The following is a 56734-nucleotide window of genomic DNA, read 5'->3' on the forward strand; positions in this document are numbered from 1 at the left end:
AAGTGCGTGTTGACCCAGGTGCAGCCGTACTGCAGGCGAGCCGACAGGCGATGGGCGCGGCCGACGTCGGCGGTCCACACGGAAGAGGCCAGGCCGTAGTCCGAATCGTTGGCCCAGCCCAGCACCTGCGTTTCATCGCTGAACCTGGTCACCGAGACCACCGGCCCGAACACTTCGCGGCGCACGATTTCGTCGTCCTGCTGTGCATCGGCCAGTACCGTCGGTTCGAAGAAGTAGCCGTTGCCCTCAACCGCCTTGCCGCCAGTGATCAAGCGAATGTGCGGCTGGGCGATGGCGCGTTCGACGAAACCGGTTACGCGGTCGCGGTGTTGCGCGGTGATCAGCGGGCCGAGCTCGGTCGACGGATCATCCTGCAAGCCGTACTTGATACTGCTGACGGCGGCGCCGAGTTTTTCCACGAATTTGTCGTAGATGCCCTCCTGGGCATAGATGCGGCAGGCAGCGGTGCAGTCTTGCCCTGCGTTGTAGAAACCGAAGGTGCGGATGCCTTCGACGGCGGCATCGATGTCGGCGTCGTCGAAGATGATCACCGGGGCCTTGCCGCCCAATTCCATGTGCATGCGCTTGACGCTGTCGGCGGTGCTGGAAATGATGTTCGAGCCGGTGGCAATCGAACCGGTCAACGACACCATGCGCACTTTCGGGTGGGTCACCAGCGGGCTACCGACCGTAGGACCACGGCCGAACACCAGGTTGAGTACACCGGCCGGGAAGATCTCCGACGCGAGCTCGGCCAGGCGCAGGGCAGTCAGCGGGGTTTGTTCCGACGGCTTGAGCACCACAGTATTACCGGCGGCCAAGGCCGGGGCGATTTTCCAGGCGACCATCATCAGCGGGTAGTTCCACGGTGCGATGGAAGCGATCACGCCCACCGGGTCGCGGCGGATCATCGAGGTGTGCCCCGGCAGGTACTCGCCACCGGCTGAACCGCTCATGCAGCGGCTGGCGCCAGCGAAGAAGCGGAACACGTCGGCAATCGCCGGGATCTCGTCGTTCAGCGCAGCGCTGTAAGGCTTGCCGCAGTTGTCCGATTCCAGTTTCGCCAGCTCTTCGCCGTGGGCTTCGATGACATCGGCCAGTTTGAGCAGCAGCAGCGAGCGCTCTTTCGGCGGGGTATGCGACCAGCTGTCGAAGGCGGCGTCGGCGGCGCGTACGGCGGCATCGACCTGGGCTTCGCTGGCTTCGTTGATTTCCACCAGTACACGACCCAGGGCCGGGTTGAATACGGGTTGGGCGGGGCCTTCGCCGTTGAGCAATTGGCCGTTGATCAAGAGTTTGGTTTGCATGGCACGTGTCCTCTTCGAAGCAATTATTTTTCTCTGTAGAAACCGTAATGGGGTGTCGGTTACTTGCCTCCACTGCCCGCAACGCTTTCACCACCCCGGGTCAGGTAATAGGCACCAAGAATCGGCAGCATGGTCACGATCATCACCAGCATCGCCACGACGTTGGTCACCGGCACGTCCCGTGGGCGGCTGAGCTGGTTGAGTAGCCACAGCGGCAGGGTGCGTTCATGGCCGGCGGTGAAGGTGGTGACAATGATTTCGTCGAACGACAGGGCAAACGCCAGCATGCCGCCGGCCAGCAGCGCCGAACCAAGGTTCGGCAGGATGATGTAGCGGAAGGTCTGCCAGCCGTCGGCGCCGAGGTCCATCGAGGCCTCGATCAAACTGTGGGAAGTGCGGCGCAAGCGAGCGATGACGTTGTTGTAGACGATCACCACGCAGAAGGTCGCGTGGCCGACGATGATGGTGAACATCCCCGGTTCGATTCCCAGTGTCTTGAAGGTCGCCAGCAACGCGATCCCGGTGATGATCCCCGGCAGGGCGATCGGCAGGATCAGCATCAGCGAGATGCCTTGCTTGCCGAAGAAGTCCCGGCGATACAGCGCGGCCGAAGCCAATGTGCCGAGGACCATGGCGATCAGCGTGGCAATCGAGGCGATCTGCAACGACAGCTTGATCGCTTCCAGTACATCTGGCCGCGAGAACGCCACGCCGATCCACTTCCAAGTGAAACCCTTGGGCGGAAAGCTGAACGCCGCGTCTTCGGTGTTGAAGGCGTACAGGAAGATGATCAGGATCGGGAAGTGCAGGAACACCAGCCCGCCCCAGGCCGCAATGCGCAGGCCGAGGGATGCCTGCCCTTGAGATGAAGAGTCAGAGTGCATCGAAGGCCCCCAGACGTTTGACGATGGACAGGTAGATGGCGATCAGTACGATCGGCACCAGGGTGAAGGCAGCGGCCATTGGCATGTTGCCGATCGCGCCTTGCTGGGCGTACACCATGCTGCCGACGAAGTAGCCGGGCGGGCCGACCAGTTGCGGCACGATGAAGTCGCCCAGGGTCAGCGAGAAGGTGAAGATCGAACCGGCGGCAATGCCCGGGATCGACAGCGGCAGAATCACTTGCATGAAGGTCTGGCGCGGCTTGGCGCCGAGGTCGGCCGACGCTTGCAGCAACGAAGGCGGCAGGCGTTCCAGCGAGGCCTGGATCGGCAGGATCATGAACGGCAGCCAGATGTAGACGAACACCATGAAGCGCCCCAGGTGCGAGGTCGACAAGGTGCTGCCGCCCACCCCCGGAATCCCCAGAACGAACTGCAGGACCGGTTCCAGCCCCAGATGCTGCACGAACCACTGCGCCACGCCGCCCTTGGCCAGCAGCAGTGTCCAGGCGTAGGCCTTGACGATGTAACTGGCCCACATCGGCATCATCACCGCGATGTAGAAAAACGCCTTGGTCTTGCCGGTGGTGTAGCGCGCCATGTAGTAGGCAATCGGGAACGCGACGATGGCGCTGGCGATCGACACGACGATGGCCATGCTCAGGGTGCGCAGGATGATGTCGAAGTTCGAAGGCTGGAACAGTGCGGTGAAGTTGGCCAGGGTCAGGTCGGGGGTGACCGCCATGGTGAAGTCGTCGAAAGTGTAGAAGCCTTGCCACAGCAGCGTCAGCAACGAGCCCAGGTAGATCGCGCCGAACCACAGCAACGGCGGCACCAGCAGCATCGACAGGTACAGGTTCGGCCGGCGATACAACAGGTTGGAAAATCTGCGCAACGGCGAACCGCCCGACGAGGATTGTGAAATAGCCAAGGTGCTCATCTCACACCCCGCCGGCAAGGGTGTCGTGCAACTGGACCATCGCTTCCCGCGCCCAGCGTGCGCTCAGACGCTGGCCAGTCTGATGTTGCGCGCTGCTGTCGATCCACTGATTGTTGGCCTGGCTGATGTTCAGGGTCTGGCCGTTTTCCAGTTTCAGTTCGTAGCGGGTGGCGCTGCCCTGGTACTGGATGTCGTGGAGCAAACCGCTGACTTCGATCTCGTGGCTGGCCAGCGGGCCTTCGGCGAAGCGCACGTGTTCCGGGCGAATCGAAAATGGCTGCGGATTGCCACTGAGTTGCTTGGCCAGGTCGCCGCGAATCACGTTGGAGGTACCAACGAATTCCGCCACGAAGGTGGTGGCCGGTTTCATGTACAGGTTGCGCGGGCTATCGACTTGTTCGATGCGGCCCTTGTTGAACACCGCCACCCGATCGGACATCGACAGCGCTTCGGTCTGGTCGTGGGTGACGAAGATGAAGGTGATGCCGAGCTGGCGTTGCAGCTTCTTCAACTCGCCCTGCATTTGCTCGCGCAACTTCAGGTCGAGGGCGCCGAGGGGTTCGTCGAGCAGCAGCACCCGTGGACGGTTGACCAAGGCGCGGGCCAGGGCCACACGCTGGCGCTGACCGCCGGAGAGCTGCACCGGCTTGCGCTCGCCGTAGCCGCCGAGGGCGACCATCTCCAGGGACTCTTCGGCACGCTTGAGGCGCTCGACCTTGCCGATGCCTTTGACTTTCAAGCCGTAGGCGACGTTGTCGCGCACGTTCATGTGCGGGAACAGCGCGTAATCCTGGAACACGGTGTTCACGTCGCGCTGGTACGGCGGCAGGCCGGCGGCCTCTTCGCCATGAATGCGGATGGAGCCTGCGCTCGGTTGTTCAAAACCGGCGATCAGGCGCAAACAGGTGGTCTTGCCCGAGCCGGACGGCCCCAGCATTGAAAAAAACTCGCCGTCCTGGATGTCGATGGAAACCCGGTCTACGGCTTTCACTTCGCCGAACTGACGGGAGACGTTGGTGAACTGGACTGCAAGCGTCATGGTGCGGTGCTCCAAAAAAGGCGCGCTTTCTTTCAACGGAATCGAGTGTGCTGTGAAAAGATCGCAGCCTGCGGCAGCTCCTACAGATTTTGCATAGGGCGCCACATTTGCGGTGCATGCGATCGGCGTAGGAGCTGCCGAAGGCTGCGATCTTTTGATCTGGTCAGGGGATCAACGACCGCCCATGATCGCGATGTAATCCTGGGTCCAGCGGCTGTACGGCACGAATTTGCCGCCTTCAGCCTGCGGGGTTTTCCAGAAGGCGATCTTGTCGAACTGGTCGAAACCGTTGGTCTTGCAGCCTTCGGCACCGAGCAACTCACTGCCCTGGCACGCCGCCGGCACCGCTGGCAACGAGCCGAACCAGGCTGCTACGTCACCCTGGACTTTCGGTTGCAGCGACCAGTCCATCCACTTGTAGGCGCAGTTGGGGTGCTTGGCTTCGGCGTGCAACATGGTGGTGTCGGCCCACCCGGTGGCGCCTTCTTTCGGGATGGTCGAGGCGATTGGCTGCTTCTCGTTGATCAGGCCGTTGACCTGATACGGCCAGGCACCGGAGGCGACCACGCCTTCGTTCTTGAAGTCGCTCATTTGCACAGTGGTGTCGTGCCAGTAGCGGTGGATCAGCGGCTGCTGGGCGCGCAGCAGATCGAGCACGGCCTTGTACTGGGCTTCGGTCAGTTCGTAGGGATTCTGGATACCCAGTTCCGGTTTGGCGGTCTTCAGGTACAGCGCTGCGTCGGCGATGTAGATCGGGCCGTCATAGGCCTGTACGCGGCCCTTGTTCGGCTTGCCGTCCGGCAGGTTTTGCGCGTTGAACAACACGCCCCAGCTGGTGGGCGCGGACTTGAACACGTTGGTGTTGTACATCAGCACGTTCGGGCCCCACTGGTACGGGGTGCCGTAGGTCTGCTTGTTGACCACGTACCACGGTGCATCTTTGAGGCGCGGGTCGAGATTCTTCCAGTTCGGGATCAACGCAGTGTTGATCGGCTGCACACGCTTGCCGACAATCAGGCGCAGGGACGCGTCGCCGGATGCGGTCACCAGGTCGTAACCGCCCTTGGCCATCAGGCTGACCATTTCATCGGAGGTGGCCGCCGTCTTGACGTTGACCTTGCAGCCGGTCTCCTTCTCGAAACCGGTCACCCAGTCGTAGGCCTTGTCGCTCTCGCCACGTTCGATGTAGCCGGGCCAGGCCACAATATCCAGTTGGCCTTCGCCCGCCCCGACAGCTTTGAGCGGCTCGGCGGCCTGGACACTGGCGCTGGCCAGCAGCGCGGTAGTGATTGCACTGAGCAGTGCGGTCTTGTGCACGAACATGGGAATTCCCTCTTCTTCAAATTATGGTCGGGGCAGTTGTGAACGTGGTGAAGCATGCCGTTGGTGGCTTGTTATTAGCGTAGTCAGAGATGCTCGCCATGGCGGGCCATGATGTGCCGCACCACGCTGTAGTCCTGAAGCGAATCGCTGGACAGGTCTTTGCCGTAGCCCGAACGTTTCAGGCCGCCATGGGGCATTTCGCTGACCAGCATGAAGTGGCTGTTGATCCAGGTGCAGCCGTACTGCAAGCGCGCCGCGACCTGCATGGCCTTGTCGAGGTTTTGGGTCCAGACCGAGGAGGCCAGGCCGTATTCCGAATCGTTGGCCCAGTCCACCGCTTGTTCCAGCTCATCGAAGCGGGTCACGGTGACCACCGGCCCGAACACTTCGCGCTGGACGATCTCGTCACTTTGCTTGCAGCCGGCGAGCAGGGTCGGCTGGTAATAGAAGCCGGCACCGGAGTGCACCGCCGCGCCGGTCACCCGCTCGATGTGCGGCTGGCCCAAGGCACGCTCGACAAAACTGGCCACGCGGTCACGCTGGCGGGTGCTGATCAGCGGGCCGATTTCGTTGTCGGCATCGCGCTTGCCGGCGAAACGCAGGCTGCTGACGGCCGCACCGAGCTCGGCCACCAGGCGGTCATGAATCCCGGCCTGGGCATAAATGCGGCAAGCGGCGGTGCAATCCTGGCCGGCGTTGTAGTAGCCGTAGGTGCGCACGCCTTCGACCACGGCCTGAATGTCGGCATCGTTGCAGACGATCACCGGAGCCTTGCCGCCGAGTTCGAGGTGGGTGCGTTTGAGTGTCTTCGACGCGGCCTGCAGAATCTTCTGGCCGGTGACGATATCGCCCGTCAGCGACACCATGCGGATCTTTGGATGGCTCACCAGATGGCTGCCGACGCCTTCGCCGCCACCGCAAACGATGTTGATCACTCCCCGTGGCAGGATCTCGGCCAGTGCCGGGGCCAGGGCCAGGATCGACAGCGGCGTGTGTTCCGATGGCTTGAACACCAGGGTGTTGCCCGCGGCGAGGGCCGGGGCGATTTTCCACGCGGCCATCATGATCGGGTAGTTCCACGGCGCAATCGACGCCACGACCCCGATAGGATCGCGCCGGACCATGCTGGTGTACCCCGGCAGGTATTCGCCGCTGAGCTGGCCGGTCTGGCAACGCACGGCACCGGCGAAGAAACGGAACACGTCGACCGTGGCACTCAAGTCGTCCTGACGGGCCAGGTGCAGCGGCTTGCCACAGTTCATGGATTCGAGGCGGGCCAACAGGTCGGCGTTTTTTTCGATGGTGTTGGCGATTTCCAGCAGCAGGTTCGAACGCTGCTGCGGCGTGGTCCGTGACCAACCGGCAAAGGCACGGTGGGCGGCGAGGATCGCGGCTTCGACTTGCTCGGTGCTGGCTTCGGCGATCCGGGTCAGGACTTCCCCGGTGGCGGGGTTGAGAATCGGCTCGACGCAGCCTTGACCGGCAACCAATTCACCATCGATCAACAATGCGGTGAACAACGGGGTCTGCGCGCCAGCCATTTTTCGGGTTCTCGTTTTTTGTGTGGCTTGTTGTGTAGACATGGCAGCGCTCCCTGTAACTGGGGCTCGGCCGTCTTTATTAGATGCACAAGACTAGTTCGCGGGCCCGAGGACAACAAATACTAAATACTGAAGGTGGCGTTCGATTAAATAGATGGCTTGCGCCCGCCGTGGGGTTGTTCGCGGGCGACCGTCAGGAACGGGTCCACCAGCGCCGGTCGCGCGGTGCCGCGACGCCAGGCCAGGCCGACATCCAGGGTCTGGCTGAGGTCTGCGATCGGTCGCGCTTCGATGATGTCACCCTCCAGTGACCACGGGCGATAGGTCATGTCAGGCTGGATCGACACGCCCAAACCGGCGGCCACCAGGCTTCGCACCGCTTCGGTGGAGGCCGTGCGCAGGGTGATGCGCGGTTGCAGGGAGGCGGCCGACCACATGCGTTGGGCGTTGCGGTCCATTTCATCGACGTTCAGTTGAATCAATGGCTCGCGGGCCACGTCGGCGAGGTTGATGCTGTCGTGTTCGAGCAGCGGGTGCTGGGCCGGCAGCCATAGCCGGTGCGGCGAGTGGGTCAGGACTTCGGTCTGCAGGGCGTGGCGGTCTTCGAGGTTGGAGAGGATCAACACGCCGACATCGATCTCGCCGCTGACCAGCAAATGCTCGATGTACGGGCGCTCGTCTTCCATCACGCGGATTTCCACGTTGGGGTAGGCGCGCTGGAAACGGGTGAGCAGATCCGCCAGGTAATAACCGGCCACCAGGCTGGTCACGCCGACGATCAGTTGCCCGGCAACCTGGTCGGTGCTCTGTTGCAGGCTGCGCTTGGCGTTATCCACCGTGGCCAGGATCAAGTGCGCCTGACGCAGGAACTGATGCCCCTGGTGGGTCAGGGTCATGCCCTTGGCGTGGCGGCTGAACAGGCTGACGCCGATTTCCTCCTCCAGTTGCTGGATCGCCAGGGTCAGGGTTGACTGGGAAATGAATGCGGTTTGCGCGGCGGCCGAGATCGAGCCGGTCTCGGCCACGGCGATGAAGTGACGGATCTGACGCAAGGTCATCATGGGAAAGCACCCGGTGGGCTGTTTTTATCGATTGGCGAGAGTGTATATCTTTTTTTCTGATAGGCCGTCGCAAGCGGCAATGGGCGCTGAGGCATGCAACATCTGGAAGCACTCTCGCCCATGGGGCGGGGGCACTTTCGTTTTAGGCTGGTGGTCTTGGTTTCAGGTTAAACGTCTTTTGGAGGCGGTAAATGAACACCCGTGGATTGCTCGATCAACTACTCAAGTCCGGCCAGGACCTGTTGCAGAACAAGGCCGGCAGCCCTCAGCAAAAGGGCGCGAGCGGTGGCACCAGCGCCCTCGGCGGTTTGCTCTCCGGTGCGAGTGGCGGGGCATTGGCGGCAGGTGCAATGGGTTTGCTGCTCGGCAGCAAAAAGGCCCGTAAAGTCGGGGGCAAGGTCGCGGTCTACGGTGGTCTCGCCGCGCTGGGCGTGCTGGCTTATAAAGCCTACGGTAACTGGCAGGCGCAGCAGGGCGGTGCAGCCGCTACGGAGCCGCAAACCCTGGACCGCGTACCGGCCGCGCAAGTCGAGCTGCACAGTCAGGCGATTCTCAAGGCGCTGGTGGCCGCGGCCAAGGCTGACGGTCATGTCGATGCACGTGAGCGCGCCTTGATCGAAGGCGAATTCACCCGGCTCGACAGCGACCGGGAACTGCAACACTGGCTGCACGCCGAGCTCAACAAGCCGCTGGACCCGAGCGATGTCGCCCGCGCCGCCCTCTCTCCGGAAATCGCCGCCGAGATGTACATCGCCAGCGTGATGATGGTGGACGAGGAAAACTTCATGGAGAAGGCTTACCTCGACGAGCTGGCGCGGCAGCTCAAGCTGGAGCCGGGGTTGAAGGCCGAGCTGGAAAAGCAGGTTCGCCAGGCCTCCCTGTAAACCTTCAGGCTGCATTCGCGAGCAGGCTTGCTTCCCACATCAGGTCTTCAGTGATCGCAGATTCTGCGTGCACCAGAGATTGAATATGGGAGCGAGCCTGCTCGCGATGGCGTTTTCAGCCACACCACCGCCCCTTTCTGCCCAATCACCCTGGTACCCGTCCCGCCTTTTTTTGACGGGATGAGAAGCGCTGCGCATCCGTCTTATAAATGAAACACCGCCCTCGGCTATACTCCCCGCATTTCGAATCGGCCCCGAGGAATGACTGTGAAGAACTGGACGTTACGCCAACGCATTTTGGCGAGCTTTGCGGTAATTATCGCCATCATGTTATTGATGGTGGTCGTCTCGTACTCCCGGCTGTTGACGATCGAAAACAGCGAGGCCAGCGTGCGTGAGGACGCTCTGCCAGGGTTGTATTACAGTTCGATGATTCGTGGCGCGTGGTCCGACAGTTATGTGCGCATTCAGGCCATTCTCGGCCTGGAGGAGGGGCAGAGTTTCACTGCCGAGGATGCCGCGAACTTCAAGGGCTTCGCTGATCGGTTGAAAGAGCAGATGGACCTCTACCGTGCAACGATGGGCGACGAAGAAGACAGGGTCGATTTCGCAGCGTTCGAAAAACTTCATGACGACTACCACCGGATTCTGGCCGCGGTGATCGAGTTGCATAAACGCAACCAGAGCGCCGCGGCCGTCAACATGTTCAACAGTGAACTGACCCCGACCTGGGCAGCGGGTCGAATGAAGGTCAATGACATCCTGCGTCATAACAAGACCGTGGCGGACACAGAAATCGCGGCCATTGATGATGCGGTGGTCACCGCCAAAGTCATCATGGGCATTTCCCTGGTGATCGCGGTGCTGGCCGCCGGTCTCTGCGGCCTGTTGCTGATGCGCGCCATCATGGCGCCGATGAACCGCATCGTGAAAATCCTCGAAATCATGCGCACTGGCGACCTCAGCAGCCGCCTGAACCTGGAGCGCAAGGACGAGTTCGGCGCGGTAGAGACCGGGTTCAACGACATGATGACCGAGCTCACTTCTCTGGTGTCCCAGGCCCAGCGTTCGTCGGTGCAGGTGACCACCTCGGTGACCGAGATCGCCGCGACGTCCAAGCAGCAACAAGCCACAGCCACCGAAACCGCCGCCACCACCACGGAAATCGGCGCGACCTCCCGTGAGATCGCGGCCACTTCCCGGGATCTGGTGCGCACCATGACCGAGGTCTCCACCGCCGCCGACCAGGCTTCCGTGGCTGCCGGTTCCGGTCAGCAAGGTCTGGCGCGCATGGAAGAAACCATGCACTCGGTGATGGGCGCGGCCGATCTGGTCAACGCCAAGCTGGCGATCCTCAACGAGAAGGCCGGCAACATCAATCAGGTGGTGGTGACCATCGTCAAGGTCGCCGACCAGACCAACCTGCTGTCGCTCAACGCCGCCATCGAGGCCGAGAAGGCCGGGGAATACGGACGCGGCTTTGCCGTGGTCGCCACCGAAGTGCGGCGCCTGGCGGACCAGACGGCCGTGGCCACCTACGACATCGAGCAAATGGTGCGCGAGATCCAGTCGGCGGTATCGGCCGGGGTCATGGGCATGGACAAGTTTTCCGAGGAAGTGCGTCGTGGCATGTCCGAGGTGCAGCAGGTCGGCGAGCAGTTGTCGCAGATCATCCATCAGGTCCAGGCGCTGGCGCCGCGGGTGCTGATGGTCAATGAGGGCATGCAGGCCCAGGCCACCGGTGCCGAGCAGATCAACCACGCGCTGGTGCAGTTGGGTGATGCCAGCAGTCAGACCGTCGAGTCTCTGCGCCAGGCCAGTTTCGCCATCGATGAGCTGAGCCAGGTGGCCGTCGGGCTGCGCAGCGGCGTTTCGCGATTCAAAGTCTGATGAGCGAAATCACGGCCAAACGCTCTGCCGTGAAGCAGGCGCTGCATGCCTTGTTTCTGGTGTTTCGCATCGGCAACGAGCGCTATGCCTTGAAGGCTGTCGAAGTGGCTGAAGTGCTGCCGCGCCTGCCGTTAAAGCCAATTCCCCATGCTCCCGGCTGGGTCGCCGGGGTATTCGCCTATCGGGGCGCGGTGGTGCCGGTGATCGACTTGAGCGCACTGACCTTTGGCACGCCTGCACAGGCCCGTACCAGCACGCGACTGGTGCTGGTCAACTATCGCCCGGACGAAACCGCCGAGACGCAGCTGCTTGGGCTGATCCTCGAACAGGCGACCGACACCCTGCGCTGCGATCCGGCGGATTTTCAGCCCTACGGCCTGGACAATCGCCAGACGCCTTACCTCGGGCCGGTGCGCAAGGACGAGCAGGGCTTGTTGCAATGGGTTCGGGTCGGCGATCTGCTGGACGATCAGGTACGCGCCTTGTTGTTCCCCTCGCCGCCAATGGATCCGGCACTGCTGCAGGAGCGGCCATGAACAGCGACCAGCGTTTTTTCGACTTCCTCAAGGAAACCATCGGGCTCGACGTGACCTCGGTAGGGCCGGCGATCATCGAGCGAGCGGTGCGCCAGCGCAGCATCGTTGCGCAAGCCGTGTCGGCCGATGAATATTGGCGCACCCTGCTGGGCTCGCGGGACGAGCAGCAGGCGTTGATCGAAGCGGTGATCGTTCCGGAAACCTGGTTCTTTCGCTACCCGGAGTCCTTCGTCACCCTGGCTAAACTCGCGAGCAAGCGTCTGGCCGAGATCAACAACCTGCGTGCATTGCGGATTCTCAGCCTGCCGTGCTCCACCGGCGAAGAACCGTACTCGATCGCCATGGCGTTGCTCGATGCCGGGCTCAAACCGCACCAGTTCAAGGTCGACGGCCTGGACGTCAGCCCGTTGTCAGTGGAAAAAGCCCGGCGTGCGTTGTACGGCAAGAATTCCTTCCGGGGGGACGACATTGCGTTTCGCGATCGCCATTTCATCGCCGAAGGCGAGAGCTATCGCCTCGATCAGCGGGTGCTCGAGCAGGTGCGCCTGCAGGTCGGCAACCTGCTGGACCCGGCCTTGCTGGCCGGTGAGCCGCCCTTCGATTTCGTGTTTTGTCGCAACCTGCTGATCTATTTCGACCAGCCGACCCAGAAGCAAGTCTTCGAAGTGCTCAAGTGCCTGACCCACGTTGACGGCGTGCTGTTTATCGGACCGGCCGAAGGCAGTCTGCTGGGGCGTTTGGGGATGCGCTCGATCGGGATCCCGCAGTCCTTTGCGTTCAGTCGACAGGGGACTGCGGACCCTGATCCCTTGCCGGTATTCGTTCCTGCACCGCTGCCAGTGCCGCAACCGTTGCGCAATCCACCGCCTGCGCCAGTGCGCAGCCGTCCGTTTGCCCAGGTTGCGCCGCTGCGGCCGGCGCCTGCCAACTCTGGCTCCGACACTGCCGCGCTGCTGGCCAATATCGCCGTGCTGGCCGATGAAGGCAAAAGCGCCGAGGCGCGAGCAGCGTGTGAAAGCTACTTGCGCAGTCATGAGCCGGTGGCCCAGGTCTTTTACTGGCTGGGACTGCTCAGCGATGTGGCCGGCAATACCCTGGAAGCCCAGGGTTTCTATCGCAAGGCGTTGTACCTCGAACCGCAACATCCCGAAGCGTTGATGCACCTGGCCGGTTTGCTGCTGGCCCAGGGCGACGCGATGGGAGCCAGACGATTGCAGGAGCGTGCCGCCCGCAGCGCACGCGCCGCCGACAGTGAGCGTAAACGATGATCGCCGCCGACACCTTTAGCGTCACCCGGGATGCCCAGGCCATCGACGATTGCTGGAATCGCATCGGTATCCACGGCGACAAGTCCTGCCCGCTGCTCAGCGACCATATTCATTGCCGCAATTGTGCGGTGTATTCGGCGGCCGCTACACGCTTGCTCGATCGTTATGCATTGCTGCAGGAAGATCGCGGGACTGTGTCCGTCGCGGTTGAGAGCGAGGTGAAAACCCGCTCGCTGTTGATGTTCCGTCTGGGTGAAGAGTGGCTGGGGCTTGCGACCCGTAGTCTGGTCGAGGTGGCGCCGCTGCAAGCGATTCACTCTTTGCCGCATCAACGTTCCCGGGCCTTGCTTGGCGTGGCGAATGTGCGAGGCGCACTGGTCGCCTGCCTGTCGCTGGTGGAGCTGCTGGGGCTCGACGGCGCCAGCAGCGTGGCCACCGGTGCGCGGGTCATGCCGCGCATGCTGATCATCGCCGCCGATGGTGGACCGGTGGTGGTGCCGGTGGACGAAGTCGACGGGATTCACGCCATCGACGAGCGCACCCTCGATGCCGCATCGCGCTCGGGTACCCAGGCCAGCGCCAAATACACCCGTGGCGTGTTGCAATTCAAAGGTCGCAGCCTGCGCTGGCTGGATGAAGAACAGCTGCTGTCCGCCGTGACCCGGAGCCTTACATGACCCCCGAGCAAATGCGCGACGCCTCTTTGCTGGAGCTGTTCAGCCTGGAGGCCGAAGCCCAGACCCAGGTCTTGAGCGCCGGCCTGCTGGCGCTTGAGCGCGATCCGACCCAGGCCGATCAACTTGAATCGTGCATGCGTGCGGCGCACTCGCTCAAGGGCGCGGCGCGGATCGTCGGTGTCGACGCCGGGGTCAGCGTCTCCCATGTGATGGAAGATTGCCTGGTCAGCGCCCAGGAAGGCCGCCTGTTGCTGCGCCCCGAGCACATCGATGCGTTGCTGCAAGGCACCGATTTGCTGATGCGCATCGCCACGCCGAACAACAACCCGGAGGCTGCGGACATCGAGGCCTACGTGGCGTTGATGGCGCGGTTGCTGGACCCGGCGGCTCCGCGGGTTGCGCCTGCCGCGCCGGTGATGGCCGAACTTCAGCTTGAACCACCCGCGCCCAGGATCGAGCCGCCGACGCCTGCCGTCGAAGCGTCATCGGCGCCGGCTCCGCGCAAGACCAAACGCACCACTGAAAACGGCGAACGTGTGCTGCGTGTCACCGCCGAGCGCCTGAACAGCCTGCTCGATCTGTCGAGCAAATCCCTGGTGGAAACCCTGCGGCTCAAACCGCACCTGGCGACCATGCAGCGACTCAAGCGCATGCAGAGCAACAGCCTGCGCGCACTGGAGAATCTCAATGTGCATCTCAAGGACCACGCCTTGAGCCTGGAGGCCCGGGAAGCCCTTGAGGATGCGCGGCGTTTGCTCGCGCAATCACAGCAACTGCTCATGGAAAAGAATGCCGAACTCGACGAGTTCGCCTGGCATGCCAGCCAGCGGGCGCAGGTGTTGTACGACACGGCGCTGGCTTGTCGCATGCGGCCGTTCGCCGATGTGTTGACCGGGCAGGTGCGGATGGTCCGGGATCTGGGGCGCGACCTGGGCAAGCAGGTGCGCCTGGAAATTGAAGGCGAAAAGACTCAGGTCGATCGCGACGTACTGGAAAAGCTTGAAGCGCCGCTGACTCACCTGTTGCGCAACGCCGTCGATCACGGCATCGAAACCCCGGAGCAGCGATTGCTGGCGGGCAAGCCGGCTGAAGGTTTGATTCGCCTGCGCGCCTCCCATCAGGCCGGTTTGCTGGTGCTTGAATTGAGCGATGACGGCAACGGCGTGGATCTGGAAAAGGTCCGTCGCAGTATCGTTGAGCGAAATCTGTCGCCCGTGGAAACCGCCGCGCAGTTGAGCGAAGAGGAGTTGCTGACGTTCCTGTTCCTGCCCGGGTTCAGTCTGCGGGACACGGTCACTGAGGTGTCCGGTCGCGGCGTCGGCCTGGATGCGGTGCAGCACATGGTCCGGCAGTTGCGCGGTGCGGTGGTGCTGGAGCAGACGGCGGGCGAGGGCAGTCGTTTCCACCTTGAGGTGCCGCTGACCCTGTCGGTGGTGCGCAGCCTGGTGGTGGAAGTCGGCGACGAAGCCTATGCCTTCCCGCTGGCGCACATTGAGCGCATGTGCGACCTGGAGTCGGCGGATATCGTGCAGGTCGAAGGTCGCCAGCATTTCTGGCACGAAGGCCGGCATGTCGGCCTGGTGGCGGCCAGTCAGTTGTTGCAACGCCCGGCCAGCCAGAACAGCGGGCAAACCCTGAAAGTCGTGGTGATTCGCGAGCGTGATGCGATCTACGGCGTGGCCGTGGAGCGGTTTATCGGTGAGCGGACCTTGGTGGTGCTGCCGCTGGATGAGCGTCTGGGCAAGGTGCAGGACATCTCCGCCGGGGCCTTGCTCGATGACGGTTCGGTGGTGCTGATCGTCGATGTCGAAGACATGCTGCGTTCAGTGGAGAAGCTGCTCAACACCGGTCGCCTGGAGCGCATTGCCCGTCACAGCAATCAGGTGGTCGAGGCGGCCCGCAAACGAATTCTGGTGGTGGATGATTCCCTGACCGTGCGAGAGTTGCAGCGCAAGCTGTTGCTCAATCGCGGCTACGACGTGGCGGTTGCGGTGGACGGCATGGATGGCTGGAACGCGCTGCGTTCGGAGGATTTCGATCTGCTGATCACCGACATTGATATGCCGCGCATGGACGGTATCGAACTGGTCACGCTGTTGCGTCGGGACAATCGCCTGCAATCGCTGCCGGTGATGGTGGTGTCCTACAAGGATCGTGAAGAAGACCGGCGCCGTGGACTGGATGCCGGGGCCGACTATTATCTAGCCAAGGCCAGTTTTCATGATGACGCCTTGCTCGATGCAGTGGTCGAGCTCATTGGAGGAGCGCGGGCATGAGGATCGCAATCGTCAACGACATGCCCATGGCGGTGGAGGCCCTGCGCCGCGCCCTGGCATTCGAGCCGGCCCACGAGGTGGTCTGGGTCGCCGGCAATGGCGCCGAAGCGGTGCGCCAGTGCGCGCTGGACACCCCGGACCTGATTCTGATGGACCTGATCATGCCGGTGATGGACGGTGTCGAGGCCACGCGGCGGATCATGGCCGAGACCCCCTGTGCCATTGTCATCGTCACAGTGGATCGCCAGCAGAACGTGCACCGGGTGTTCGAGGCCATGGGCCACGGTGCGCTGGACGTAGTCGATACTCCGGCGGTCGGTGCCGGCAATGCCCAGGAAGCGGCCGCGCCGTTGTTGCGCAAGATCTTGAATATTAGCTGGCTGATCGGCGACAAGGGCAATCGCCCGCGCCTGACGACGGCGCCATTGCACCGCTCGGGCTCACGCCAAAGCCTGATCGCCATTGGCTCATCCGCTGGCGGGCCGGCAGCGCTGGAGGTCTTGCTCAAGGGGCTGCCGCGTGATTTCTCTCCGGCGATCGTGCTCGTGCAGCATGTTGACCAGGTGTTTGCCGCCGGCATGGCTGAATGGCTCGGCAGCGCCAGCGGCCTCGACGTGCGCCTGGCCCAGGAAGGCGAGCCGCCGCAAAGCGGCACGGTACTGTTGGCCGGCACCAATCACCATATTCGTTTGCTGAAAAACGGCACGCTGGCCTACACCGCCGAACCGGTCAACGAGATCTACCGGCCATCCATCGATGTGTTCTTCGAGAGCGTGGCCAGTTACTGGAATGGCGATGCCGTGGGGGTTTTGCTCACCGGCATGGGGCGTGATGGCGCCCAAGGGCTTAAACTCATGCGCCAACAGGGCTACCTGACCATCGCACAAGACCAGGGCAGCAGTGCGGTGTACGGCATGCCGAAGGCGGCCGCCGCCATCGACGCTGCCGTGGAGATTCGCCCGCTGGACAAGATAGCGCCACGATTGCTGGAGATTTTCGCCAAATGAGCACCTTTTCCCTCATTCCTGGCTCAGGTAGTACTCAGGTGACCGCACATGACTGAATTACAGCTCGACGACTTCAAGACCGACGAAAACGCCGCCATGGTGTTGCTGGTGGACGATCAGGCCATGATCGGCGAAGCCGTGCGTCGCGGCCTGTCGAACGAAGAGAACATCGATTTTCACTTCTGCGCCGACCCGCACCAGGCCATTGCCCACGCGGTGCGCATCAAGCCGACTGTGATCCTGCAGGATCTGGTCATGCCCGGCCTCGACGGCCTGAGCCTGGTGCGCGAGTACCGCAATCACCCGGCGACCAAGGATATTCCGATCATTGTCCTGTCGACCAAGGAAGACCCGTTGATCAAGAGCGCGGCCTTTGCCGCCGGGGCCAACGATTATCTGGTCAAGCTGCCGGACAACATCGAACTGGTCGCGCGCATCCGCTATCACTCGCGCTCCTACATGACCCTGCTGCAACGGGACGCGGCGTACCGCGCGTTGCGGGTCAGCCAGCAACAACTGCTCGACACCAACCTGGTGCTGCAACGCCTGATGAACTCCGATGGCCTGACGGGGTTGTCGAACCGTCGGCACTTCGACGAATACATGGAACTGGAGTGGCGCCGTTCGTTGCGTGAGCAGAGCCAGTTGTCGTTGCTGATGATCGACGTGGACTATTTCAAGGCCTACAACGACAGCTTCGGTCATCTGGAAGGCGATGAAGCCCTGCGCAAGGTCGCCGCGGCGATCAAGGATGCCAGTGCCCGACCTTCGGACCTGCCGGCCCGCTACGGCGGCGAAGAGTTCGCCCTGGTGCTGCCCAATACCTCCCAGGGCGGAGCCCGACTGGTGGCCGAGAAGCTGCGCCAGACCGTGGCGGCCCTGAAGATCCCGCATAGCTCGCCCACCGAAGGTTCGAGCCTGACCATCAGCATCGGCCTGTCGACCATCACGCCGAAAGCCGGCAGCAACTGCCGCGACCTGATCCTGGCGGCGGACAAGGGGCTGTATTCGGCGAAGAACAATGGGCGTAATCAGGTGGGGATCGGGTGATCTGGTGAAACACCGCGCTCTGCAGGAGCTGCCGAAGGCTGCGATCTTTTGATTTTCGCCGTTAAAGCAAGATCGCAGCCTTCGGCAGCTCCTACATGCACTTGCCGTGACTCCCAAAACCATTCGCCGGTAAACCCGCCATGCGGGCTGCCGGGGCCGCTTGATTACGGTATACTCGCCGGCTTTCAAAAGTTCGCCAACGAGTGCTGCCCGTCATGGAAATCAACCCGATCCTGAACACCATCAAGGACCTGTCCGAGCGCTCCGAAACTATTCGGGGGTATCTTTGACTACGATCAAAAGCATGAGCGTCTGACCGAAGTCAATCGCGAGCTTGAAGATCCGAGTGTCTGGAACAAACCTGAATACGCCCAGGAACTGGGCCGCGAGCGCGCCGCGCTGGCGCAGATCGTCGATACCCTCGACGAGCTGAACACCGGTCTGGCCGATTGCCGCGACCTGCTGGACATGGCCGTCGAAGAGAACGACGAAGGCGCAGTGGGCGATGTCGTCGCCGAGCTGGCCCGTCTCGAGGAAAGTCTGGCCAAGCTGGAATTCCGCCGTATGTTCAGCCACGAAATGGACCCGAACAACGCCTACCTGGACATCCAGGCCGGTTCCGGCGGCACCGAAGCCCAGGACTGGGCCAACATCCTGTTGCGCATGTACCTGCGCTGGGCCGACAAACGCGGTTTCGACGCCACCATCATGGAACTGTCCGCCGGTGAAGTCGCCGGGATCAAGGGCGCGACCGTGCACATCAAGGGCGAATACGCCTTTGGCTGGTTGCGCACCGAGATCGGCGTGCACCGCCTGGTGCGCAAGAGCCCGTTCGACTCCGGCAACCGTCGCCACACCTCGTTTTCCGCGGTGTTCGTCTCGCCAGAGATCGATGACAAGGTGGAAATCGAAATCAACCCGGCAGACTTGCGGATCGACACCTATCGTTCCTCGGGTGCCGGTGGTCAGCACGTAAACACCACCGACTCGGCCGTACGTATCACCCACGTACCGACCAACACCGTGGTCAGCTGCCAGAACGAACGTTCCCAGCACGCCAACAAAGACACCGCCATGAAAATGCTGCGGGCCAAGTTGTACGAGCAGGAAATGCAAAAGCGCAACGCGGCGTCCCAGGCACTGGAAGACACCAAGTCCGATATCGGCTGGGGTCATCAGATCCGTTCGTACGTGCTCGATGCCTCGCGGATCAAGGATCTGCGCACCAACATCGAACGCAGCGACTGCGACAAGGTGCTCGATGGCGACATCGACGAATACCTGGAAGCGAGCCTGAAGTCCGGGCTGTAAAACACGCAATACAAGATGATCCCTGTAGGAGCTCAGGGGGACGCCTAGTCCCTGCTGAGCAATCCCCGGGCCGCAGGGCCCGGGGGCAACGAACCTGATGGAATATTTAAAGACATGAGCGACCTAGAACTCGACCCGCAAGCCCTGCAACAGGAAGAAAACTCCCTGATCGCCCTGCGCAAGGAAAAGCTTGCTGCCGAGCGCGCCAAGGGCAACGCCTTCCCGAACGACTTCCGTCGCGAAAACTACTGCGAACAACTGCAGAAACAGTACGCGGACAAGACCAAGGAAGAGCTGGCAGAGGCTGCGATCCCGGTCAAGGTTGCCGGTCGCATCATGCTCAACCGTGGCTCGTTCATGGTGATCCAGGACATGACCGGGCGTATCCAGGTCTACGTCAACCGCAAGACCCTGTCCGAAGAAACCCTGGCCGCGGTGAAAACCTGGGACATGGGCGACATCATCGCCGCCGAAGGCACCCTGGCCCGTTCCGGCAAGGGCGACCTGTACGTCGAAATGACCAGCGTGCGCCTGCTGACCAAATCCCTGCGCCCGTTGCCGGACAAGCACCACGGCCTGACCGACACCGAACAACGCTATCGTCAGCGTTACGTTGACCTGATCGTCAACGAAGACGTGCGCCAGACATTCCGTGTGCGTTCGCAAGTCATCGCCCACATCCGCAGCTTCCTGATGAAGCGTGACTTCCTGGAAGTGGAAACGCCGATGCTGCAGACCATTCCGGGCGGCGCGGCAGCCAAGCCGTTCGAAACCCACCACAACGCGCTGGACATGGAAATGTTCCTGCGTATCGCGCCTGAGCTGTACCTCAAGCGCCTCGTTGTCGGCGGCTTCGAGAAAGTGTTCGAGATCAACCGCAACTTCCGTAACGAAGGCGTTTCGACTCGTCACAACCCTGAATTCACCATGTTGGAGTTCTACCAGGCCTACGCCGACTACGAAGACAACATGGACCTGACCGAAGAACTGTTCCGCGAACTGGCGCAGCTGGTCCTGGGCAGCACCGACGTGCCGTACGGCGACAAGGTATTCCACTTCGGCGAGCCGTTCGTGCGTCTGTCGGTATTCGACTCGATCCTCAAGTACAACCCCGAGCTGACCGCCGATGACCTGAACGACATCGACAAGGCTCGCGCCATCGCCAAGAAGGCCGGCGCCAAGGTGCTGGGCTTCGAAGGCCTGGGCAAGCTGCAGGTGATGATTTTCGAAGAGCTGGTCGAGCACAAGCTGGAGCAGCCGCACTTCATTACCCAGTACCCGTTCGAAGTGTCGCCGCTGGCCCGTCGCAATGACGACAACCCGAACGTCACCGACCGTTTCGAGCTGTTCATCGGTGGTCGTGAAATCGCCAACGCCTACTCCGAGTTGAACGACGCGGAAGACCAGGCCGAGCGCTTCATGGCCCAGGTGGCCGACAAGGACGCCGGCGACGACGAAGCCATGCACTACGACGCCGACTTCGTTCGTGCGCTGGAGTACGGCATGCCGCCAACGGCGGGTGAAGGCATCGGTATCGACCGTCTGGTGATGCTGCTGACCAACTCTCCGTCGATCCGCGACGTGATCCTGTTCCCGCACATGCGGCCGCAAGCGTAAGTGTTTCAAATAAAAAGCCGCCTTTGAGGCGGCTTTTTATTGCCTGTCTGGTACAAACGTATCAACTTGTTACTTTCATCTGAGAGGAAATACCTGTCGTGATTCGTGCAATAGCTCAAGAAGGTGCAGCGGGTGTCGCCACTGCGGTCGCTGAAAGTGTTCAGTACCAGGGTCGCAAGGCCAGCCGACAGGGCAGCGAACAGCGACGACAGGAAATCCTGGATGCCGCCATGCGCATTGTCGTGCGTGACGGTGTGCGGGCCGTACGGCACCGTGCGGTGGCCGCAGAGGCACAAGTGCCGTTGTCGGCGACCACTTACTATTTCAAGGATATCGATGACCTGCTCACCGATACCTTCGCCCAATACGTGGAACGCAGTGCGGCGTACATGGGCAAACTGTGGGTGAACAACGAGGGCCTGCTGCGCGAGATGATCGACAGTGGCGATGGCAGCCCGCAGGCGCGCTCGAAACTGGCGGACGACATTGCGCGGCTGATGACCGATTACGTTCACCGGCAACTGGTCAATCGCCGTGAGCATTTGATGGCCGAGCAGGCGTTCCGTCAGGAGGCATTGCTTAACCCGCGCCTGGCCGAACTGGTGCGCTCGCATCAGCAAATCCTGTTGCAGGGCTCTTGCCAGCTGTTCCAGGTATTGGGCTCGCGCGAGCCGCATCAGGATGCCAAGGTGTTGACGGCGATTATCGGCCGGATGGAATATCAGGGCCTGCTCAACGTAGACGAGCCTGCCGCCGAAGAGGAAATGCTCGGCATCCTGACGCGCTACATGCACCTGGTATTGGCGTCGGTCTAATCCGCGTAGGAGCTGCCGAAGGCTGCGATCTTTTGATCTTGATCCTTTGAAAAACAAGATCAAAAGATCGCAGCCTGCGGCAGCTCCTACAGGTTAGCGGTGTGTTCATAGGGAGTTTCGAATGAAAGCCTGGCGTGTCGTTGTGATCGCCTTGTCGTTCCTGCTGCTCAGTGGCTGTCTGGTGACCTTCAAGGAGCCGCTGCCTGCCAGCGAACCCGCGCCCAAGGGATTGCTCGGCAAATGGACCAGCACCAATGCCTGGGGCGAGCCGCTCAACCTCGAACTGACCCGCATCGGCGACAACCGCTATCAGGCCGTCAGTTATTACCGGGCCAGGCCCAGGGAGCGGGAGGCCTATCCCTTCACAGTGACGCGCCATGGCAACCGCTGGTATCTGTCGGCGAAGGTGCCGGCACAGTTCGGCGGGCATTTCACCATTGGCGGGTTTGAACTGACCGACAAGCATGAATTGGTGGTCTACGACCTCGACCTCGACCAGATCAACCAGGCCATGAAGCAGAAAGCCCTGAGCGGTGAAAGCTTCCAGACCCACGACGGTGATGGCGTATTGGTCGACAGCCACATGGATCAAGTCGCAGCCTACCTCGACGACCCGGCCAATTCCGATGTGTTCGTCGAAGCCGTGCGCTATCAGCGTCAGGCCAAAGCCAAATAAGCAGTACAAACAGGTTTCTACAGGAGTTTCGGGTGGACGATTACCAACAGTCGATACGCATTTTGTCCGATCGCATCGTGCTGGCGCAGACGCCGATCCGCGTCCTCGATGCGGTCAAGTGGGACGACAACATTCGTAAGGGCTTCCTCAAGGCCAAGGGCAAGGAAATGCCGGCGGTGGACCGCGACTACTACCTCAATCGGCCGCTGGCGTTCGATTCCAGCAAAGTGAAGCTGGAGTTCCAGAACATCGAGCGCGACATCACCCGCCAGCTCGGCCAGTTCAACCCGGTCGGCCAGATCATGCGCCGCATGTGCAAGGAATACCGCATGGTGATCCGCATGCTCGAAGCGCGTGGCACCGAGGATTTCGGCCTGATCTCCCAAGAGTTGTACGGCGCCGCGTCCGACGCGTTCCACGCTGGCGACCCGACACTGTCCGACCTGGGCATGATGTTGTCCGAATACCTGAATAACATCGACGGCCGTGGCGACCTCAAGGATGAGCCAAAGACGCTGACGGCCAAGGATGCGGTCGACCTGTTGCAGCATCGCTTGAACAAGGTGTTTGGCGAAGCCGAGGAAACCATCCGGGTGTTCGAGTCCGACGGCATCGTCGCCGATGCGGCGGCCGGCGCCGATTACATCAAGATCCGCTCCGATGCGATGTTCAACCAGCGCGATGTGCGCGCCCTGGAAGTCCATGAAGGGCTGGTGCACGTCGGCACCACCCTCAACGGCCTGAATCAGCCGATCTGTACCTTCCTCGCCAAGGGCCCGCCATCGTCGACGGTGACCCAGGAAGGCCTGGCGATCCTGATGGAAATCATCACTTTCGCCTCCTACCCGAGTCGCCTGCGCAAACTGACCAACCGCACCCGCGCCATCCACATGGTGGAGGAGGGAGCCGACTTCCTGCAGGTGTTCGAGTTCTTCCGCGAGCAAGGTTTCGAAATGCCCGAGAGCTACAGCAACGCCAGTCGCGTTTTCCGCGGCTCGGTGCCGACAGGTCTGCCATTTACCAAAGACTTGTCCTACCTCAAGGGCTTCATCATGATTTACAACTACATTCAACTGGCCGTGCGTAAAGGCAAGCTGGAGCAGATACCGCTGTTGTTCTGCGGCAAGACCACCCTGGAAGACATGCGTACCTTGCGCCAGTTGGTGGACGAAGGCCTGGTGGTGCCGCCCAAGTACCTGCCGGAACAGTTCCGCGACATGAACGCGCTGTCGGCGTGGATGTGCTTCTCCAACTTCCTCAACCACCTGAGCCTGGACCGGATCGAGGCGGATTACTCGAACATCCTGTGATGCTGTCAAAAGATCGCAGCCTTCGGCAGCTCCTACACTGATCCCCTGTAGGAGCTGCCGAAGGCTGCGATCTTGGCAATTGGAGCTTCACCGAAAATCCTTCCTTCCATCGCGAGGTTTCACCGGATGAGAACCCTCGGCATTCTCTGCCTTCTCCTGGCCTTGAACGGTTGCAGTTCGCTGCTGTTCTACCCCGAACCCGGCCAGTTGTTCACGCCGGAAAAGGCCGGGCTCGAATACCGCACGGTCACCCTGATCACCGCCGATGGCCTCAAGCTGAACGCATGGTGGCTGCCGGCGAAGAAGGGGGTCGAGGTCAAGGGTACGGTGCTGCACCTGCACGGCAACGGTGGAAACCTGCCCATGCACCTCGGCGGGAGCTTTTGGTTGCCGAAAAATGGTTACCAGGTGTTGCTTGTGGACTATCGCGGTTATGGCCTGTCCGAAGGTGAACCCAGCCTGCCGGCGATCTATCAGGACATCGACGCGGCCTTCAAATGGCTCGACCAGGCGCCCGAGGTCAAAGGCAAGCCGCTGATCCTGCTCGGCCAGAGCCTTGGGGGCTCGATGGCCGTGCATTACCTGGTCCAGCACCCGGAACGCCAGAAACAACTGAAGGCTTTTGTCCTCGACGGAGTGCCCGCCAGCTACCGAAGCATCGGTCAGTTTGCCTTGAGTACGTCATGGTTGACCTGGCCGGTGCAGGTGCCGTTGTCGTGGCTGGTGCCGGACGGCGACAGCGCGATCAACTCCATGACGCAACTCAAGGACGTGCCGAAACTGATCTACCACAGCATCGACGATCCGATCGTGCCTCTTTCCAACGGCATCCGTCTGTATCAAGCTGCGCCGCCGCCACGGGTGCTGCAACTGACCCGTGGCGGTCATGTGCAGACGTTCGCCGACCCGGTCTGGCGCAAGGTCATGTTGCGTTATCTCGATGATCCGCAGCATTTCAACGGCCTGCGCCGCCTGGGTGAAATCCCCAACTATCCGGCACCCCCGAATTCAGAAGATGAACCACCAGAGAGTCCGCAATGAGTGAAGAACGTAACGCTATCCCGCTGATCATCACCGGTATCTGCAGCATCCTCGGCACTGTCGGTGCCCTGTGGTGGTACGGCTACCTGCATTTCGCCAAGCCTGAGGATGCGTTGCTGCTCAACGAATTCACCATGCTCAAGACCGTGCCGGGTGAAGACTACAAAGTCTCCCTGGAACCGGCCGCGCAAGTGGCGCAGTGCATCGATGGCGTGCTGGTGCTGTTCGACATGGAACAGAAAGGCCTGACCGGCGTGCTGGTCGACAGCAAGAAAAAAGCCGTGCGCTGCATGGGGCAGGAAACGCCGCAGAAGCTGGAGCAGTAAACCGGTATTTGTTGGCAATAGAGATCAAATGTGGGAGCAAGCCCGCTCCCACACTGGTTTCGCGCAGTCGCTTGATTATTGGGTGTATGAACTCATCGCCGAACGCGGAATCACCGGCTGATTGTCATTGGAGATGGTCACCTCTACCCGACGGTTCATCGCCCGGCCCGAGGTGCTGCTGTTATCCGCCACCGGATACTCCTTGCCGTAACCCTGGGCGACGATACGCGCCGGATCAACGCCCATCTTCACCAGCGCCGCCCGCACGGAGCCCGCGCGACGTTCCGACAGCGACTGGTTGTGCGACGCCGTACCGGTGCTGTCGGTGTAGCCCTCGACAATCACTTTGCGCTCGGGGTTTTCCTGGAGGTACTGCGCCAGTTTGCTGATGTTCGCCAGGCCGTTGGATTTCAGCTCGGCCTTGTCGGTGGCGAAGAGCACATCACCGAAGGTCACCAGCGTCCCGCGATCGGTCTGCCTGGCGTTGAGGCTGTCTTTCAACTGTTTGATCTGCTGGTCACGGGCGTCGAGGCGCGCCTGGGCCCGTTGCGCCGAGGCATCTTTCAGGCTGGCCTCGGCGGTGCGCAGGGCGATGGTCTGCCTGGCCACTTCGACGCGCTGGTTGGTCAAATAGGCTAGCTGGTCGACTTTGGCCGCGTCCTCCTTGTCCCTGTAGGCCTTATCGGCCAGGTCCAGAGAGTCGCTGGCCTCCTTGGTCTCCAGCGCCGCGACTTTGCTGGCCTGCGGATCGGCTTGCAGGCCGGTGTAGTTGCTGCGGGCCTGTTCGAGGTTGGCGTTCGGTGGTGTGGAGCAGGCTGTCAGGGCTACGGTGACAGCCAGCAGGGCAGGGATCATCAATTGATTGGATTTCATGATTTCGTCCTTTTAGTCGAGTGGGAATGCGGGGGGGGGGCGCGCCGCTTACTGAACGGTGCGCTGGCTTTCCTGACGCAATTCCTGAACGCCTTTCTGCGCGTCCTTCACTGATTGTTCGGCCTTCATCGCCTGGGCCTTGCGCTCGGCCACGCGAGCGTCCCACTCGGCCTGTTCGGCGAGCATCCGGGCCTGGTCGTATTGCTTGTCGTGCATGGCAATTTCGGCTTGCTTGAGCTTGTCCTGGGCCGACTTCATTTCCACTGCGGCGAACTCGGTGCCGCCGGCGCTCACGGCGTCGTTGACGGCCGATTGGGTGACCGCGTACTGCTCGGTTGGCGGATTACCGGCGCAACCGGCCAGCACCAGGCAGCTGCCCAGGGCCAACGCCGCCAGTTTGAGGCTTTGCGAACAGGTAAATGAGGGGGTTCCGGTTCGGGTTTTCATGGTCTTCAACTCCATTGGGCCAGTTCCTGAAAAACGTCGAAGTCCACCCCGGGCAGGGCGCTGAAACCATCAATTGCGGGGTATTTTGAAACACTCGTCCCAGGCGTGGTTACTTGGGTTGACCCGAGGCTTTTTTTGAAAGTTCAGAGAAAATAGCCGGCTATCGAAAACCTGGATCAAGTCGACAGCGCCCTTTAGGGCAGGAGAAGTGCGATTTTTTGAATTGGAATACGGGCTAATGTGGGAGCGAGCAAGCCCGTTCCCACAGGTTTTGCGGATGTTCAGTGTTTCTGTTTGTCTTCAGGCACCGACAAGTCATGCAAATGTCGACGGGACAACGCCAGAAAGCGCGGGGTCGGCCCGATGTCTTCGTACAGCGGATCGCCTTCTTCATCGGTGGCAACCACGGTAGTGCCCTTGACGTACGGGAAGCTTCTTTCCAGCTCTTCCAGTGCGGCGCCGATCAGATCGCCGAGCAGTTCTTCGGGATGCCGCTTGGGGTACATTTCGACGAGCGCGGCCAGCCGTGCGGCAGACTCCACGTCCAGATGAATCGAGTAGCCGGTGTCGGTCAGGCGACCCTTGGCGTTTTCTTCCCAGTGGTGGGCAAGCTCGCGGATTTTCATATTGACCTCATTGCGCTCCCGCTCGTGGCAGGCAGAGTGAGTGTCCGGCACTGGCCGGTGACAACCGTTGTACGGCTTACTGTTCAGACTAGCCTCAACAGGCAGGGTTTACAGGCCCTTCGTCGTCTTGCTTGTAAGAACCTGTCTGGGGCGGCACTCTCTTGTTTCTTAGCCGCCCGGATTTTTTGCTGGAGACCTGCTGATGACCGATATTGATGCACGCTTGCGCGAGGACGTTCACCTGTTGGGTGAGCTGTTGGGCAACACCATTCGTGAGCAATATGGCGATGGTTTTCTCGACAAGATCGAGCAGATCCGCAAGGGCGCCAAGGCTGACCGGCGCGGTTCCATGGACGCCGAACTCAGTGCCAGCCTCAATCAGCTGAGCGAAGATGAGTTGCTGCCGGTGGCGCGTGCGTTCAACCAGTTTCTCAACCTGGCCAACATCGCCGAGCAATATCAGTTGATTCACCGTCGCGAGGAATCCCGGGAGGCACCGTTCGAAGCCCGGGTGCTGCCGGAGTTGCTCGCGCGCCTGCGCGCCGAGGGGCATGGCGCCGACTCGCTGGCCCGGCAACTGGGCCGGCTGGAGATCGAGCTGGTGTTGACTGCGCACCCGACCGAAGTAGCCCGCCGCACGCTGATCCAGAAGTACGACGCCATCGCCGCGCAACTGGCGGCTCAGGATCACCGTGACTTGACCGGTGCCGAGCGCGAACAGATCAAGACCACCCTGCAGCGCCTGATCGCCGAAGCCTGGCACACCGAGGAGATCCGCCGCACGCGCCCGACGCCGGTGGACGAAGCCAAGTGGGGGTTCGCGGTGATCGAGCATTCGCTGTGGCAGGCCATTCCCAATTATCTGCGCAAGGCCGATCAGGCCCTGTACGCCGCCACCGGCCTGCGCCTGCCACTGGAGGCGGCACCGATTCGCTTTGCCTCGTGGATGGGCGGCGACCGCGACGGCAACCCGAATGTGACGGCGGCGGTGACCCGGGAAGTTTTACTGTTGGCGCGCTGGATGGCGGCTGACTTGTACCTGCGCGATGTCGATCGCCTGGCCGCCGAGCTGTCGATGCAGCAGGCCAGCGATGAATTGAAGGCCCGGGCGGGAGACAGCGCGGAGCCCTACCGGGCTGTGCTCAAACATCTGCGCGAACGCCTGCGGGCAACGCGAAACTGGGCACACGCCGCCTTATCGACGCCCGCGCCGGCGCCGATCGACGTGCTGCAAGACAACCGCGAACTGCTCGAACCACTGGAGCTTTGCTACCGCTCCTTGCACGAGTGCGGCATGGGCGTGATCGCCGACGGGCCGTTGCTCGATTGCCTGCGTCGGGCCGTGACATTCGGCCTGTTCCTGGTTCGTCTGGATGTACGCCAGGACTCGTCGCGGCACACCGCTGCGATGACCGAAATCACCGACTACCTCGGCCTGGGTCGCTACGAGGACTGGAGCGAAGAAGAGCGCATCGCCTTCCTGATGCGCGAACTGAGCAATCGTCGGCCCTTGTTGCCGACGTACTTCAAACCTTCCGCCGACACCGCCGAAGTACTGGCGACCTGCCGGGAAATCGCCGCTGCGCCGTCGGCATCCCTCGGTTCCTATGTGATTTCCATGGCCGGTGCGGCTTCCGATGTACTCGCCGTGCAGTTGCTGCTCAAAGAGTCCGGCGTGTTGCGGCCGATGCGCGTGGTGCCGTTGTTCGAAACCCTGGCCGACCTCGACAACGCGGGGCCGGTGATCGAGAAGCTGCTGCTGTTGCCGGGCTATCGCGCGCGCCTGCAAGGGCCGCAGGAAGTGATGATCGGCTACTCCGACTCGGCCAAGGACGCCGGCACCACCGCAGCGGCCTGGGCGCAGTACCGGGCGCAGGAGCGACTGGTGGATATCTGCCGTTCGCACGACGTCGAGCTGCTGCTGTTCCATGGTCGCGGCGGCACTGTGGGGCGAGGCGGCGGCCCGGCCCACGCGGCGATCCTGTCGCAGCCACCGGGTTCGGTGGCGGGGCGTTTCCGCACCACCGAACAGGGCGAAATGATTCGATTCAAATTCGGCCTGCCGGACATCGCCGAGCAAAACCTCAATCTGTACCTGGCCGCGGTGCTGGAGGCGACTTTGCTGCCTCCGCCGCCACCTACGCCCGAGTGGCGCCATTTGATGGACGAACTGGCCGCAGACGGTGTCAGCGCCTACCGCGCGGTGGTGCGGGAAAACCCGCAGTTCGTGGAGTATTTCCGCCAGTCGACGCCGGAGCAGGAACTCGGCCGTTTGCCGCTGGGCAGTCGTCCGGCCAAGCGCCGGGCCGGGGGGATCGAAAGCCTGCGGGCGATTCCGTGGATCTTCGGCTGGACCCAGACGCGCCTGATGCTGCCGGCCTGGCTGGGTTGGGAAGCGGCCCTGAGCAAGGCACTGGAGCGTGGCGAAGGCGAGCTGCTGGGGCAAATGCGCGAGCAGTGGCCGTTCTTCCGCACCCGCATCGACATGCTGGAAATGGTCCTGGCCAAGGCCGATGCCGACATTGCTCGGTCCTACGATGAGCGTCTGGTGGAGCCGAATCTGTTGCCATTGGGTGCGCATTTACGCGACCTATTGTCGCAGGCGTGCACCATCGTTCTCGGCCTGACCGGGCAGTCGCAGTTGCTGGCACATAGCCCAGCGACCCTTGAGTTCATCCGCTTGCGCAACACTTACCTCGACCCGCTTCATCTATTGCAGGCCGAGTTGCTGGCTCGTTCAAGAGTGCAGGACGTGGCGCAGGGCAGCCCGGTAGAACAGGCCTTGCTGGTGTCTGTGGCGGGGATTGCCGCCGGTTTGCGTAACACCGGCTAAGGTTTTTGCCGTGGGGTGAGGCGTCCGGCAGGTGAGCCGGATGCCGACGTTTGGCGGGGGCAAAAGTGCTGTCAGGCGACAGTTAATGATGGGGTTGCGACTTGGGAAACTGCGCGCAATGGTCGCAAGAGGCAGCGGTTTCTCCGACTTTTGGCGTCTTGTGTGGGCGCAGCCTGCTGTGTATCTTGATCAGCCTTTGACCGTTTGGGCGGTCACGACCCTATTTTTGAGATTGGCCCCACGAGGCGAATCTGACGTTATCCATATAAAAAATTGAGGAGCACATCGATGCGCGTCATTCTGCTGGGAGCTCCCGGGGCCGGTAAAGGTACTCAGGCTAAGTTCATCACCGAAAAATTCGGCATTCCGCAAATCTCCACCGGCGACATGTTGCGTGCAGCGGTCAAGGCCGGCACCGAGCTGGGCATCAAGGCCAAGAGCATCATGGATGCCGGTGGCCTGGTGTCCGATGACCTGATCATCGCACTGGTCAAGGACCGCATCGCCCAGTCCGACTGCGCCAACGGTTTCCTGTTCGACGGCTTCCCGCGCACCATTCCCCAGGCAGAAGCCCTGGTGACTGCAGGCGTCGAGCTCGATGCCGTGGTTGAAATCGCCGTTGAAGACGAAGAAATCGTCCAGCGTATCGCCGGTCGCCGTGTTCACGAGGCCAGCGGCCGCGTGTACCACATCGTCTACAACCCGCCGAAAGTGGCTGGCATTGACGACGTCACCGGTGAAGAGCTGGTACAGCGCAAGGACGACACCGAAGAAACCGTGCGTCATCGCCTGTCGGTCTACCACTCCCAGACCAAGCCGCTGGTTGAGTTCTACCAGACGCTGTCGGCTGCCAATGGCAAGCCCAGGTACAGCCACATCGAAGGCGTCGGTTCGGTTGAAGCGATCACCGCCAAGGTGCTTGCAGCCCTGAGCTGAAAAACCTGACCCGCTGCATCATCCACGGCCCGCTTGCGGGCCGTAGTTGTTTATACTGACGCACTTTTTTCTGATCTCTCTTGTGGATACATCGATGAGCACCTTGCTGGCCCTGGACACCGCGACCGAAGCTTGCTCCGTTGCCTTGCTGCATGACGGCAAGGTCACGAGCCATTACGAGGTGATCCCGCGCCTGCATGCGCAGAAGCTGCTGCCGATGATCAAGCAGTTGCTGGCCGATGCGGGCACCACGCTGCAAGCGGTCGACGCCATTGCGTTCGGCCGTGGCCCGGGGGCCTTCACCGGTGTGCGCATTGCCATCGGCGTGGTGCAAGGCCTGGCGTTCGCCCTGGATCGCCCGGTGCTGCCGGTGTCGAACCTGGCCGTGCTGGCGCAACGTGCGTTGCGTGAACACGGCGCCACTCAGGTCGCCGCCGCCATCGATGCGCGCATGGATGAAGTCTATTGGGGTTGCTACCGCGAAGCGGCCGGGGAGATGCGCCTGGTGGGGGCTGAAGCTGTACTGCCGCCGGAGTCCGCTGCATTGCCGGCCGATGCCGGCGGCGAATGGTTCGGCGCAGGCACTGGTTGGGGTTATGCCGAACGTATCGCCGTCAGCCTGAGCGGGCAGGACGCGGGCATGTTGCCCCACGCGCAAGACTTGCTGACTCTGGCGCGGTTTGCCTGGGAACGTGGCGAGGCGATCGTGGCCGACGAAGCGCAGCCGGTATATCTGCGTGACAAGGTGGCGACGCCCAAGGCGCGTTAAGCCTTTACAGATCGCAGCCTGCGGCAGCTCCTACAGAAGATCGCATTTCCCTGTAGGAGCTGCCGCAGGCTGCGATCTTTTCCAGGCACCACCAATCGTCTTTTTCTAACCTCAGCTTTTAAACCTTTTGCCTTTTATGTGTTCTAGTTATCACTCGGCGGTTTGCGAAGTGGGATATGCGCCACTAAACTGCCATCACTGATTCCGAGTATGCACGTATGCGTATAGACGGCGTTTCCTCTCAGTCCTACCCCATCAAGCGCAAGCCTCGCAAAGACCGCGTGGTGGAAGACGACGCCATTGATATCGAAGGCGAGCTGGAATTCCCGACTGAAGAGCAACTGGCTGCCCGCGCCGCCAAAGCTTCCGCGCAAAAACTGAGCAATCTCCCCGCCCGTCAACAAGACATGATTTACCACCGTGCCATGAGCAAAAGCGTGGCGACAGCCTTGGCCAGCTACCTGAGCACCGCCGGTTTCGTCGATTGGGAAGCGGATGTGCTGGGTCTCGACCTGTACATCTGATGTTGCTGCCGTATTACCTCGGTTGTCCGTCCTGGAGCGAAAACGCCTGGCGCGACTACCTGTATCCGTCCGACGCCAGACCCGCCGACTTTCTTGATCTCTATTGCCAGGTTTTCAATGCCGTGGAAGGCAACACGACCTTCTACGCGAGCCCGGCTGCCAGCACCGTGCAGCGTTGGGCCGAGACCATGCCCGAACACTTTCGCTTCACCGCCAAGTTTCCCGGCGAGATCAGCCACGGTGGCGATCTGCGCGAGCAGCTGACCTACGCCGAAACCTTCCAGCAGTTGCTCAGCCCGCTGGGTGAGCGGGTGTCGCCGTTGTGGTTGCAGCTGTCGAAAAGCTTCACGCCCCAACGCTTGCCGGAACTGACCGGATTCATCGATGCCCTGCAGCGGCCGCTGGCCGTGGAAGTGCGGCACGACGAGTTTTTCGCCAAGGGTGACAGCGAACGAATGCTCAATCGTCTGCTGCTGGATCGCGGTGTCGAACGCATCTGTCTCGATCCCCGTGCGCTGTTCAGTTGCACCTCGACCGAGCCCTCGGTGCTCCACGCCCAATCGAAGAAACCTCGGGTGCCACCGCGCCCCACGGCATTCACGCAATTCCCGCAGGTGCGTTTTATCGGCCATCCGACGCTTGAAGCCAACGATACGTTCCTGGAGCCGTGGGTCGAGAAAATCGCGCTATGGATTGAAGAGGGCCGTACGCCGTACATCTTCCTGCACACCGCCGATAACTTGCTGGCCGCGAAGCTGGCGCAGCGTTTTCATGCCAGGCTGATGCTGCGTTTGCCTGGCTTGCCGGCGCTGCCTGAGCTATACAGAGAACCCGTCGCCGAGCAACTTGGCCTGCTCTGAGGCGGATTCTTTCCCCTCTTCAGGAGCCTGCCCAATGGATGCGCAAACCCTTCGAGCCCAGGCGTTCAAAGCCCTTCATGAACGCCCCGGGGCTTTTGTGATTCCCAATCCGTGGGATGCCGGCTCGGCGAAAATGCTCGCCAGCCTTGGCTTCGAGGCGCTGGCAACCACCAGCGCCGGTTATGCCTTTTCCCAGGGCCGTGCCGATGGCGGACTGACTCTCGACGATACCCTGATGAACGTCCGGGCGATTGTCGCCGCCACCGACCTGCCGGTTGCCGTCGACCTGGAAAACGGCTTTGCCGACAACCCGGCCGACTGCGCGAAAAGTATCTTGCGCGCGGCAGAGGTCGGCGCCGTCGGTGGTTCGATCGAAGATGCCACCGGCCGCGAAGAAGGCCCGATCTACTGTTTCGAACACGCCGTGGCGCGCATCGAAGCCGCTGTGGCAGCCGCTCGCAGTTTGCCGTTCGACTTTACGTTGACTGCCCGGGCGGAAAACTTCCTGCACGGCAATCCCGATCTGGCCGACACCATCCGGCGCTTGCAGGCATTCGCCGAGGCCGGTGCCGATGTGCTCTACGCGCCGGGCCTGCGCAGCGCCGAGGATGTGCTGGCGGTGGTGCGCGCCGTGGCGCCAAAGCCGGTGAATGTGTTGATGTCGGGCGGCTTGAAGCTGACGGTCGCGCAGTTGGGTGAAATGGGCGTCAAACGCATCAGTGTCGGATCGGCACTGGCATTGGCGGCCTATGGAGAGTTCTTTCGCGCCGCCGAAGAAATCCAGACATCAGGTACGTTCGGTTTCACGTCTCGGTCGATGCCCTATCAGAAGGCCAATCAGTTTTTCAAAGGCTGAGGATCAGGCGGCGATGCGCAGGTTCTGCAGGATGATCGGGCGCGCCCAGCCATTGTCGAAATCGAATTGTTTCTGTTGTTCCACCAGCTCTTGCGGCGAGAACGGCGGGAACGGCTTGTCGAGCAGATCGAGTTCGAATTCGGCAATCGGCAGGTGCAGCGGACGCGGTTGCGGGGCAGGGCCACCTTCTGGCAGCGGTTGACCGGCGTTCAATACGATCGGGCGAACCCAGCCGCTTTCGAAGTCCTGCTGTTTTTGCTGGGCGACGATTTCGTCCGCCGGGAACGGTGGGGATGGCTTGTCGGCCAGGTCCATCTCGAATTCGGCGATCGGCAGGAACAGCGGCTCGGGCGGGCGGATTACGTTGTCCTTCACGTCGCATTCGCGCTGGGACACGATGTGGGCCAGCAGGTCGCTGCCGATCGTGGGTTCAACCGGGCTTTCGAGATCGACCGGTGGAAAGTTCAGCGATTGCGGCAGCACTTCACCCGACTGTTCTGCCAGCGCCCGGGCAAAGAAATCCTGCCAGATGTGGCTGACGCCGCTCAGTGCCTGGGTGTTTCGCAGGTTGTAGTCGCCGTAGGGCGAGATAAAACCTGTGATTGTGGGTTGAATGTCTGACATTTCTCTCGGTCGACGCTCAGCTCTGGCAAAATGCTCGATAGTTTTGTTATCGGCCGTTTTTGCCGATCATTAATTTTTTGAGCGTGTTTTCCGATGATTGATCAACCTGCGGCCTGCCGCATCCATGTCCAGGCCCTCGACGCGGCTTTCGAGCCACAAGCCGAACAATGGGCTGAGCGCCTGGGCTTGCCAATGCAAGTGGCAGACGGCGAGTTTGCCTTGCAGGTGGGTGACATGGGCTTGCAGCTGCAACAACTGGGGCCGGATGCGCCGGGGCCGGTGCGGGTGGACTTCGTCGAGGGCGGTGCGGCCCATCGCCGGCTGTACGGCGGCGGCAGCGGGCAGATGATCGCCAAGGCCGTCGGCGTCGCCCAAGGCGTGCGCCCGCGGGTGCTGGATGCCACGGCAGGGCTGGGCAAGGACGCGTTCGTGCTGGCCAGCCTCGGTTGCGAGATGAGCCTGATCGAGCGTCAGCCGCTGATCGGTGCCTTGCTCGAAGACGGTCTGGCCCGTGGCGCGGAAGATTTCGACGTGGCGCCGATCGTGGCGCGCATGCGCTTGCTCAAGGGCAATTCGATCGAGGTCATGCGCAACTGGGAAGGCGAACCACCGCAGGTGATCTACCTCGACCCGATGTTCCCGCACCGTGAGAAAACCGCGCTGGTGAAGAAGGAAATGCGCCTGTTTCGGCCATTGGTGGGCGATGACCCGGATGCGCCGGCATTGCTCGAAGCCGCGTTGGCCCTGGCCAGCCACCGGGTGGTGGTCAAGCGCCCGCGCAAGGCGCCGTGCATCGATGGGCCGAAGCCGAGTCATGCGCTCGATGGCAAGTCCAGTCGGTATGACATTTATCCGAAAAAGGCGCTCAAGCCGTAAGACCGAGTCGCCCCCTTCGCGAGCAAGCCCGCTCCCACATTTGATCGCATACTGTCTGACGGAACCGGGTCACTTGTGGGAGCGGGCTTGCTCGCGAATACGCCCGCCCAATCACCATAAACTCACCAGGCTCACTCAGGCCGATAAGCCCGCATAAACAATCCCACCACTTCCTGCACATGACTCTCGGCGGCCTCGTCGTCCAATGGTTCGCCACAGCCGAAGAGCAGCCGGAAATTCGCTGCGCCCTTGAGCAGGCAGAAGAAGTGTTCTGCTGCATTGTGCGGTTTGTCGATGCTCAATGCGCCGCTTTCGTTGACCTTGCTCAACAAGCGTTCCATACCGTGCAGCATGCGCTGAGGCCCGGCCTCGAAGAAGATCAGTGAGAGTTTTGGGTCCTGACTGCCCAAGGCCATGATCAAACGGTGCAGGTTCAGCGATTCGTCACTGTTGATCAGTTGATGAAATCCGCGTGCGATGTTCAGCAGCACGGTTTCCACGGCCACGCCTTCCGGCAGTTCGAAGAACAGCGTCGGCAACTGTTCCTCGCACTTGGCCATCACGGCGGCGGAGAACAGCGTCTCCTTGTCGTTGAAGTGGCTATAGACCGTCAGCTTCGACACACCGGCCTCGGCCGCGACGGCATCCATGCTGGTATTGGCATAACCCTTACTCAGAAACAGCGCTTTGGCCGCATCGAGAATCGCCTGGCGCTTGACCAGATCCTTGGGTCTGCCTGGTCCATTGGGTGCTGAAAGATTGTTTGGCATATTCGTTTTTATTACTGGACTGGTGAGTTTGCTATTAATAACATACTGCTCAGTATAATTATTCAAAGCACCATTAGCGAAAGGTCCTTCACCATGTTCCGCTATGCCTTGCCCCTCGCGTTGCCAGTCACCCTGGCTTTTTTATTGTCTGCGTGCGGTCACGAAGAGGCACCGCAGGTCAGCGTGCGCCCGGCCATGGTGGTCCAGCCAGAGCCTTCGGCGCAGGCCATGGAAAGCTATCCCGGTGAAGTTCGCGCACGGTATGAGCCGGACCTGGCGTTCCGTATCGGCGGCAAAGTCAGCCGACGACTGGTCGATGAGGGGCAGCGGGTCAAGGCCGATCAACCCTTGGCGGAGCTCGACCCCCAGGACGTGCGCCTGCAACTGGAGGCCACCCGGGCTCAGGTCGCCGCCGCCGAAGCCAATCTGAACCTGGTGCGTTCCGAGCGTGATCGCTACAAGACCCTGATGGAGCGCCAACTGGTCAGCCGCTCGCAATACGACAACGCCGAAAACCTCTACCGCTCCGGTGAGGCACGTCTCAAGCAAATCAAAGCCGAATTCAACGTTTCCAATAACCAGGCCAGCTACGCCGTGTTGCGTGCGCCGCAGGACGGTGTCGTGGCCAAGCGCCTGGTGGAGGTCGGGCAAGTCGTGGCTGCGGGGCAAACGGTGTTCACCCTCGCAACCGATGGTGAGCGTGAAGTCTTGATCAGCCTGCCGGAGCAGAACTTCGGCCGTTTCAAGGTCGGTGAGCCGGTGTCGGTGGAGCTCTGGACCCAGCCCGATCAGCGATTCGAAGGGCGTATCCGTGAACTGTCGCCGTCGGCTGATCCAAAATCGCGCACCTTCGCGGCCCGCATTGCCTTCAGTTCCGGCAAGGTTCCTGTCGAACTGGGCCAGAGCGCCCGAGTGTTCGTGCAGGCCGTCGACGTGGTTCCGCTGTCCGTTCCGCTGTCTGCGCTGACAGCGGAAAACGGGGTGACCTATGTCTGGGTCGTCAGTGCCAACAACACCTTGAAGAAAACCCCGGTGCGAATCGGTGCCTTCGGCGAGAAAACCGTACCGGTGCTTGAAGGGCTCAACGCCAGCGACTGGGTGGTGGCCGCTGGTGTCCATGTGCTTCTCGAAGGGCAGCAGGTGCGCCCGGTGGATCGCTCCAATCGCGTGGTCAATCTGGCGGACAAGGAGTAAGCCCCGATGCGCTTCAACGTTTCCGAATGGGCGCTGCGTAATCGCCAGATCGTCCTGTTCCTGATGCTGTTGCTGGCCATCGTCGGCGCACTTTCCTACACCAAGCTCGGCCAGAGCGAGGACCCGCCGTTCACCTTCAAGGCCATGGTGATTCGCACCAACTGGCCGGGAGCGACCGCCGAAGAAGTCTCGCGCCAGGTCACCGAACGTATCGAAAAGAAGCTGATGGAAACCGGCGAATACGAACGCATCATGTCGTTCTCCCGCCCCGGCGAGTCCCAGGTGACCTTCATCGCGCGCGACTCCATGCACTCGGTGGAGATCCCGGAACTCTGGTATCAGGTGCGCAAGAAGATCAACGACATCCGTCATACCTTGCCGCCGGGGATCCAGGGGCCGTTTTTCAACGATGAATTTGGCACCACGTTCGGCAATATCTACGCCCTGACTGGCGACGGATTTGACTACGCCGTGCTCAAGGATTACGCCGACCGCATCCAGATCCAGCTGCAACGGGTCAAGGATGTGGGCAAGGTCGAATTGCTGGGCTTACAGGACGAGAAAGTCTGGATCGAACTCTCCAACGTCAAGCTCGCCACCCTCGGCTTGCCGCTGGCGGCCGTCCAGCAAGCCCTTGAAGAACAGAACGCGGTGTCCACGGCGGGGTTCTTCGAAACCAGCAGCGAGCGCCTGCAGCTAAGGGTGACGGGGAATTTCCAGACGGTCGACGAGATCAAGAACTTCCCGATCCGTGTCGGTGATCGCACTTTCCGCATCTCCGACGTGGCCGACGTGCGCCGTGGTTTCAACGATCCACCGGCACCGCGCATGCGCTTCATGGCGCAAGACGCCATCGGCCTGGCGGTGGCAATGAAGGACGGCGGTGACATCCTGGTGCTGGGCAAGGCGCTGGAAGTCGAGTTTGCCCGCGTCCAGAAAAACCTCCCGGCCGGCATGGAGCTGCGTAAAGTTTCCGACCAACCGGCGGCGGTGAAAACCGGTGTTGGCGAGTTCGTGCAAGTGCTGGTCGAGGCGCTGGCCATTGTGTTGCTGGTGAGCTTCTTCTCCCTCGGCGTGCGCACCGGCATGGTGGTGGCCCTGGCGATTCCGCTGGTGCTGGCGATGACGTTCGCGAGCATGTATTACCTTGGCATCGGCCTGCACAAGATCTCCCTCGGCGCGCTGGTACTGGCCCTCGGTTTGTTGGTGGACGACGCGATCATCGCCGTGGAAATGATGGCGATCAAAATGGAGCAGGGCTTCGACCGGGTCAAAGCGGCGAGTTATGCCTGGACCAGCACCGCGTTCCCGATGCTCACCGGTACGCTGATCACCGCGGCCGGCTTCCTGCCGATTGCCACGGCGCAATCGGGCACTGGCGAATACACCCGCTCGATCTTCGAGGTGGTCACCATCGCGCTGTTGGCGTCGTGGGTGGTCGCAGTGGTATTCGTGCCGTACCTGGGGGAAAAACTCCTGCCGGACCTGGCGAAGATTCACGCCGCCAAGCACGGCGCCGGCCAGCCCGATCCGTATGCCACGCCGTTCTATCAGCGCGTCCGGCGTCTGGTGGAGTGGTGCGTGCGCTGGCGCAAAACCGTGATTCTGGTGACCGTGCTGTTGTTCGTTGCCTCTATCGTGCTGTTCCGCTTTGTGCCGCAGCAGTTCTTCCCGGCATCGGGTCGCCTGGAGTTGATGGTCGACCTGAAACTGGCCGAAGGCGCTTCGCTGAGCAACACCGCCGACGAGGTCAAGCGCCTCGAAGCGCTGCTCAAGGACAAGACCGGGATCGACAATTATGTGGCCTACGTCGGCACCGGTTCGCCGCGTTTCTATCTGCCGCTGGATCAGCAACTGCCGGCGGCGAGCTTCGCCCAGTTTGTCGTCCTGGCGAAAACCATCGAAGAACGGGAAACCCTGCGCAGCTGGTTGATCGCAACCCTCAACGAGCAATTCCCGGCTCTGCGTTCGCGGGTCACGCGCCTGGAAAACGGTCCGCCGGTTGGCTATCCGGTGCAGTTTCGCGTGACCGGGGAGCACATCGAGGAAGTGCGGGCGCTGGCGCGCAAAGTCGCGGCCAAGGTTCGCGAGAACCCCCATGTGGTTAACGTCCACCTGGATTGGGAAGAACCGAGCAAGGTGGTGTACCTGAACATTGATCAGGACCGCGCGCGGGCGCTGGGCGTGAGCACGGCGAACCTGTCGAGGTTCCTGCAAAGCTCCCTGACCGGTTCCAGCGTCAGCCAGTACCGTGAAGACAACGAGTTGATCGAGATCCTGTTGCGCGGCACCTTGCATGAGCGCACCGAACTGTCATTGCTGCCGAGCCTGGCGGTGCCGACCGATAACGGTCGCAGTGTCGCGCTGTCGCAGATCGCGACCCTGGAATACGGCTTCGAGGAGGGCATCATCTGGCACCGCAACCGCCTGCCCAACGTGACCGTTCGCGCCGACATCTATGGCAAAGAACAACCGGCGACGCTGGTGCAGCAGATCATGCCGACCCTCGATCCGATCCGCGCTGAATTGCCCGATGGCTACTTGCTGGATGTCGGCGGTACGGTAGAGGACTCGGCGCGCGGACAGAACTCGGTGAAGGCCGGGGTGCCGCTGTTCATCGTGGTGGTGTTGACCTTGCTGATGCTGCAGCTGCGAAGTTTTTCGCGCACGGCGATGGTGTTCCTGACGGCGCCGCTGGGGTTGATCGGGGTGACGCTGTTTCTGTTGGTGTTCCGTCAGCCGTTCGGTTTCGTGGCCATGCTGGGGACTATCGCGTTGTCGGGGATGATCATGCGTAATTCGGTGATTCTGGTGGATCAGATCGAGCAGGATATCGCGGCGGGGCTCAAGCCTTGGGAGGCGATCATCGAGGCGACGGTGCGGCGGTTCCGGCCGATTGTGCTGACGGCGCTGGCGGCAGTATTGGCGATGATTCCGTTGTCGCGCAGTGTGTTTTTCGGGCCGATGGCAGTGGCGATCATGGGGGGGTTGATTGTGGCCACGGCGTTGACTCTGTTGTTTTTGCCTGCCCTTTATGCCGCCTGGTTTCGGGTTCGCAAAGAGTCGGTTTGAGGGTTTGATCTTGGCGGCCTTCGGGCCGACCAGGTTCATGGTTTTTTGTTGGTTGAGAGGGTAATACGGTTGTCGTTGGCACCTGGGGACAGGCGGCGCCAACGACAACTTCAGCAAAACTGCCGGTTATGCGCCTGGCGAAACACTAACGATGCTCACCACCACATCTTTGACCCACATCATATCCGCGCTCAAATCCACTGGTACAGGTTTCGTGGAGGTGAAGACCACTTGGTCTTCATAGAGGATGTTTGCACTGATGGAGTAGGTGTTCCCGTACTGCAGTTTTGCAAGGTCGTAACTCAATGTGTATTCCATGATGTCGTTATTCACATTGGAATAGATCTCTGTAGCCAGCGTTTTCAGAGCATTTGACTGAGTGGTATCCACTAAGCTGACATGGAGGGACGAGCCAGGTCGAAGGTCAACTTTTTCGAAATAAACCACGTTGCCGGTAATTTCTTTTTCCCTATTCATTTTGATTTCCCTTTCAAAGAATCGTCGGTATTGACGAGTGCTAACCATAGAGTCGACACCACGAATTTTATGTAGGGCAATTCCTGCAATCTGTGACGAAGAGTGTGTTTGATATAGCAGAAACGTTCTTACTTCTACTAAGTCCTTGAGGGGGCGGCCACGGTCCGCGGTAATAGAAAACAACGGAAGACGAAAAAGCCCGCTGACCTTCACAGATTCAGGGGGCTTCTTTGGTATTGCGGACAGATAATAATTACAAGGTTCCAAACACCTACTTCGCCAAACTGGTTGCCGCAGCCGCCGGGTTCTGGCGGATGGTTTCTTCCTGTTTGCCGATCATCTCGAACAAGCCATTCAACGCTTGCTCGGTGACGTAGTTTTCGACGTTGGCATTCGTCGTATCCACTACGCCTGTGGCATGAAATAAGTGGATCTTGCGTCAAGTGTCGATCCGCAGGCTTTCAGGTAGAGGCACCGAAATCTGCAAGATGAACAACATCATTAGGCTTCAGTATCAGTTTCGCTGGATGAAGCCCCAGCGACAGTCGGCGCTGGCCATAGGTCTCAAATGAGCCGACCAGCGTGTAAAGTCGGCCCGGTTTGATCATGGACGGGTCATATTTCAGATAGAAATTAGGCTCCCCGGTCAAGCCGACCCCTTCACACACAAGGGTCTCGTCGTTCTCATCGCTAACGGGTTCAATCAGCTTTACATACAGTTTCGAGTCGGCAGGGTAACCGATCCTCGGCATCCAGGTCTTTTCCACGGCGATGTAGCCCACGGGGCTCAAATAAATGTCTGCATCGTGATCCCCTCCTGCCCAGTGGAATTCTCGCTCTATATCCAGCAAGAGCGCGGTGTTCTGGTGGGAAATTTTTACGTTGATGACATAGCGACTTCCGACGGCATTCAGGTTTGAATCGACACTGACACCGAAATTGATGGGACGTGCCGAGGGTAGTGTGTTACTGCCCCATATGCCGTGAAGGATCGGCACAGTTCTGTTGGTAATGTTTTGTACTCTGATATTGATGTCGCAGCCTTCCGGTACTTCGTAGTCCGGAGGAAAGTGCAGGAGCGCGTTGATTCTATGTTGCGTCATAATGATTTCCTTATCCGTTGGTTCGTCGAAATGACGAGCGCTGAGCGTATCCCCAAAGCAATCAAGCCTTGCGTAGGAAAAACTCTCTGTGAGAAGGCGAATCGCAGACGGATTTGATCAGAAACGTCCTTGTTTCCGGGAAAGGTGAAGGTCAGTTGCGCTCGACAAACCCCGCCTCATCTTCACTGCTATGCAGCGCACCAGTTCAGGCTTGCTACCACAGCGGTTTCTCGGGGCTTAGAGCGTGCCAAACACCTTCTTCGCCAAACTGGTTGCCGCAGCCGCCGGGTTCTGGCGGATGGTTTCTTCCTGTTTGCCGATCATCTCGAACAAGCCATTCAACGCCTGCTCGGTGACGTAGTTTTCGACGTTGGCATTCTTCGCATCCACAACGCCCATTGTCGCTGCTTGCCCGGCGAACGAGTTGTACTGCTGGGCCAGGCCAACCTTGTCGGTGGCTTGCTTGACGATGGGCAGGAACTTGGTGCGGATTTGTTCGCGGCTGGTTTTGCTCAGGTATTGGGTGGCTGAATCGTTGCCGCCGCTGAGGATGCCCTTGGCGTCTTCCACGGTCATTTTCTTCACGGCATCCACAAGGATCGGCTGGGCCTGGATCACGGCGCTTTCCGCCGCTTTGTTCATGCTGGCTTCCAGTTCGTCGACCTGGTCACCCATGCCGAACTGTTTCATCTTGCTCGCGACTTTGCCCAGCTTGCCCGGCAGTTCGATTTTTACGTCGGGGTTGTTGCTGAAGCCACCCGGGGTGCCGAGTTGTTTGACGGCCAGTTGCGCACCTTGGGTCAGTGCGTCCTTTAGCCCGCCGGTGGCGTCTTTCTGTGACAGGTCGGAGAGGGACAGCGCCAGGGCGTTGGCACAGATCATCAAGCCAGCGCACAGGCCTGCAAAGCGGAGGGTAGGGCGGAACATAGCAACTTCCTTTTTCGAAAAAGACACTTAGTAGCGGGCCGGATCGACGCGGACCTTCAGTGGTTGTGGATCGGTGCCGTCCAGGCGCACGGCATGATTCTCGGTGGTGATGAACATCAGTTTGCCGTCGACTTCAATGCGCGCACTTACCGAGTATCGATGATTGGGTTCTACCTTCAGCGGGTCGTAGCTGAGATGGAAGGCCTGTGGCACCTGGCCCTGGACTTGGCCGCGCTGTACGTCGATGACCTTCGCGGGGGCATCGGCGAGTGAAATGTCCTGCAGGCTGACGCTGAGGATCGCGGTCGGCGGCAGGGCGATGCGTTGCAGGTAGAAAACTTCGCCCTCGAGGCTGGCTTTCGGGGCAGGTTGCATGGATTGACAAGCGCTCAGTAAGGCGGCGAGTCCAAGGAGAGAGAGTTTTTTCATGAGGCGGATCCTTGTCATTGGCGCCCGAAGTGGGCCGGCGCCAACAACAATTTAGCGGATTTTTCCGGTAATAACCCCCGGCAATTTTTTGCCTCGCGCGTGAGGGTTTTCTTCAATTATATACTTGAGTATTAAGTCGCTTGCGGAGCAAATTTTTTATAGCCGCTCTCATCATTGAAGAAGGTGCGGCTGCCGATAGATGTAGTAGCTCTTTGCCACTATCGGGTGGTTCGATGTGTTTATTAATTAAACAATGAATACAGGTTCGAGGTAGATGTCTTCGTGATGACGAGTGCCATATTGGAAATCGATCGATAGAAGTTCATCGGCCTTGGCGAGAAGCGTCCCGTCGGGAAGGAAAACTTCTGCGACAATTCGGTATGTACCGACAGGGCTTTCACTGGAGTCGCGTTCAATAATGAACTCAAATTCCCACCATTTATGCATCAGCGAGTTTTCTTTGTGCGTTTTGATGAACTTGGATTTATTGTCACTGAGATGTTTGTAAAGACTGGTTTTGGTGGTGTAGTCCGTTTGTATTTCGTATGGGGTTTTGCTGAAAAGAACTTTTCCAGAAATGTGTTTGTTCATCTAGCTATCCTTTTAGTTGAGCCTGGAATAGGCGAGAAGGATGCTAGCTGATCATTGAAGTCTGGTATTTCGCAGAAATACATCCTTTTATTTCTGCGTGGAAACTCAAGTTGTTGTTTATGTGTTCAGCGGGGCTTTTTCCGCCGCACTTTCATTACCGTGCAACGCCACCTGCCGAATCGACAAACGAATCTCCGCCGGCAACACCCGTTTGGCCGCGCCTTCGGCCAGTTCACCGAGCAGTTCGTGATAGCTCAGTTTGCCTGCCTCATCGCGCTTGAGCACGTCGAGGTCGAGCATGGTCTGGATGAAGTGGCGGAACAGGCTCTTGTCGAAGAACTCCGGGGCGTTCAGGCCATGCAGGATCGACAGGCGCTGGGCCATGACCGTGCACAGGTCTTCCAGTTCTTCGGCGCTGATGCTGTTCTGGCCGCTGTTGAGCAGCAGGGACACGGTCATGTAGAAGCGTTGCAAGGTCTGGGCGATGCTTTTCGACAGCAGCGTCAGCAGCACGAAATGCCGCGAGCTTGGCGCCGGGCGCAGGTACAGGTCATTCTCGAAGCGCAGCAGGCCTTGTTCGACGAAGGCCGCCAGCCATTGATCGATTACGGTATCCAGTTCGTCCAGCGACCAGCGAATGAACAACTCCGCTTGCAGGTAGGGATACAGCGCGCGGGTGTAGCGCAGGATCTGTTCACGGCTCATGCGCGAAGCGCTCTGGAAAAAGCTCGCCAGTAGCGCAGGCAGGGCGAAGATGTGCAAAACGTTGTTGCGGTAGTAGGTCATCAGGACGGCGTTCTGCTCGTCCAGATAGAGAATCTTGCCCAGGGCATCGCTCTGCTCGGACAGCAGGTCCATGTCCTTCACATGCTCGATCAGCGCCCGGCCATCGCCTTCCGGCAAGGTGGTGTGCGGCGAGTACGGGACCTTGCGCAGCAGCGCCAGGTACAGGTCCAGCACTCGCGCCATGGCCCGGTCATCCAGCGCCAGCCGGGTGGTCGACAGCAGCGCCAGTGCCACCAGATTGACCGGGTTGATCGCCGCCGCTTCGTTCAAGTGCCGGGCGACTTTTTCGCCGAGGCGGTTGGTGGTTTCGTTGAGCCAGGCGGGTCTGAACTGCGGGCCGAGCTCCTGTTGGCGCCAGTCCGGCTGTTCGCCGTCGAGGAATTCCGCCAGCTTGATCGGCTCGCCGAAGTTCACCGCCACCTGGCCGAAGCGCTGCTTGAGCGCACCAATCACTTTGAAGATATCGAAGATCGACTCTTTCTTCTTGGCCGCACCGCGCAACTCGCCAAGATAGGTTCGACCTTCCAGTACGCGCTCGTAGCCGATGTACACCGGCACGAAGACGATGGGCATGCGCGACGAACGCAGGAAGCTGCGCAGCGTGATCGCCAGCATCCCGGTCTTCGGTTGCAGCATGCGCCCGGTGCGCGAACGGCCGCCCTCGACGAAGTACTCCACCGGGAAGCCCTTGGTGAACAGAGTGTGCAGGTATTCGTTGAACACCGAGGTGTACAGCGGGTTGCCCTTGAACGTGCGGCGCATGAAAAACGCGCCGCCGCGACGCAGCAGGCCGCCGATCACCGGCATGTTCAGGTTGATGCCGGCGGCAATGTGCGGCGGGGTCAGGCCGTTGCGAAACAGCAGATAGGACAGCAGCAGATAGTCGATGTGGCTGCGGTGGCACGGCACATAGATCACTTCGTGACCCGGGGCGACCTTCTGCACACCTTCGATGTGATTGACCTTGATGCCGTCGTAGATCTTGTTCCAGAACCAGCTCAGCACCACTTCCATAAAACGGATCGCCGTGTAGGTGTAGTCCGAGGCGATTTCGTTGCCGTAGCGCAGCGCCTGGGCTTTGGCTTTCTCAGGCGAGATGTTCTCGCGCTCGGCTTCGTCGAGGATCGCTTGTTTGACCTGTGGCTGGTTCAGCAGGCCTTTGACCAGGTTGCGGCGGTGGGAAATGTCCGGGCCGATCACCGCGGCCTTCAGGTTGCGAAAGTGCACCCGCAGGATGCGCTGGGCCATGCGCACGGTGCGCTCGTGGCCCTTGTCGTGCTCGATCAGTTCGCGCAGGTGAATCGGCGCGGAGAATTGCACGCGGGTCTTGCGTCCCAGCACGATGACGCTCAGCAAGCGACGCAGGCGCCCGGTAACGGCCCAGCTGTCGGCGAACAGGAGTTTCCAAGGGCTGTTTTCGCTGTCTGGCGACTGGCCCCAGAACACACTGACCGGAATGATCTGCGCATCTTCTGCGGCGTTCTGGCTCAGGGCGCTGACCAGGCGGGTCAGTGTCGGCGGCGCGCCGCGCTTGTCCTGACGGCCGAGCCAGTCGGGGTCCGGTGTCAGGTAGAAGAACGCGGCAGGTTCCAGCAGGTTGCCCACCGATACCGGCAATACCGGACGTGGCAGGCCGGCCTTGCTGCATTCGGTGTCGACCACGGCGAGGTCGGTCAGCGAAGGGTTTTGCAGGACGTAGAACACCGGACGACTGCGGTCGAGGTTGAGGGTGAACGACGACTGGTTGATCGTCTCGGAGCGAACCCAGAGGTACAACAGTCGGCGCAGGGTGCCAAACACAAGACGGCGGAACGGGGAGCGGGTCATACGGCTTCTGCGTGAGTGAATAAAACCAAGCGTTTGCTCGGGAGGGCGATAGTGTGCCGGATTCGCTTAAAATCGGCAAAAAAGCGGCGAAGTAAACTCCTGTTGAGAGTTTTAACGTCTGTCATATACTCGACGCTCTGTCGCCGTTGCCCTCATGGGACCGGTATGCGCAGGCTGACGTTCCCGAGGCTTTCCTGCGAAAAGCCCGATCAATAATAAAAAGGGAGTATGAACAAATGGCAACACGCGAAACCGGCAATGTGAAGTGGTTCAACGACGCCAAGGGCTACGGCTTCATTCAGCGCGAGGACGGGGTGGACGTGTTCGTGCACTACCGCGCGATTCGCGGTGAAGGCCACCGTTCGCTGACCGAAGGCCAGCAGGTTGAATACGCGGTGGTGGAAGGGCAGAAGGGGTTGCAGGCTGAGGATGTGGTGGGGTTGTAACTTTCAAGATCAAAAGATCGCAGCCTGCGGCAGCTCCTACAGGTGTACACATAACCTTGTAGGAGCTGCCGCAGGCTGCGATCTTTTTGCTTTTATGCGGTTTTCCAGGTGATTTCTTCTTCACCATCGACACTGATGCGAATCCAGCGGTCCGCTGTCTCTTCACCTTCTTCCTCGACCCAGGTGCCCGGTGCGCAACGCACTTCCACGTTCAGCGCGGCAAACGCAGCGCGAGCGCAGGCGATGTCGTCGTCCCACGGGGTCTGGTCGCTTTCCAGGTACAGGCTGTTCCACTTGCCGACGGCTTTTGGCAGCCAGGTCACTGGCACGTTGCCAGCCTTGCACTTGTAGGTCTGGCCCTTCTGGACCCAATCGGTGCACGGGCCCAATGCCGCACCCAGCCAGGCGGAAATGGCCTTGTGGTCGACGTCGGCGTCTTTCAGGTAAATCTCGATATCGGGTTGGCGCATGGATGTCCTCACTGCGGGTCTGAAAAATCCATTCGCGGATTTAGCCGGTCTTGAGCATTTGCCCGAGACCAAAAGATAGAAAGTTATTGAAGAACGAAATAATCGTAGCGCATCGATACGGTGACCTCGAACGGCTCGGCCTGTTCGATAACGGCAGCACGACGCTCGGCACTGGCGCGCCAGCCGTGGGGCGTCATGGCCAGCAGGTTGGCGCGGTCCTGACCGCTGACCAGCGTCAGCTTGAACGTCAGCGACTCGCTGTGCGCCAATGCCATGCCTTCCGGCACCAGGTCCAGGTGCTTGTCGTCAATGTACTCGCGCACTTCGTCGTACAGCCGCTCACGCAGTTCCATCAGGTGGCCGCTGGTTGGCCCGACTTTCATCAGGCCGCCGCCAACACTGAGCAGGCGCTTGGCTTCTTCCCAGTCCAGCGGGCTGAAGACACTGGCCAGGAACTGGCAACTGCCGGAAGCCAGCGGCACCCGCGCCATGCTGGCGATCAACCAGGTCAGCTTCGGGTTGCGTTTGCAGGCGCGTTTGACCGCTTCCCGGGAGATGTCCAGGGCATAACCTTCGGCATCTGGCAGGGCTTCGGCGATTTGCGCGGTGTAGTAACCCTCGCCACAACCGATGTCCAGCCAGTGCTGCGGTGCATAACCAGCAGCCAGTTCCGCCAGACGCTTGGCCACCGGGGCGTAGTGCCCGGCGTTCAGGAAGTCGCGGCGGGCTTCGACCATCGCCTGGTTATCCCCAGGGTCGCGGCTGTTTTTGTGCTGCACCGGCAACAGGTTCAAGTAACCCTGGCGAGCGCGGTCGAAACGATGCCCGGCGGGGCAGGCCACGCCGTTGTCCACCGCATTGAGCGGCTCACTGCAGATCGGGCACGCAAGCATCAGGCGAGCAACTTGATCAGGGTCTGGTAGTAGATCTCGGTCAGCACGTCGAGATCGGCGGCCAGTACGCGCTCGTTGACCTGGTGGATGGTCGCGTTGACCGGGCCCAGTTCAACCACTTGGGTGCCCATGGTCGCGATGAAGCGGCCATCGGAGGTACCACCGCTGGTGGACGCCTTGGTTTCACGACCGGTGATGTCCTTGATGCTCGCCGACACCGCGTCGAGCAGCGCGCCCGGTTCGGTGAGGAACGGCAGGCCAGACAGCGCCCAGTCGATGTGCCAGTCCAGGCCATGCTTGTCGAGGATGTCGGCGACGCGCTTTTGCAGGCCTTCGACTGTCGACTCGGTAGAAAAGCGGAAGTTGAATACCGCCACCAGGTCACCCGGGATCACGTTGGTCGCGCCGGTACCGGCGTTGACGTTGGAGATCTGGAAGCTGGTTGGCGGGAAGAAGTCGTTGCCGTGGTCCCAATGCTCGGCAGCCAGTTCCGCCAGGGCCGGGGCTGCGAGGTGGATCGGGTTCTTCGCCAGGTGCGGGTAGGCCACGTGGCCCTGCACACCGCGCACGGTCAGTTTGGCGCCGAGGGAGCCGCGACGGCCGTTCTTGACCACGTCACCCACCAGGGTGGTGCTCGACGGTTCGCCGACGATGCACCAGTCCAGGCGTTCCTTGCGCGCGGCCAGGCGCTCAACAACGGCCTTGGTGCCGTGGTGCGCCGGGCCTTCTTCGTCGCTGGTGATCAGGAAGGCGACTTTGCCCTTGTGATTCGGGTAGTCGGTGACAAAGCGCTCGGAGGCGACGGTCATGGCGGCGAGGCTGCCTTTCATGTCGGCGGCGCCACGGCCACAGAGCATGCCGTGTTCGTCGATCAGCGCGTTGAACGGCTCGATCTGCCAGGCCGCCACCGGGCCGGTCGGGACCACGTCGGTGTGGCCGGCGAAGCACAGCACCGGACCGTCGTCCTGGCCGTGGGTGGCCCAGAAGTTATCCACATCTTCGATGCGCATCGGTTCCAGGGTGAAACCGGCATCGCCCAGGCGCTGCATCATCTGCTTCTGGCAATCGGCGTCGATCGGCGTCACGGACGGACGGCGGATCAGGTCGATGGCGAGTTGGAGGGTCGGCGAAAGGTCGGCGTGGGCCGTCATGGAAAACTCCGGAAATCATTAGATATGGGCTTTGGCTTTTAATATGGGGGCGGCGGTTCGACGCTTCGACTTGCTCGCGAATGCGGTGTGTCAGTCAACATACTCCTGGACTGTTACAACGCATTCGCGAGCAAGCCCGCTCCCACAGGAATTGTGTGCGGTCAGTACGACCTGTATCACGCCAAGCCCCGCAAAATGGCGCTTATCTTAAAGCAAAACGGCGACCATTGGCCGCCGTTTAGTGCATCCGCAGAGATTTAGACGACAGGTGCCGTTTCAGGTTCGGCGGTCGGTTTCGGCAGCGACGACAGGAACGCCATGATCAGCGCCGCGACGTACGGCAGCGACTGCACCAGCAGCATGGTGACCCAGAAGCGCATGTCGTTGCTCGGCAGGCCCTGCACCAGGAAGATCCCCAGCGCCGCGCCCCACAACAGCAGCATGATGAACATCTCTTCCCGTGCTTCGGAAATCGCCACCCAGAAGCCGTGGTTGTCGGCATTCTTCGGCGTACGGAAGAACGGAATGCTGCTGGTGAAGAAGCCGTACAGCACCGCTTTGGCGATGGTGTGGGACAACGCCAGACCGGCCAGCGCCGCACAGAAGGCATCCTTCAAATTCACTCCGACCGCACGACGGTAGAGGAAGATGATTTTGGCGACTTTGAACACGAACAGCGCCAATGGCGGGATTGCGAAGATCAGCAGCGGCGGATCGACCCGTTGCGGCACGATGATCATCGCCGCCGACCACAACAGCGCGCCGACGGTGAAGAAGATGTTCATGCCGTCCGCCACCCACGGCAACCAGCCCGCGAGGAAGTGGTAGCGTTGGCCGCGGGTCAGTTCGGTGTCCTTGCCGCGCAGCAGGCTGGCGGTGTGACGCTTGATGATCTGGATCGCTCCGTAGGCCCAGCGGAAACGCTGTTTCTTGAAGTCGATGAAGGTATCGGGCATCAGGCCCTTGCCGTAGCTGGTGTGGTAATACGCCGCCGACAGGCCTTTTTCGAATACCCGCAGGCCCAGTTCGGCGTCTTCACAGATGCACCAGTCGGCCCAGCCCAGTTCTTCGAGCACCGAGCGACGGGTCATGGTCATGGTGCCGTGCTGGATGATCGCGTCACGGTCGTTGCGGGTGACCATGCCGATGTGGAAGAAGCCTTTGTATTCCGCGTAGCAGAGCTTCTTGAAGGTGCTTTCGTTCTGGTCGCGGTAATCCTGCGGCGACTGCACCACGGCGATTTTCGGGTCGGCGAAGTGCGGCACCATGTGCTTGAGCCAGTTCGGGTGCACGCAGTAATCGGAGTCGATCACCGCGATCACTTCGGCATCCTTGGCGGTGTGCGGGATCAGGTAGTTCAGCGCGCCGCCCTTGAAGCCGGCCAGCGGTGCGACGTGGAAGAACTTGAAGCGCGGGCCGAGGGTTTCGCAATAATCGCGCACCGGTTCCCAGACCGCCGGGTCCTTGGTGTTGTTGTCGATGATCAGGACTTCGAAGTCCGGATAGTCGAGGTTGGCCAGGGCGTTGAGGGTCTGTTTGACCATCTCCGGCGGTTCGTTGTAGCAGGGCACGTGAATCGACACTTTCGGGCGGTAGCTGGAGTCGCCTTCCACCGGCAGGAACTCGCGCCGGCGCTTGTGCACCCACACCGCTTCGGCCAGTTCATGGGCTTCGGTCAGCAGCACGATAAACACCCCGAGCGCACCGAGGGCGAGCAAGAAGCCCACGGTCAGGCTGAACCAGGTGCTGTATTGCTGGCTGTAGTCGTAACCGATCCACACCAGCACCGAACCGCACAGGAACGCAATGAAGGTCAGGAAGGTGCGACCGCGCTGGCGCAGGGCCGATCCGTCGATCATCAGCAGGGTCAGCGACAACAGCGCCAATACCACCGAGCCAATGGCCAATACGCGCCATTGCGGAATCGCTACCACCGGGCCTTCGAAGTTGAATTTCTGCTGGCGCGCGGCGTTGAACACGCCCCAGTAGGCGCCGACGGAACCTTCGTCGCTGACTTTCCACGGCTGGTCAAACGCTTCGATCACGAAGTAGTTGAAGCCCTGGCGGTTGAGCTTGTTGACCAGGGTTCGCAGGTAGATCGCCTGGTCTGCCGGTGAGGCATCGGCGCCACCGCGCATGCGGCCGTTGCTCGGCCAGCCCACCTCGGACAGCAGCAGTGGTTTTTTCGGGAACATCTTTTTCAAGTCGCGGGCGCGATCCAGGACGAACTGCCCGGCCTTGTCCATCGGGACGAACTCCCAGTAAGGCAAGATGTGCGCGGCGATCAGGTCGACGTGCCTGGCCAGTTCCGGATGTTCTTCCCACACGTGCCACTGTTCGGACGTGGTCACCGGCACTTTCACGGCAGCGCGCACGCGATCGAGCATGACGCTGAGTGCCTGGGCGGTGATTTCCTTGCGGTAAATGGCCTCGTTGCCGACCACCACGCGAACCACGCTGCGCGAGGAATTGGCGATTTCAATGGCGCGGGTGATTTCCCGTTCGTTGCGTTCCTGGTCCGGGCTGATCCAGATCCCCAAGGTCACCCGCAAGCCGAACTCTTCCGCCAGTTTCGGGATGTTTTGCAGCGTGCCATCGACCGAGTAGATGCGGATGTTGTCCGTCAGCTTGCTCATGATCTCCAGGTCGCGACGCATTTGATCGTCGGTCGGGAACTGGTCCTTCTGCGGGAACTGGCCCTGCTGGAAGGGCGAGTACGAGAAACCGGAGATCTGTTCAGGCCAGTTGGGGGCGGTGACCGGGCGATTGATCAGCGCCCAGAAGCCGTTAAACAAGGCAGCGATGGCGAGCACCACGACCAGGTTGAGTCCAAATTTACGCGATGACATAGTTATTTCGGGTTCCAAAGACTGTGGAACGAAGGAACGGTTGGCGGTCGCCAAGGGGCGCGCATCCTACACCGGGCATTCTCTAGTCGTACAGCGGACACGGAATTGCCGGACATTGGGCAATCCAAGTCGGTTTAAGTTCTTTCGTTAGAGCGTGTAGGGCGAATCTTTGTTCGATGTAGTTTTCGTGGATGTTGCCCGTTCATAGCGCAATGATGCTCTTGGGCGCCGACGGCCCTATAATGCGCGCCGGTTTTTGGGGTAATGGTCATGAGTACAGAAGATCCGCGGTTTGCTGGCATCGCCCGTTTGTATGGCATCGAAGGCCTTGAGCGCCTGCGCGCGGCCCATGTGGCGATCGTCGGCGTCGGTGGTGTCGGTTCCTGGGCGGCGGAAGCCATGGCCCGTTGTGGCGTGGGCGAGATTTCGCTGTTCGACCTCGACGACGTCTGCGTCAGCAACGCCAACCGTCAGTTGCACGCGCTGGACAGCACTGTGGGCAAGCCCAAGGTCGAGGTGATGGCCGAGCGTCTGCGCGGGATCAACCCGGGCTGCACGGTGCACGCGGTGCCTGACTTCGTGACCCGCGACACCATGGCCGAGTACATCACGCCGAACATCGACTGCGTAATCGACTGCATCGACAGCGTCAACGCCAAGGCCGCGCTGATCGCCTGGTGCAAGCGGCGCAAGATCCAGATCATCACCACCGGCGGCGCGGGCGGGCAGATTGACCCGACGTTGATCCAGGTCTGCGACCTCAATCGCACGTTCAATGATCCATTGGCTTCGAAAGTACGTTCCACGCTGCGCCGCGACTACGGCTTCTCACGCACGGTGACCCGCCATTACAGCGTGCCGTGCGTGTTTTCCACCGAGCAACTGCGCTACCCAAAACCGGACGGCAGCATTTGCCTGCAGAAAAGTTTTGTCGGTGATGGGGTCAAGCTCGACTGTGCCGGCGGGTTTGGCGCGGTGATGATGGTGACGGCGACCTTCGGCATGGTCGCGGCGACCAAGGCTGTGGACAAGATTGTCGCGGGTGTGCGGCGGCCGGCGGAGCGGGTCAAGCCGTAGGAGCTGCCGAAGGCTGCGATCTTTTGATCTTCAAGAGCTGTTGTGCCCAAAGGCGCCAAGGATCGCAGCCTTCGGCAGCTCCTACGCGTCGCTTAGGCTACGCATTCGCTGCAGCACCGCATTCAAACCATTGCTGCGGGACTCGGACAACTGCCGCCCCAGCCCCAACTGATTGAACCAGTCCGGCAAATCCACCTGCTGCAACTCGGCCGCCGACAAGCCGTTGACCCGCGCCAGCAGCAACGCCACCAACCCGCGAATCAACCGTGCATCGCTGTTGGCGCTGAATTGCCAGTGGCCATCGCGCAATTCGCCCACCAGCCACACCTGGCTTTCACAGCCGTGCACCCGGTTGGCATCACACATCTGCGCCTCACTCAACGCCGGCAGGCGCTCGCCCCATTGCATCAGCAGGCGTGCGCGTTGTTCCCAGCCGGCCGCTTTCTGAAAGGTGTCCAGTGCCGTCACGGCATCGGCGGGCAGGTTCATCGCAATAGCTCCAGTGCCTGATCCAGGGCTTCGAAGAACCGCTCCAGGTCTTCGGAATCGTTGTACAACGCCAGCGACACCCGAATCGCTCCGGCCAGTTCGAAGCGTTTGAGCAGCGGCATCGCACAGTGATGGCCAGCACGCACCGCGATCCCTTGTTCGGTCAGCAAATGCGCGAGATCGGAGTTATGCACACCCTCGACGGTGAAACTGGCCAGCGCCACTTGTGGCTTGCCCAGCAGGCGGATGCCGTTGCGCGCCTCCAGGCCCTTGAGCAGGCAGGCATGTAGCGCAGCTTCATGGGCGGACACGGCGTCCTGATCGAGTCCGGCGAGGTAATCCAGTGTCGCGCCAAGGCCGATCACGCTGGCAATCGGCGGCGTCCCGGCCTCGAAACCCAGCGGTGCCGGGCGAAAGCGTGCGTCTTGATAATTGGCATCGAGCACCATTTCACCGCCGAACTGCCAGGGACGCAGTTGTTGCAGCGCCGTATTGCGACCGAACAGCACCCCCAACCCATCGGGGCCGTAGAGCTTGTGGCTGGAGAACACATAAAAGTCGCAGCCCAGCGCTTGCACGTCGTGGCGACCATGAACCACGCCCTGGGCGCCGTCGATCACGGTCAGGGCGTTGTGCGCCTTGGCCAGTGCCAGTAATTCAGGCAGCGGCTGCCACGCGCCAATCACGTTGGAAAGTTGACTGACCGCCAGCAGGCGCGTGCGTGGGCCGATCAGACCGGCCGCGGCTTCAAGGTCGATCACGCCGTCGGCATCCAGCGGCAGGATCACCAGTTTCAGCTCGCGACGGTGCGCCAGTTGCTGCCACGGCAGCAGGTTGGCGTGATGCTCCAGGGCGCTGATGACAATCTCGTCGCCCGGATTGAAAAGATGTTCCAGGCCATAGGCCAGTAGATTCAGCGCGGATGTCGCACCGTGGGTAAAAATGATCTGCCCGCAATCGCCAGTATTGAGCCATTGCGCAACCTTGCGGCGGCTGTCCTCAAACGCCTGGGTGGCGTGGGCGCCGGGCAAATGCTGCGCCCGATGCACGTTGGCCGCGCCATTGGCGTAGTAGTGCGCCAGGGCATCGAGCAGGGCTTGAGGTTTTTGCGTGGTGGCGGCGTTGTCCAGATAGGTCTGGTCTTGCCGTTGCAGGGCGGCGATAGCCGGAAAATCGGCACGCCAGGGAGAGAGAATCATCATGTGTTCAGCCCTGTGAACTTGGGCGGATGTACACCGGACCTTGTGGGAGCGACGCACCGTCGTTCCCACAGGTGCCTGCGGCACTTAGTTGTGAGCGTGCAGCGCTTCGTTCAGTTCGATGGCCGATTTGTGGGTTTTGCATTCCACGGCACCGGTCTCCGAATTGCGACGGAACAGCAGGTCCGGCTGGCCAGCCAGTTCACGGGCCTTGACCACTTTGACCAGTTGATTGTTCTCGTCCAGCAGCGCCACCTTGGTGCCGGCGGTCACATACAGGCCCGACTCGACGGTGTTGCGGTCGCCCAACGGGATACCGATACCGGCGTTGGCGCCGATCAGGCAGCCTTCACCGACCTTGATCACGATGTTGCCGCCGCCCGACAGGGTGCCCATGGTCGAGCAACCGCCGCCCAGGTCCGAACCCTTGCCGACGAATACGCCAGCGGATACGCGGCCTTCGATCATGCCCGGGCCTTCGGTGCCGGCGTTGAAGTTGATGAAGCCTTCGTGCATCACGGTGGTGCCTTCGCCCACATAAGCGCCCAGGCGCAGACGCGCCGCGTCAGCGATACGCACGCCGGCCGGAACCACGTAGTCGGTCATTTTCGGGAACTTGTCCACCGAGAACACTTCCAGCAGTTCGCCGCGCAGGCGGGCTTCGAGTTGCAGTTCGGCCAGCTCGCTCAGGTCGACCGCGCCCTGGCTGGTCCAGGCCACGTTTGGCAGCAACGGGAAAATCCCGGTCAGGTTCAGGCCGTGCGGCTTGACCAGGCGATGGCTCAGCAGGTGCAGCTTGAGGTAGGCCTCGGGGGTGGACGACAGCTGGGCGTCTTCAGCCAGCAGGGTGGCAACCAGCGGTTTGTGGCTCTCGGCCAGGCGGGTCAGCAGGGCCGCCTGGGCAGCGTCGACGCTTTTCAGGGCTTCAGCCAGTTGCGAGGCCTGTGCGGTACTGAACGCGATGGCCTGATTGCCTTCGGTGTAGCCCAGGATCGGTGCGATAGCGGCGAGGACTTCAGTCGATGGCTTGAGTACCGGGGCGGCGTAGAACACTTCCAGCCATGCGCCTTGACGGTTTTGAGTGCCGACGCCGAAGGCCAGGCTGAACAGGGTAGTGGACATGTGTATACCTCTAATAAAATTGAACGGGCTGCTTACTTGAGCGCGGCCGCGTAGATATCTGGCTTGAAGCCAATCAGGGTTCGGTCACCGAGATCGAGCACCGGGCGCTTGATCATCGAGGGTTGTGCGAGCATCAGTTCGATGGCTTTCGTCTGGTCGAGATCGGCTTTGCGTTCGTCGTCGAGCTTGCGAAAGGTCGTGCCTGCACGGTTCAACACCACTTCCCAACCGTGCTCGCTGCACCATTGGGTCAGGTGTTCACGGTCGATACCGACCGCCTTGTAATCATGAAAGTCATAGCTGACAGCGTGTTCATCGAGCCAGGTGCGCGCCTTTTTCATGGTGTCGCAGGCTTTGATGCCGAAAAGGTGCAACGTTTTGCTTGAAACGGTCAAGGATTTGCCCCCTTTGCAGGTGCTGGAAATAATTGGTCCGGGATTATGCCATGGCCTTTCAGTTAAAACGCAAAACCTGTGGGCGCGAGCCTGCTCGCGATTGGGCCATGACATCCAGCATCATGGTTGGCTGATGCGCAGCCATCGCGAGCAGGCTCGCTCCCACAGGGGTTGCGGTGTTTCAGGGCACTCTGTACCTGTGCGACGTAGGTGCAAGGGACACCCGTAGTCTAAGCGGCCAATATGGCACTTCAATGCTGTCGATTTTCCGGGAACCACTGTTTATGCAAACCGCCGCTGGGGCCTTACTCGCCTGGCGACGCTGGGTTTGCATGTGGCAATCGACCCTGAACTGTTTCTGCTTCTGCCGCTGCTGTTGTTCTTCGACGGCCGCAGAGCTCAAGGCGCGAATGATGTCCGAGTATCGCCATCAATTGGAGTTGTACAGCCTCAGCCGTCATCACCAG

At 60.9% G+C, this 56734-nt stretch carries 52 protein-coding genes and 1 pseudogene (1 of these 53 only partly in view); 26 read left to right on the forward strand and 27 right to left on the reverse strand.

Annotation, left to right across the window (positions count from 1 at the left end):
- The 7 genes from ACM6IT_RS19215 to ACM6IT_RS19245 all read right to left on the reverse strand — a co-directional run.
- A protein-coding gene (locus tag ACM6IT_RS19215; protein ID WP_056721081.1) for a gamma-aminobutyraldehyde dehydrogenase crosses the window boundary here: on the reverse strand, positions 1-1307 show its 5' portion. The gene continues 118 nt to the left of window position 1, outside the view; the window shows 1307 of its 1425 coding nt (coding positions 1-1307); the start codon lies at positions 1305-1307; its stop codon lies beyond the left edge, outside the window.
- Positions 1308-1366: 59 nt separating this feature from the next.
- The gene (locus ACM6IT_RS19220; protein WP_414918521.1) at positions 1367-2191 is read right to left on the reverse strand and encodes an ABC transporter permease; all 825 of its coding nucleotides are present in this window, start codon (positions 2189-2191) and stop codon (positions 1367-1369) included.
- Complete coding sequence (locus ACM6IT_RS19225; RefSeq protein WP_414913898.1) at positions 2181-3128, reverse strand: ABC transporter permease; 948 nt, start codon at positions 3126-3128, stop codon at positions 2181-2183. Before ACM6IT_RS19225 ends, ACM6IT_RS19220 begins: the two co-directional genes overlap by 11 nt.
- Position 3129: 1 nt before the next feature.
- Positions 3130-4167: an ABC transporter ATP-binding protein gene (locus ACM6IT_RS19230; RefSeq protein WP_414918522.1), complete on the reverse strand. Its 1038-nt coding sequence runs from the start codon at positions 4165-4167 to the stop codon at positions 3130-3132.
- Positions 4168-4338: 171 nt separating this feature from the next.
- Positions 4339-5490 (reverse strand): putative ABC transporter substrate-binding protein YdcS, encoded by a 1152-nt coding sequence (gene ydcS, locus ACM6IT_RS19235; RefSeq protein WP_056721069.1) that lies wholly within the window; start codon positions 5488-5490, stop codon positions 4339-4341.
- 83 nt (positions 5491-5573) lie between these two features.
- Positions 5574-7031 (reverse strand): gamma-aminobutyraldehyde dehydrogenase, encoded by a 1458-nt coding sequence (locus tag ACM6IT_RS19240; protein ID WP_056721067.1) that lies wholly within the window; start codon positions 7029-7031, stop codon positions 5574-5576.
- A 146-nt stretch (positions 7032-7177) separates the two neighbouring features.
- Positions 7178-8092 carry a LysR family transcriptional regulator gene (locus tag ACM6IT_RS19245; protein ID WP_007975056.1) on the reverse strand — a complete coding sequence of 305 codons (915 nt, stop codon included), beginning with the start codon at positions 8090-8092 and terminating at the stop codon, positions 7178-7180.
- Between the two features lie 191 nt (positions 8093-8283).
- On the opposite strand from ACM6IT_RS19245, the gene ACM6IT_RS19250 reads away from it, so the two are divergent.
- The 15 genes from ACM6IT_RS19250 to ACM6IT_RS19320 all read left to right on the forward strand — a co-directional run bounded on the left by ACM6IT_RS19250 (position 8284) and on the right by ACM6IT_RS19320 (position 24776).
- A complete protein-coding gene (locus tag ACM6IT_RS19250) occupies positions 8284-8976 on the forward strand; it encodes a tellurite resistance TerB family protein (RefSeq protein WP_414913896.1) in 693 nt (230 codons plus the stop codon).
- 267 nt (positions 8977-9243) lie between these two features.
- Positions 9244-10866 (forward strand): methyl-accepting chemotaxis protein, encoded by a 1623-nt coding sequence (locus tag ACM6IT_RS19255; protein WP_056721061.1) that lies wholly within the window; start codon positions 9244-9246, stop codon positions 10864-10866.
- The gene (locus tag ACM6IT_RS19260) at positions 10866-11402 is read left to right on the forward strand and encodes a chemotaxis protein CheW (RefSeq protein WP_414913895.1); all 537 of its coding nucleotides are present in this window, start codon (positions 10866-10868) and stop codon (positions 11400-11402) included. Before ACM6IT_RS19255 ends, ACM6IT_RS19260 begins: the two co-directional genes overlap by 1 nt.
- Positions 11399-12670 carry a CheR family methyltransferase gene (locus tag ACM6IT_RS19265; RefSeq protein ID WP_409078250.1) on the forward strand — a complete coding sequence of 424 codons (1272 nt, stop codon included), beginning with the start codon at positions 11399-11401 and terminating at the stop codon, positions 12668-12670. Before ACM6IT_RS19260 ends, ACM6IT_RS19265 begins: the two co-directional genes overlap by 4 nt.
- Positions 12667-13347: a chemotaxis protein CheW gene (locus tag ACM6IT_RS19270; protein WP_223542177.1), complete on the forward strand. Its 681-nt coding sequence runs from the start codon at positions 12667-12669 to the stop codon at positions 13345-13347. The genes ACM6IT_RS19265 and ACM6IT_RS19270 overlap by 4 nt, the downstream gene beginning before the upstream one ends.
- Positions 13344-15623 carry a hybrid sensor histidine kinase/response regulator gene (locus tag ACM6IT_RS19275; protein ID WP_414913892.1) on the forward strand — a complete coding sequence of 760 codons (2280 nt, stop codon included), beginning with the start codon at positions 13344-13346 and terminating at the stop codon, positions 15621-15623. Before ACM6IT_RS19270 ends, ACM6IT_RS19275 begins: the two co-directional genes overlap by 4 nt.
- The gene (locus tag ACM6IT_RS19280) at positions 15620-16630 is read left to right on the forward strand and encodes a chemotaxis response regulator protein-glutamate methylesterase (RefSeq protein ID WP_223542176.1); all 1011 of its coding nucleotides are present in this window, start codon (positions 15620-15622) and stop codon (positions 16628-16630) included. Before ACM6IT_RS19275 ends, ACM6IT_RS19280 begins: the two co-directional genes overlap by 4 nt.
- 48 nt (positions 16631-16678) lie before the next feature.
- Complete coding sequence (locus ACM6IT_RS19285) at positions 16679-17680, forward strand: diguanylate cyclase domain-containing protein (RefSeq protein ID WP_414918523.1); 1002 nt, start codon at positions 16679-16681, stop codon at positions 17678-17680.
- A 215-nt stretch (positions 17681-17895) separates the two neighbouring features.
- A protein-coding gene (gene prfB, locus ACM6IT_RS19290; protein WP_109790603.1) for a peptide chain release factor 2 occupies positions 17896-18991 on the forward strand; the annotation gives its coding sequence in 2 pieces (ribosomal slippage) (positions 17896-17967 and positions 17969-18991; 1095 coding nt in all).
- 114 nt (positions 18992-19105) lie between these two features.
- On the forward strand, positions 19106-20608 hold the full coding sequence (gene lysS, locus ACM6IT_RS19295; protein ID WP_056721048.1) for a lysine--tRNA ligase: 1503 nt from the start codon (positions 19106-19108) through the stop codon (positions 20606-20608).
- Between the two features lie 98 nt (positions 20609-20706).
- Positions 20707-21423 (forward strand): TetR/AcrR family transcriptional regulator, encoded by a 717-nt coding sequence (locus ACM6IT_RS19300; protein ID WP_056721047.1) that lies wholly within the window; start codon positions 20707-20709, stop codon positions 21421-21423.
- A gap of 121 nt (positions 21424-21544) precedes the next feature.
- A complete protein-coding gene (locus tag ACM6IT_RS19305; protein WP_414918524.1) occupies positions 21545-22099 on the forward strand; it encodes a hypothetical protein in 555 nt (184 codons plus the stop codon).
- A gap of 32 nt (positions 22100-22131) precedes the next feature.
- On the forward strand, positions 22132-23409 hold the full coding sequence (locus ACM6IT_RS19310; protein ID WP_056721043.1) for a flavohemoglobin expression-modulating QEGLA motif protein: 1278 nt from the start codon (positions 22132-22134) through the stop codon (positions 23407-23409).
- A gap of 126 nt (positions 23410-23535) precedes the next feature.
- Complete coding sequence (locus ACM6IT_RS19315) at positions 23536-24450, forward strand: alpha/beta hydrolase (RefSeq protein ID WP_056721041.1); 915 nt, start codon at positions 23536-23538, stop codon at positions 24448-24450.
- Positions 24447-24776, forward strand: a complete 330-nt coding sequence (locus ACM6IT_RS19320) for a hypothetical protein (RefSeq protein WP_046041078.1) — start codon at positions 24447-24449, stop codon at positions 24774-24776. Before ACM6IT_RS19315 ends, ACM6IT_RS19320 begins: the two co-directional genes overlap by 4 nt.
- A gap of 75 nt (positions 24777-24851) precedes the next feature.
- Here the strand turns inward: ACM6IT_RS19320 and ACM6IT_RS19325 are convergent, their stop codons facing one another.
- The 3 genes from ACM6IT_RS19325 to ACM6IT_RS19335 form a co-directional block, all read right to left on the reverse strand.
- Positions 24852-25649 (reverse strand): OmpA family protein, encoded by a 798-nt coding sequence (locus ACM6IT_RS19325; protein ID WP_414918525.1) that lies wholly within the window; start codon positions 25647-25649, stop codon positions 24852-24854.
- A 48-nt stretch (positions 25650-25697) separates the two neighbouring features.
- Positions 25698-26111: a DUF4398 domain-containing protein gene (locus ACM6IT_RS19330; RefSeq protein WP_414913884.1), complete on the reverse strand. Its 414-nt coding sequence runs from the start codon at positions 26109-26111 to the stop codon at positions 25698-25700.
- A 266-nt stretch (positions 26112-26377) separates the two neighbouring features.
- A complete protein-coding gene (locus ACM6IT_RS19335; RefSeq protein WP_056721034.1) occupies positions 26378-26722 on the reverse strand; it encodes a hypothetical protein in 345 nt (114 codons plus the stop codon).
- Positions 26723-26924: 202 nt separating this feature from the next.
- Here ACM6IT_RS19335 and ppc point away from each other — a divergent pair, with 202 nt between their 5' ends.
- The 6 genes from ppc (at position 26925) to ACM6IT_RS19365 (ending at position 33500) form a co-directional block, all read left to right on the forward strand.
- Entirely contained in the window at positions 26925-29555 is a 2631-nt protein-coding gene (gene ppc, locus ACM6IT_RS19340; protein WP_414913883.1) for a phosphoenolpyruvate carboxylase, read from the forward strand.
- A 288-nt stretch (positions 29556-29843) separates the two neighbouring features.
- Complete coding sequence (adk, locus tag ACM6IT_RS19345) at positions 29844-30491, forward strand: adenylate kinase (RefSeq protein WP_056721029.1); 648 nt, start codon at positions 29844-29846, stop codon at positions 30489-30491.
- A 94-nt stretch (positions 30492-30585) separates the two neighbouring features.
- A complete protein-coding gene (tsaB, locus tag ACM6IT_RS19350; protein ID WP_056721027.1) occupies positions 30586-31260 on the forward strand; it encodes a tRNA (adenosine(37)-N6)-threonylcarbamoyltransferase complex dimerization subunit type 1 TsaB in 675 nt (224 codons plus the stop codon).
- A 218-nt stretch (positions 31261-31478) separates the two neighbouring features.
- Positions 31479-31784, forward strand: coding sequence for a hypothetical protein (locus tag ACM6IT_RS19355; protein ID WP_056721025.1), 306 nt, complete (start codon positions 31479-31481; stop codon positions 31782-31784).
- On the forward strand, positions 31784-32644 hold the full coding sequence (locus ACM6IT_RS19360; protein ID WP_414918526.1) for a DUF72 domain-containing protein: 861 nt from the start codon (positions 31784-31786) through the stop codon (positions 32642-32644). The genes ACM6IT_RS19355 and ACM6IT_RS19360 overlap by 1 nt, the downstream gene beginning before the upstream one ends.
- A 34-nt stretch (positions 32645-32678) precedes the next feature.
- Positions 32679-33500: an isocitrate lyase/PEP mutase family protein gene (locus ACM6IT_RS19365; protein ID WP_056721022.1), complete on the forward strand. Its 822-nt coding sequence runs from the start codon at positions 32679-32681 to the stop codon at positions 33498-33500.
- Between the two features lie 3 nt (positions 33501-33503).
- On the opposite strand, the gene ACM6IT_RS19370 is transcribed toward ACM6IT_RS19365, so the two are convergent.
- On the reverse strand, positions 33504-34124 hold the full coding sequence (locus ACM6IT_RS19370; RefSeq protein ID WP_056721020.1) for a hypothetical protein: 621 nt from the start codon (positions 34122-34124) through the stop codon (positions 33504-33506).
- 93 nt (positions 34125-34217) lie between these two features.
- Between ACM6IT_RS19370 and ACM6IT_RS19375 the strand changes: the two genes are divergently transcribed.
- Positions 34218-35000 carry a class I SAM-dependent methyltransferase gene (locus tag ACM6IT_RS19375; protein WP_056721019.1) on the forward strand — a complete coding sequence of 261 codons (783 nt, stop codon included), beginning with the start codon at positions 34218-34220 and terminating at the stop codon, positions 34998-35000.
- 131 nt (positions 35001-35131) lie between these two features.
- On the opposite strand, the gene ACM6IT_RS19380 is transcribed toward ACM6IT_RS19375, so the two are convergent.
- Positions 35132-35770 carry a TetR/AcrR family transcriptional regulator gene (locus ACM6IT_RS19380; RefSeq protein WP_056721017.1) on the reverse strand — a complete coding sequence of 213 codons (639 nt, stop codon included), beginning with the start codon at positions 35768-35770 and terminating at the stop codon, positions 35132-35134.
- Positions 35771-35863: 93 nt separating this feature from the next.
- Between ACM6IT_RS19380 and ACM6IT_RS19385 the strand changes: the two genes are divergently transcribed.
- Positions 35864-36964 carry an efflux RND transporter periplasmic adaptor subunit gene (locus ACM6IT_RS19385; RefSeq protein WP_056721015.1) on the forward strand — a complete coding sequence of 367 codons (1101 nt, stop codon included), beginning with the start codon at positions 35864-35866 and terminating at the stop codon, positions 36962-36964.
- Positions 36965-36970: 6 nt separating this feature from the next.
- Complete coding sequence (locus ACM6IT_RS19390) at positions 36971-40036, forward strand: efflux RND transporter permease subunit (protein WP_414918527.1); 3066 nt, start codon at positions 36971-36973, stop codon at positions 40034-40036.
- A gap of 126 nt (positions 40037-40162) precedes the next feature.
- Here ACM6IT_RS19390 and ACM6IT_RS19395 read toward each other — a convergent pair whose 3' ends face one another.
- The 7 genes and pseudogenes from ACM6IT_RS19395 to plsB form a co-directional block, all read right to left on the reverse strand.
- Positions 40163-40513, reverse strand: coding sequence for a YbaY family lipoprotein (locus ACM6IT_RS19395; RefSeq protein ID WP_162252400.1), 351 nt, complete (start codon positions 40511-40513; stop codon positions 40163-40165).
- Positions 40514-40784: 271 nt separating this feature from the next.
- A pseudogene (locus tag ACM6IT_RS19400) lies at positions 40785-40925 on the reverse strand (DUF4197 family protein); the annotation flags it as partial.
- A 49-nt stretch (positions 40926-40974) separates the two neighbouring features.
- Complete coding sequence (locus ACM6IT_RS19405; protein ID WP_056721008.1) at positions 40975-41616, reverse strand: hypothetical protein; 642 nt, start codon at positions 41614-41616, stop codon at positions 40975-40977.
- 237 nt (positions 41617-41853) lie between these two features.
- The gene (locus tag ACM6IT_RS19410; protein ID WP_223542171.1) at positions 41854-42543 is read right to left on the reverse strand and encodes a DUF4197 domain-containing protein; all 690 of its coding nucleotides are present in this window, start codon (positions 42541-42543) and stop codon (positions 41854-41856) included.
- Between the two features lie 27 nt (positions 42544-42570).
- Positions 42571-42972 (reverse strand): YbaY family lipoprotein, encoded by a 402-nt coding sequence (locus ACM6IT_RS19415; protein WP_414918528.1) that lies wholly within the window; start codon positions 42970-42972, stop codon positions 42571-42573.
- Positions 42973-43218: 246 nt separating this feature from the next.
- Complete coding sequence (locus tag ACM6IT_RS19420) at positions 43219-43563, reverse strand: hypothetical protein (RefSeq protein ID WP_414918529.1); 345 nt, start codon at positions 43561-43563, stop codon at positions 43219-43221.
- Between the two features lie 117 nt (positions 43564-43680).
- A complete protein-coding gene (plsB, locus tag ACM6IT_RS19425) occupies positions 43681-46176 on the reverse strand; it encodes a glycerol-3-phosphate 1-O-acyltransferase PlsB (RefSeq protein WP_223542169.1) in 2496 nt (831 codons plus the stop codon).
- Positions 46177-46412: 236 nt separating this feature from the next.
- Here plsB and ACM6IT_RS19430 point away from each other — a divergent pair, with 236 nt between their 5' ends.
- Positions 46413-46622, forward strand: coding sequence for a cold shock domain-containing protein (locus tag ACM6IT_RS19430; protein WP_007954750.1), 210 nt, complete (start codon positions 46413-46415; stop codon positions 46620-46622).
- A 92-nt stretch (positions 46623-46714) separates the two neighbouring features.
- Here the strand turns inward: ACM6IT_RS19430 and ACM6IT_RS19435 are convergent, their stop codons facing one another.
- From ACM6IT_RS19435 to ACM6IT_RS19450, 4 genes are all read right to left on the reverse strand, one after another.
- The gene (locus ACM6IT_RS19435; protein WP_008052800.1) at positions 46715-47092 is read right to left on the reverse strand and encodes a hypothetical protein; all 378 of its coding nucleotides are present in this window, start codon (positions 47090-47092) and stop codon (positions 46715-46717) included.
- Positions 47093-47175: 83 nt separating this feature from the next.
- The gene (locus ACM6IT_RS19440) at positions 47176-47985 is read right to left on the reverse strand and encodes a putative RNA methyltransferase (RefSeq protein WP_414918530.1); all 810 of its coding nucleotides are present in this window, start codon (positions 47983-47985) and stop codon (positions 47176-47178) included.
- Entirely contained in the window at positions 47985-49136 is a 1152-nt protein-coding gene (dapE, locus tag ACM6IT_RS19445) for a succinyl-diaminopimelate desuccinylase (protein WP_414913872.1), read from the reverse strand. Before dapE ends, ACM6IT_RS19440 begins: the two co-directional genes overlap by 1 nt.
- A gap of 257 nt (positions 49137-49393) precedes the next feature.
- Positions 49394-51985: a glycosyltransferase gene (locus ACM6IT_RS19450; RefSeq protein ID WP_414918531.1), complete on the reverse strand. Its 2592-nt coding sequence runs from the start codon at positions 51983-51985 to the stop codon at positions 49394-49396.
- Positions 51986-52249: 264 nt separating this feature from the next.
- Between ACM6IT_RS19450 and tcdA the strand changes: the two genes are divergently transcribed.
- Positions 52250-53062 carry a tRNA cyclic N6-threonylcarbamoyladenosine(37) synthase TcdA gene (gene tcdA / locus ACM6IT_RS19455; RefSeq protein WP_223542166.1) on the forward strand — a complete coding sequence of 271 codons (813 nt, stop codon included), beginning with the start codon at positions 52250-52252 and terminating at the stop codon, positions 53060-53062.
- Between the two features lie 81 nt (positions 53063-53143).
- Here the strand turns inward: tcdA and ACM6IT_RS19460 are convergent, their stop codons facing one another.
- From ACM6IT_RS19460 to ACM6IT_RS19475, 4 genes are all read right to left on the reverse strand, one after another.
- On the reverse strand, positions 53144-53551 hold the full coding sequence (locus ACM6IT_RS19460; protein WP_056720991.1) for a SufE family protein: 408 nt from the start codon (positions 53549-53551) through the stop codon (positions 53144-53146).
- Positions 53548-54753: an aminotransferase class V-fold PLP-dependent enzyme gene (locus ACM6IT_RS19465; protein ID WP_414918532.1), complete on the reverse strand. Its 1206-nt coding sequence runs from the start codon at positions 54751-54753 to the stop codon at positions 53548-53550. Before ACM6IT_RS19465 ends, ACM6IT_RS19460 begins: the two co-directional genes overlap by 4 nt.
- Before the next feature lie 84 nt (positions 54754-54837).
- Complete coding sequence (gene dapD, locus ACM6IT_RS19470) at positions 54838-55872, reverse strand: 2,3,4,5-tetrahydropyridine-2,6-dicarboxylate N-succinyltransferase (RefSeq protein ID WP_414918533.1); 1035 nt, start codon at positions 55870-55872, stop codon at positions 54838-54840.
- Between the two features lie 32 nt (positions 55873-55904).
- Positions 55905-56267 carry an ArsC family reductase gene (locus tag ACM6IT_RS19475; RefSeq protein ID WP_007978403.1) on the reverse strand — a complete coding sequence of 121 codons (363 nt, stop codon included), beginning with the start codon at positions 56265-56267 and terminating at the stop codon, positions 55905-55907.
- Positions 56268-56734: the final 467 nt, after the last annotated feature.

The sequence above is a fragment of the Pseudomonas sp. IT-P4 genome, assembly GCF_949767755.1.
Taxonomy (GTDB): domain Bacteria; phylum Pseudomonadota; class Gammaproteobacteria; order Pseudomonadales; family Pseudomonadaceae; genus Aquipseudomonas; species Aquipseudomonas monachiensis.

Bases quoted from the DNA above. Each gene is read 5' to 3' on its own strand.
- ACM6IT_RS19220 (WP_414918521.1), bottom strand. From the start codon at position 2,191: ATGCACTCTGACTCTTCATCTCAAGGGCAGGCATCCCTCGGCCTGCGC.
- ACM6IT_RS19225 (WP_414913898.1), bottom strand. From the start codon at position 3,128: ATGAGCACCTTGGCTATTTCACAATCCTCGTCGGGCGGTTCGCCGTTG.
- ACM6IT_RS19230 (WP_414918522.1), bottom strand. From the start codon at position 4,167: ATGACGCTTGCAGTCCAGTTCACCAACGTCTCCCGTCAGTTCGGCGAA.
- ydcS (WP_056721069.1), bottom strand. From the start codon at position 5,490: ATGTTCGTGCACAAGACCGCACTGCTCAGTGCAATCACTACCGCGCTG.
- ACM6IT_RS19240 (WP_056721067.1), bottom strand. From the start codon at position 7,031: ATGGCTGGCGCGCAGACCCCGTTGTTCACCGCATTGTTGATCGATGGT.
- ACM6IT_RS19245 (WP_007975056.1), bottom strand. From the start codon at position 8,092: ATGATGACCTTGCGTCAGATCCGTCACTTCATCGCCGTGGCCGAGACC.
- ACM6IT_RS19250 (WP_414913896.1), top strand. From the start codon at position 8,284: ATGAACACCCGTGGATTGCTCGATCAACTACTCAAGTCCGGCCAGGAC.
- ACM6IT_RS19260 (WP_414913895.1), top strand. From the start codon at position 10,866: ATGAGCGAAATCACGGCCAAACGCTCTGCCGTGAAGCAGGCGCTGCAT.
- ACM6IT_RS19265 (WP_409078250.1), top strand. From the start codon at position 11,399: ATGAACAGCGACCAGCGTTTTTTCGACTTCCTCAAGGAAACCATCGGG.
- ACM6IT_RS19270 (WP_223542177.1), top strand. From the start codon at position 12,667: ATGATCGCCGCCGACACCTTTAGCGTCACCCGGGATGCCCAGGCCATC.
- ACM6IT_RS19275 (WP_414913892.1), top strand. From the start codon at position 13,344: ATGACCCCCGAGCAAATGCGCGACGCCTCTTTGCTGGAGCTGTTCAGC.
- ACM6IT_RS19280 (WP_223542176.1), top strand. From the start codon at position 15,620: ATGAGGATCGCAATCGTCAACGACATGCCCATGGCGGTGGAGGCCCTG.
- ACM6IT_RS19285 (WP_414918523.1), top strand. From the start codon at position 16,679: ATGACTGAATTACAGCTCGACGACTTCAAGACCGACGAAAACGCCGCC.
- lysS (WP_056721048.1), top strand. From the start codon at position 19,106: ATGAGCGACCTAGAACTCGACCCGCAAGCCCTGCAACAGGAAGAAAAC.
- ACM6IT_RS19305 (WP_414918524.1), top strand. From the start codon at position 21,545: ATGAAAGCCTGGCGTGTCGTTGTGATCGCCTTGTCGTTCCTGCTGCTC.
- ACM6IT_RS19315 (WP_056721041.1), top strand. From the start codon at position 23,536: ATGAGAACCCTCGGCATTCTCTGCCTTCTCCTGGCCTTGAACGGTTGC.
- ACM6IT_RS19320 (WP_046041078.1), top strand. From the start codon at position 24,447: ATGAGTGAAGAACGTAACGCTATCCCGCTGATCATCACCGGTATCTGC.
- ACM6IT_RS19325 (WP_414918525.1), bottom strand. From the start codon at position 25,649: ATGAAATCCAATCAATTGATGATCCCTGCCCTGCTGGCTGTCACCGTA.
- ACM6IT_RS19330 (WP_414913884.1), bottom strand. From the start codon at position 26,111: ATGGAGTTGAAGACCATGAAAACCCGAACCGGAACCCCCTCATTTACC.
- ACM6IT_RS19335 (WP_056721034.1), bottom strand. From the start codon at position 26,722: ATGAAAATCCGCGAGCTTGCCCACCACTGGGAAGAAAACGCCAAGGGT.
- ppc (WP_414913883.1), top strand. From the start codon at position 26,925: ATGACCGATATTGATGCACGCTTGCGCGAGGACGTTCACCTGTTGGGT.
- adk (WP_056721029.1), top strand. From the start codon at position 29,844: ATGCGCGTCATTCTGCTGGGAGCTCCCGGGGCCGGTAAAGGTACTCAG.
- tsaB (WP_056721027.1), top strand. From the start codon at position 30,586: ATGAGCACCTTGCTGGCCCTGGACACCGCGACCGAAGCTTGCTCCGTT.
- ACM6IT_RS19355 (WP_056721025.1), top strand. From the start codon at position 31,479: ATGCGTATAGACGGCGTTTCCTCTCAGTCCTACCCCATCAAGCGCAAG.
- ACM6IT_RS19360 (WP_414918526.1), top strand. From the start codon at position 31,784: ATGTTGCTGCCGTATTACCTCGGTTGTCCGTCCTGGAGCGAAAACGCC.
- ACM6IT_RS19365 (WP_056721022.1), top strand. From the start codon at position 32,679: ATGGATGCGCAAACCCTTCGAGCCCAGGCGTTCAAAGCCCTTCATGAA.
- ACM6IT_RS19370 (WP_056721020.1), bottom strand. From the start codon at position 34,124: ATGTCAGACATTCAACCCACAATCACAGGTTTTATCTCGCCCTACGGC.
- ACM6IT_RS19375 (WP_056721019.1), top strand. From the start codon at position 34,218: ATGATTGATCAACCTGCGGCCTGCCGCATCCATGTCCAGGCCCTCGAC.
- ACM6IT_RS19380 (WP_056721017.1), bottom strand. From the start codon at position 35,770: ATGCCAAACAATCTTTCAGCACCCAATGGACCAGGCAGACCCAAGGAT.
- ACM6IT_RS19385 (WP_056721015.1), top strand. From the start codon at position 35,864: ATGTTCCGCTATGCCTTGCCCCTCGCGTTGCCAGTCACCCTGGCTTTT.
- ACM6IT_RS19390 (WP_414918527.1), top strand. From the start codon at position 36,971: ATGCGCTTCAACGTTTCCGAATGGGCGCTGCGTAATCGCCAGATCGTC.
- ACM6IT_RS19395 (WP_162252400.1), bottom strand. From the start codon at position 40,513: ATGAATAGGGAAAAAGAAATTACCGGCAACGTGGTTTATTTCGAAAAA.
- ACM6IT_RS19405 (WP_056721008.1), bottom strand. From the start codon at position 41,616: ATGACGCAACATAGAATCAACGCGCTCCTGCACTTTCCTCCGGACTAC.
- ACM6IT_RS19410 (WP_223542171.1), bottom strand. From the start codon at position 42,543: ATGTTCCGCCCTACCCTCCGCTTTGCAGGCCTGTGCGCTGGCTTGATG.
- ACM6IT_RS19415 (WP_414918528.1), bottom strand. From the start codon at position 42,972: ATGAAAAAACTCTCTCTCCTTGGACTCGCCGCCTTACTGAGCGCTTGT.
- ACM6IT_RS19420 (WP_414918529.1), bottom strand. From the start codon at position 43,563: ATGAACAAACACATTTCTGGAAAAGTTCTTTTCAGCAAAACCCCATAC.
- plsB (WP_223542169.1), bottom strand. From the start codon at position 46,176: ATGACCCGCTCCCCGTTCCGCCGTCTTGTGTTTGGCACCCTGCGCCGA.
- ACM6IT_RS19430 (WP_007954750.1), top strand. From the start codon at position 46,413: ATGGCAACACGCGAAACCGGCAATGTGAAGTGGTTCAACGACGCCAAG.
- ACM6IT_RS19435 (WP_008052800.1), bottom strand. From the start codon at position 47,092: ATGCGCCAACCCGATATCGAGATTTACCTGAAAGACGCCGACGTCGAC.
- ACM6IT_RS19440 (WP_414918530.1), bottom strand. From the start codon at position 47,985: ATGCTTGCGTGCCCGATCTGCAGTGAGCCGCTCAATGCGGTGGACAAC.
- dapE (WP_414913872.1), bottom strand. From the start codon at position 49,136: ATGACGGCCCACGCCGACCTTTCGCCGACCCTCCAACTCGCCATCGAC.
- ACM6IT_RS19450 (WP_414918531.1), bottom strand. From the start codon at position 51,985: ATGTCATCGCGTAAATTTGGACTCAACCTGGTCGTGGTGCTCGCCATC.
- tcdA (WP_223542166.1), top strand. From the start codon at position 52,250: ATGGTCATGAGTACAGAAGATCCGCGGTTTGCTGGCATCGCCCGTTTG.
- ACM6IT_RS19460 (WP_056720991.1), bottom strand. From the start codon at position 53,551: ATGAACCTGCCCGCCGATGCCGTGACGGCACTGGACACCTTTCAGAAA.
- ACM6IT_RS19465 (WP_414918532.1), bottom strand. From the start codon at position 54,753: ATGATGATTCTCTCTCCCTGGCGTGCCGATTTTCCGGCTATCGCCGCC.
- dapD (WP_414918533.1), bottom strand. From the start codon at position 55,872: ATGTCCACTACCCTGTTCAGCCTGGCCTTCGGCGTCGGCACTCAAAAC.